The organism is Carboxylicivirga longa, from assembly GCF_050589825.1.
Lineage (GTDB): Bacteria > Bacteroidota > Bacteroidia > Bacteroidales > Marinilabiliaceae > Carboxylicivirga > Carboxylicivirga longa.
In genome coordinates this window covers 1-57,671 of record NZ_JBNGOZ010000026.1, presented here as the reverse complement: position 1 = coordinate 57,671, position 57,671 = coordinate 1, and the positions used below count along the sequence as shown (strand labels likewise).

The window sequence follows — 57,671 nt, the reverse complement described above, 5'->3', positions numbered from 1 at the left end:
ATTGTGTCCAATGATATCCTTCACAATCCTTTAAACTTTCTTTCAATCCTGATTTATCTGGATTGGAAATTTATTGTATCCTTTTCTTCAGTTCCTTAATTCCAATACTAACTTCTCGTGCTCTTCCAACCCGAATTGTGTCAATGATGACTAATAACTCATATAGCTGTTGGTCACATTTTACCACATCTGGAAGATGTTTATACAGTGGTTCAATTTCCTGACCTCGAAGTTTGCCATTAGCATAGGGCCAAACGTAATCATCACCTCCAGCATTAATATGCTCTTTGATTGGAGAAGCCGAATGTGCTGTTGGAATACCTCTAACAATCGCACCAGGTTCTGTGGGAAACACATATTTTAATCCATAGATCAGAAATTCTAGGAAGGACTTCTTATGTACTTTTCTCTTCTTAGAATCAATGAGTCGGGCAACTTTGCAACGGTTTAATGCTTCTGAGATTTCTGATGCACTAATATTTAGCGAATACGCTAAATCTTTATTTAGCCATTCATCATTTCCGATAGTCGATATTTTTAATAAAACCACAATATCTTGCGGCCGCATTCCATTATGCTTTTTCATAAACTTAAATTTAATTCGCGATTCGCGAATTGTAAATATATGATTTCTGAACTGAAAAAGAATTCTATTGGAAGGATCAGACATGCACGTATGTTATCCTTTGGCCGTTTTATAGACACCACGCCAATATTATACTTTATGAAAATATAGCTAAATTCAGTTAATGTAATCTATCATCATATCAATGAAATAACCTCATCATTATAGTTGTCAATAATCTTCTTGTTTAAACTAGCTAGGTAGATTTGTGTTGTACTTAGTTTTTGATGTCCCAGCATTTCACTAATTGCGGTGACAGGAATGGCCATGTTATTGGCAAGTGATGCGAATGTATGCCGAGCCACGTAAGAAGTTAGCTTAGTTTCAATCCCGGCATCTTCAGCAATAAGGCGCAAACGTTTATTGTATTTCTTTCTGGCTCGAAGTATGTGCTTGTATTGTGTAGAAGGCTCTTCACTTCGGATAACCGGTAAGATATAGTCTTCCTTAGACTTATCTTTAATGTAATAATCAAGAATCTTTTGAAGTTGAGGAGAAATCTTTATGTCGTAGTATTTTCCTGTTTTTTGCCGTTTGTATTGAATGCGTCCGTCAACAATGTTCTTAATTTGTAGGTGAGCCAAGTCGGTAAATGATGCTCCCATCAGGTAGAAGCTCATCATAAAATAGTTGCGGGATTTAAATAAGGCGGAGCCAGGCTTGTATTTAAGATTAGCTATCTTTTGAATGGATTCTAAACTAATGGCTCTTTTCTTTGTCGGTTCCATTTTAATGGTATAACGGTCAAACGGATAGCCCTCTTTTTCAGCTATACCTTCTTTAATGGCTTTATTGTAAATGGCTCTAACGGTACGCATAAATGATGCGAAGCCATTAACGGTGTAGCCATTCTTTATAAAGTAGGCTTCATAATCAAGCACGAAGCGGTAGTTGAGCTCGTTAAACCTGAAGTCTTTCTGGTTCCTAAATTTCTTAACGGAGTTGACGGCTGTTTTATAACTGCGTGCAGTTCCGATTCTTTTCTGCTCAATTAGCTTATCAATCAGCTCTTGTGAGTACGTGAAAAAGGTTTCATAGTTTTTCTTGGGAACAAGTTTTTGTTTAAGTTCCTGTATTGAAAGGTAAGCTATTTCCTTTTTATCTTTTAGTATGGTAATTTGGTCAATGTAGCGTGCTCGCTCTTTCTCCAGGAAATTATTTGCACGTAGAATATTAGCAATCCCCTTATAATTTGACTTTATGCGCCTGTTTCTTTCGTCCCAAAAATGTTCAGGCACGCTATAGCCTGTTGAGATGGGTAATGTTTTTTGGTAGTGGCATAGCCGAAAGATGATTGGATAAGTACCATCTTTTTTCTCTCTTCGTGTATCCAGGGTGATGACAATACTTGTATTCATAAGGCTCAAAAAATTTGCACATAATTTGCACTTAGTTGGTTGATTTCATTTGAAATCGTTTGAATACAAAGATAATGTAAAATGCAGATACACAGTACATATCAAATCAAACCAATTTAATATAAATTGTATTTTTTAAATCTCATAATCAGGGGGTCCCTGGTTCAAGCCCAGGTGGGCCCACCCTCAGAATAAGCCACTTACAAGAGTTTTCTTGTGAGTGGCTTTTTTGTTTCCTTAAAAATATCTGTGCCCTAATGCTTGGTCTATGCCTTTGGTGCTTTATCTTTAGAGTTTACAAGACGAAAAAAGTAACTCAACGAAACCATGAAGATTCACTTTATAGCCATTGGTGGTAGTGCCATGCATAACCTGGCCATTGCCTTGCATAAAAAAGGATTTGAGGTAACAGGCTCAGACGATGAAGTATTTGAACCCTCCAAATCGCGCCTGCAGGAATACGGACTATTACCCCGACAGATGGGTTGGCACGAGGACGCCATTAACGAACAGCTTGATGCTGTTATTCTGGGAATGCACGCCCGTAAGGATAATCCGGAGTTGCTACGCGCACAAGAGTTAGGGCTTAAAATTTACTCTTACCCCGAATATTTATATGAGCAGACCAAGGACAAGCAACGCATTGTGATTGGCGGCAGTCATGGTAAAACAAGCACCACGGCCATGGTAATGCACGTGCTGAAAACCCTGGGTAAGGACTTTGATTACATGGTGGGTGCTCAACTTGAGGGTTTCGACACCATGGTAAAGCTAACAGAGGCAGCCCCTGTTGCCATCTTTGAAGGAGATGAATACCTTTCTTCACCCATCGACCTAACACCCAAATTTCACTGGTACAAGCCCCACATTGCCATGCTGACCGGCGTGGCCTGGGACCATATGAATGTATTTCCCACCTGGGACAACTACGTTAGTCAGTTTACGCGTTTTGCCGATAGCATAGAAAAGCAGGGCACACTCATTTATTATGCCGATGACGAGGTGCTAAAAGCTATAGCCAACACGCAAAAACAACGTCTTGAAGTACATCCATACGGAGCACTTGAGAGGGAGACCATAGCGGGAAAAACCAGTGTATTGTGGGAGGGACAAGCCTACCCCATGCAGGTGTTTGGCGATCACAACCTCGAGAATATGAACGGAGCCCGCATGATTTGCGAAGCTATGGGCATCAACAGTAAGGACTTTTTATGTGCCATGCAGTCGTTTAAAGGAGCCGCCAAGCGCCTGCAGCTGCTGAATGAAAATAAGGAATCACACATTTATCTCGACTTTGCCCATTCGCCCAGTAAGCTACAAGCAACCACGAAGGCGGTGAAGAAGCAGTTTGAAGGACATAATCTTATTGCCGTAATGGAACTGCACACCTTTAGTAGTTTAAATAAGGATTTTCTGCCGCAGTACCGGCATACCATGAATGCGGCAGATCAGGCGGTAGTATTTTATAACCCCGATGTGCTCACACATAAAAGATTGCCCTCAATTAGTACCGAAGAAGTTCGTACTGCATTTGACTGTGAGGGACTTATGGTGCTGACTGAATCGGCTGCATTGCTTGACTGGCTTAAGCAGCAGGACTATACCAACACTAACCTACTGATTATGACCTCGGGTAATTTCTCGGGTCTGGACCTGAAGGCATTAGCTCAAGAGTTGATATAGCCCTTGTCATCATTTAAGGAACGGCTCTTTATACATGCCATGTGATAGGCAACCGTTCCTTGAAACTTCTTATAAAATGAGCTCAGTGCGAAACACTGGGCTCAGTTTTTTACAGCTCAATGCCAATGAGCAGAACATCATCCACCTGCTTTAGCTCACCCATCCAATCGTAAAAATCATTGGAGAAATGACGCTCAAAGTGAGCCATGGTCTGGTTAGGCTCTGACTCAAGTGCTTCGCGGATTCTCTTCGCTTGATATTTACGACCGCGAGGGCCTCCAACCTGGTCAGGCAGACCATCGGAGAAGATAAAGAACTGATCTCCCTTCTTATATTCAATCACATTGTTTTCAAAGTCTTTCTCCACCTTACGAGCCAAAGGCTTACCTCCAATACCCTTGCGCGATCCTTTATACACACTCAGCTCTCCCTCGCTAAGATAATACAGCGAGTTATGGGCTCCTGCAAACTGCAACTCATTGGATTCCAAATCAATCTTAACCAAGGCCAGATCCATACCATCGCGTCCGTTTGAGCCTTCCTGATCCTGACGAAGTGTGCGGCGCACATCAAGATGAAGCTGATCTAACAACTCGGCCGCTGTAACGCTATCATTGGCATTTACAATGTTATTCATCAAGAAATAACCAATAAAGGACAACAGTGCTCCAGGCACACCGTGGCCGGTACAGTCAACGGCGGCCACATAAAAGTGATTATCCTTTTTAAACATCCATGGGAAGTCACCGCTGACCACATCCTTAGGACGATAGAAGATAAATGAACGCGGGAAGAACTGCTGTAACACTTTAGTATCCGGTAAAATAGCCGTTTGAATACGCTGTGCGTAGTTGATACTGTCTGATATTTTCTTGTTCTTTTCCTTGATCTCCTGCTCTATCTTCTTGAAGTCCGTCATATCGTGAGCCACAAACAATATAGACTCCAGCTCTTTGTCTTCATTGAGTTCAGGGATTGCCTTTATCTCCATGATAAGGGTTTGCTCGACGGCCTCCACTTCAATCTCGGATATGATCTGCTTCTCCTCAGCACGTATCTGCTTTAACGAGGCCAGCATATACTCTTTAAAACGCTCATCAATAGCTAGTTCAGCCACCCTTTTCTTCACTAAGTCATTGGCTGTGGCACCCACAAAATGCGCTGCTTTAGGATTGACATACACCAACTTACCCGTAGTATTGATACGAATAATCATATCAGGTGAGTTCTCCGAAAGGGATTGCATACGACTTTTCATACGCTCCTCTTTCTCGGCTCTGATACGCTCGGTGATATCCTGCGTATTAAAGATAAGCCCCTTAATAGCAGGATCGTGTAACAGGTTCTTACCCGTGGTTTCAAGGAAAAGCTTCTCCCCACTCTTCTTCAAATAAGTATATTGTGCAGTTCGTTCACCACCGGGTGTCATCAGCAGGTACTGAAACAAATCATTAATGGTGCGGTATCCACGAGGCGTCATCAGCTCGGTATCCATACCCGATACTTCATCCTCTTCATCATAGCCCAAAATATGCTTTACTGAGGGACTCTCAAACACAAGCTCCTGCTTCTCGTTATATATGGAGATAAACTCGGAGGCATTGGTCAGCAGCGCCTGCAAGCGTTTCTGAGCATGCTCCACCTCTTGAATATGCCCTTCCAGCAGCTTGTTGGATTTCTCCAACTCTTCCTGCGCCTCCAGCATCTCAGCCGCATTCATTTGCAGCTGACGTTCATTCTCACGCAGGGTCACCGTCATATCCTGCGACTCCTTTAAAAGCGTCTCAGTACGCTCGTTAATCTTCAGGTTATAGAAGGTACGCCCGATAATACTACTCAGCTCCTCGGCAAATTTTAATACGTGTTTGGGTAGGCGCTCCTGCAAATAACCAATCTCGAACACTCCCTGCAATTCCTCCTCCTGCATCAGGGGAACAATAACCAGACTTTTGGGCTTACGATCACCCATCAGACCCGATGTAATATGAAAATAATCGTCCGGTATCTCGGTACGGTAAATCATCTCTTTCTCGTAAGCAACATCGCCCAACAGCCCTTTACCAATAGGCACTACCTGTTTTTCAAATCGTTTACGATTATAGGCATAGGTGGCAATATTAACCAACTCCTTGCCCTTTAACAGGTATAAAGATCCTTGCACACCACCCGAGTACTCAATAATACCGCGAATAACATCATCGGCCAGCACATTTACTTTATTATGCGAACGCAGGATATCTGATATCTTCTCTTTACCCTTGGAAATCCAGTTATAAGACTCTTCCTTGGTTTTGTTATTACGCAGGTTAACCCCCAGGTTAAACAATGCCTCGGACAAATGACCATCCACCTGTTCCAGGTCATCGAGGTCGCCACGACCAATCTGCTCGGCCAGCTCCACATTGCGACTCAGCTGATCTTGCAGACTGTTAATTTGTTGACTTAGTTTTCTCTTCTGCTCAAGGTTATAATTAACAATGGCCAAAATGGCAATGGGAATAGAGATCACCAGCAAGTCGATGCTCCACACTAGCAGCGAGCGGTGTATCAGCACAATATTTTGAAAAGAAAAATGCCTTCCATCGAAGGACAGGAAGCCTGACCAAACGAGCAAGAGGGTAAAAAGAAGGCCCAGGGCCAAAAGGTACCAGTCGCGCTCGCTAAGCACCGACAAGGAAAATAATTGTTTTATCTTTTTTGAAAACTTCGCCATAATCAACTTTTCTGGATACTACTTAAGCGCTTACTAATTGCTGCCATAGTGTGGCCAGCTCTTGCTTTTTAAAGGTTGCCACCTCTAACACAAAGCCTTTGTTATCATCACCTACAAAAGGCAAAATATAAATAAAAACCGGTTTTGACTGCCCCGTAGCAGATCCTACCTCAATATAATCAGCAGGTATATCACCCAACTCCATTGCCTGCCTGTCCTTTACTGCTTGGGCATGCAAGCCGTCATCGAGGTTTAAGGGTGGAAGGGTATAATCCTCATCAACACCAAATTGAGCCACAGGACTGAATCCCTCATCAAGGTTGCCCCGGTAGGCAATGGCGGCCATTACTTCGCAATGATCGGTGATATGACCCAATAAAGCCTCCTCACGGTTATCAGCATCACTACTCAAACAGGCAGTTAAAAGAGCACTAAGTTCCCCCTTATTTACTCCTTCCTTTTGCTCATCATCAATCTTGGACTCATAAGCCGCCAACTTAACTTTAAGACGCTCTATATCAGCCTGTCGCTTGCTACACTCCCGCTCACAATCAGCTTCTTTATGACCTTGCAAACAGGTTTCTACACAATGAAGCAAATAATAAACGCCATAAAGAATGACCATAAACGAAAGGACTTCAAAAACTATGAAGCTTGTTGGCAATTCATTCTTGATAAAAGCATACTTAACCAGTGCAAATACAAAGAATAGTGCGGCCAGCGAGAAAATATGTTTATTCTTCTTCATCGTTGTTAATTTTTCGTGTTCTAGCGCGGTTCCTTGTCTCGGTGCTAATGTTATCCTTCGGTAACACCCTTTGAGAACGAGAACAAATACTCCTCAAAAATATGATGCCTTGAGCGCTTAACTGTGCTCTTATACTATTATCCTACCAAATGGTTTAGATAATTAACAATTTCATCGGGCGAATACACATAATCGGGTGTTATCAACCTTGCCACGCTCTTGGGCATGGTATCTACTTCACAGGTTTTTGGATCCTGAATAATGGTAATGCCTTTTTTATCAGCGATATCCTTCATACCCTTAGCACCGTCTTTATTGGCGCCGGTAAGCACGATACCAATCAGTTTATTACGATACACATAAGCCGCTGAGGACAAGGTGTGATCGATAGATGGACGGCTGTGGTTAAGTGGTTTTTCTGTTGACAAAGAAAAGCTGCCATCGTACTCCACAAAAAGATGGTAATTGGACGGTGCCAGATACACCTTACCAGCCACGATCTGTTGCTTATCATCGGGTTCAATCACATCAAGCTTTGATTTTAAACGGATGCTTTCCACCAGCCCGGACCGAATATGCTTAAGCCTGTGCAAACAAATAATTATGGGTAGCGGAAAGTCCTCTCTCAACTGCGATAACATCTTAGATACCACCGAGAAGCTCCCTGCCGAACCTCCAATAACTACGGCTTTATACTTACGTCTAATCATCAATCTTTTAAAAAACTGTACTTACTGTATATTTTCTCTTTACTGTCAATGCATTCGAAACGGGTATCGAAAGGAGCTGGTAATTGCTCCTTAACGCCTAAACACAGATAACCACCTCTGGTCAACACTCCATCAATAATATCGCGCAACAGCAGATGATAATCACGGGTATAATAAATCAGACTATTGCGCAAAATAACGATATTACACTTGGCGGCAGGAACGTTGTTAAGGCCAGCCTGCACAAAAGTTACCGATCGTAACAAGGCCTTATTCAGATAACGTGCTCCATCTCGCTCTTCAAAATACTTATCAAGGGTATACTCGCCTTCAAAACGCTTATAATTATAAGCATTAACATCATTTTTCTTGTTACTTAACAAGCCCTCCTTGAGGGTATCAAGTGCTGCCTGCGAACTGTGGTTAACGGTTATTTGTGCCGAATCCATTAAACCCAGCTCGTCCATCAGAATAAGTAAGCTGTATAACTCTTCGCCCGTTGACACCTCGGGGAACCAAATATGCAAAGCCTGACTGCTATATTTTTCACGCATAATTTTACGCAGCTGCCGCCAAAAACTTGCATCCCGAAATAACTCAGTGGTATTTACGGTAAAAAATCGCTTAAAGGCATCCAGAGACTGATCATCCTGCAGGTGTTCAAACAGTTGGTCCGGTTTGCGAATAGCACAACTATCGAAATAGGCACTTAGTCTTCGCTTTAAAAACGAGTGTGTCATATGCTGAAACGGCATGTCCAACTCACTGCTCAATCGCTCTGCAATCTCCCTTAACTCACTTATACTAAAACTGACTGCCATAGCTACTGATATTGAAATTGAAACGCATTGCTTTTAGCATACACTGCGCCATTCTTACTAAATTTCGTTTTATAAAAACCCGTTAAACTCTCGTGGTTACCCAATATCATCATCCCTTTTGGAAAAAGCTGCTTGTGAAACACTTGATAAACTTTGGACTGCAAGGCTGCATTAAAATAGATAAGTACATTGCGACAAAAAATAACATCGAACTTATTGTAAAAGGGCATTTGCTCCTTTACCAGATCATGTCGCTTCACCTGTACTTTTTTCCTGAGAAAGTCTTTCACCTGAAGACGATCCTCCTGCTCATCTATATCGAAATACTTTGCAAAGTCGATACGCGACACTCCATTGATGGGTGCCTTCTTTATAACGGCTGCAAAATTATCCAGCTGCTGTTTATTAAAAGCATAACGGTAACTTCCCTTCTGACACTGACGCACCATATTATTGCTTATGTCAGTGGCATAAATACGTGCCTTATCAAGCAATCCCAGCTCGTTCAATATAATCATATTGGAGTATACCTCCATACCTGTACTGCACCCGGCATGCCATATATTAAAACTCTTTTTGGCCTTCAGAGCAGGATAGAGTTTATCGTAATAAGCCGGCCATAACTCCGGATCACGAAAAAGTTCAGTGGTATTCACCGTAATCTGCTCTACCAATCCTTCTACAAACACCTTATCACACTGTGTCTTCTCCAGTAGCTGATCGGCTGTTAATCCATTATCAGCAATGACCTTTTGCAGGCGTCTTTTTATTGAGTTATCAGAATAGTTACTAAAGTCATACGGTGTGTTCTCCTTCAACACGTGAAGGTAATGCTTAAAATCCATGCTTATGCCCGTTTCAGATTGTCTAAAATAACTCCACTTCTACCTGCTGAATAAAGGCGGTATATGAATGATCGTCACCCACCTGCGCCTCTGACAGGAGGAATAGTACGGGCTCTTCGCTTCCAACTTTGTTTTTAATCGGTGCCTCTCGGCGTTCACCAATAATCTTTGTCTTATCATTTGATACAAAGGCAGAGATAAACTCATCATTGGCAATGGTGGCCTCGGCAAATAACATGGACACATGCTGCCCCAATACTTCGGAACGATCATATCCCCAAAGCTTTTCGGCTGCCGCATTGAAAAACTCCACCTCACCCAGCTTATTAGTAGTGATAATAGCATCGAGGGCACCCTCCAGGGTTTTCTCATTACGAATCTTCACAGCCTCAATTTCTTTAAACTGCTCGGTTACTTCCTGCTTGGCCTCTTCCAACATCACCCCCAGCTCGTCTTTACTGTGCTTCAGTTCTTCCTCCATGGTCACCTGCTCCGTAATATCATTCTCAAGACTTAATATCTTTATGATTTCGCCCTCGTGATCAATTACCGGAGTATAAGTCGTTAAAAGGTATATTTCGTCACCCATCTTGGTGCGACGACGCACCCGTCCTTTAAAATTATGTCCGTTCTGAAGGTCCGTCAGTATCTGATCCATCTCCTCCACATCATCTTTAAAGGAAAATATTTTAATATTCTGTCCTTCGATCTCCTCCGGATTGTAGCGGAAGGTACGCAGGAAATTCTGATTCACATTAATGAGGGTACCGTCAGTTTCGAACTCAGAGCTGATGGCGGCATGTTCAATGGCTTCCAGAATACCTTTCATCTCCACCTCACGGCGGTCACTCTCTTCCTGGGTGGCCTGCATTTCTTCAAGGTTCTGACGCAGCTCTTCCTCCTGCTGTAACATACGCTCTGCCTGGTTCTGTGTTTCCTTCAGCAGCTTGGTAGTACGTATGGTATTCTGCACCGATGAAATGGTTAAGGCAATGCTCTCGGCAATTTTCTCGATGAACTCAACCTCAAACTCGGCAAAATCTTTGAACGAAGCCATCTCCATCACTCCATAAATCTCGTCGTTGGTCTTTAAAGGCACAATGAGTATGGAACGTGGGTTGGCATCACCTAAACCAGAAGTAATGTTCAGATAATTATCCGGAACATCCGTCAGGTGAATAGTAGCCTTCTCCAGCGCACAACGACCGATCAACCCTTCTTCCCAGTTGATGCGCTTATCGGTAAATTTCTTACGATCGTAGGCTACGCAGGCCGTAAGTTCAAAGTACTTATCCGTATCGTTAAGAGTATTCAACAAATAAAATCCTGCCTGATTAATATTGGCATAATCAACCAGGTAACGGATAATGTTGTAACTTAAATTCTCAATATTATCATTCTCCTTCCGCAACAATTCGCCAAAATGAGCTAAACCCTGAGTAACCCAGGTGCGCTGCTCTTCTTCAATACGGCGCTGCTCCTGTTCTTTTTTACTGCTTATTAAATAATCGCGCAAACGCAATAGTGACTGTGCCAGCTTATCTTTACGATTATTGAGTGGCAGGTCGGCATCGAAATTATCCTGCCGCAGGTTATCAATAAACTCAAGTACCTTCTCACTCTTATTGGCCTCCTGCTTGATGTGCTTGCGTTGCTTGCGGATGAATATCGCGAAATTTCCGGCAATAAGGTAGCCGGCCAAAGCCATCATCAGGGGCACCAGGGTGAGGAGCCACAAGCCCGGAAACATTCTGTACAGATTAAACAGGGCAGGTTGCTGATTGACATAGTCAAAAATACTGGTCAGCGTAAAAATAGTGACCAGATAGATAAACAAACCAAGCATGAAACCCCGCAAGGTATAACGACTTTTGATATTTTTAATATTGACCTTTGCCATGTAACTTACATTGTTATTGAAATATTGACGTCTGCTAAATATTATTATTGCAGTGCTTACAAAGCACTCGATAGGAGGTAGGGCGCTATTTTATCCAAGGCCATCACTTTATCAGCTGCTCCCAGCTTAATAGCCTCTTTAGGCATGCCAAACACAACCGACGAAGCTTCGTCCTGCGCGATGGTATGTGCACCTGACTCCTTCAGCTCCAACAAGCCTTTGGCACCATCATTGCCCATACCGGTAAGCAATATACCTGTGGCATTATTACCCGCATATCGAGCGGCTGATCTGAACAACACATCAACCGACGGGCGATGGCGATTCACCAGAGGACCTTCTTTCACCTCTACTGTATACTCTTTACCCACACGTTTCAGCAGCATGTGCTTACTACCCGGCGCAATCAGCACCCGACCCTGATAGAGTCTATCACCATTCTCTGCTTCTTTCACCTCCAGCCCGCAAATATTATTCAAGCTGTTGGCAAATGATTTGGTGAAACCTTCGGGCATGTGCTGTACGATGGCAATACCCGGCATTTTAGGAGGCAGCGCCTTCAAAAACTGACGTATCGCTTCGGTGCCCCCAGTGGAAGCCCCCAGCACAATCACCTTCTCGGTGTCGATAATCTGCTTAAAATGTGGAGCTTTCTCGAGTATTACATCTGCCGAATACCGGGGCTTAACCGAAGGTTGAACCACCGGTGCAGCAATCTTGCGCCGCTTTAGCTTTACCTGCGATGCCGCCTTTACAGCATCGCACAGCATAATTTTTGACTCATTGATAAACTGAGCGGCATTCATGGCCGGCTTACCAATGATCTCACTGGCACCATATTCAAGAGCCTTCATGGCCACTTCGGTACCTTCGTTTGTGAGACTTGAGATTACCACCACCGGAATGGGATGCTGCGACATGATTTTGCGCAGGAAGGTTAAACCATCCATGCGCGGCATTTCTATGTCGAGGGTAATCACATCCGGGATTTCCTTCATAATTTTTTTTACCGCAATAATGGGATCGGCAGCCGTTCCCATTACCTCAATGCCCGGATCAGATTCAAGGATGGATGACAAGCTCTGTCTGACAACTGCAGAATCATCAACTACTAAAACTCGAATCTTTTTACTCATGCGCTAAAACTTTAATTAAAATCGAAATCCCCTGGTTTTGTCTTACACAAAACATCTCTCTCTTCTCTCTCATCATCCTTTTCAAGTGACACGCCCACAAGGCCTGTCTGCAACTGAAATAACCTGCTCACAGGTGGGATAAACATCCCTTTAACAGTGCATTAATATACCTTTTTTTCAAGAAACTTATGTCTCACTTCACCGGTATCGTTGAAAAAAATAATTTTCCTACCCCTTCTTCCACCTGTGCTTGATGCCACAATGGGTATCTTCTTCTCTTCCAGCATTAAACGCGCTACCCGGATATTTCTTTCACCAATCATGTTGGAGTTACCCGTGGCTGTTTCCAGCAACTCACCACCTCCGAAAATCTTGGCCTGTATATCCTTGATATCACTGCCCATATACAGCATGCGTTCAACCAATTTATCAATGGCTATATTACCGTACTTGGGCGATGCCAGATCATTACCATTCCAGTTGGGAAGCATAAAGTGGTTCATGCCACCTATCTTAAGTTTTTTATCCCACAGGCAGATGGCTACACAGCTACCCAAAATGGTTTTGATGACGTAGGGCTCTTTGCTGGCAAACAATGAAGAAGGGTATAGAAAATGTTGCAAATATCTATTATCCATCTATCACTGTCTTAAAAAATCTCATCATCCTCATCAAAGAACACATCGTTACCATCACCACTAAATCCTTCCACAATATTTCCGGCTTCAGGCAGTGAGATGGAGAAGGTTGATCCTTCACCTTTCTGGCTGGTGATGCCGATGTCGCCACCTAACACATCCAACAGTGCTTTGGTAATGGACAATCCTAAACCATGTCCGCGGTTAATGGAGTTAATACCGGAATCGAGTCGCTTAAAACGTTCGAAAATAATTTTTTGATTCTTTTCTGAAATACCGGTGCCAAAATCCTGAACAGATGCAAGCAATTCATCATCATCGACCCACAACTTCAGTATAACCTGACTATCTTTATAACTGTATTTTAAAGCATTGTTAAGCAGGTTGCTTAAAATGAGCTTTAACTTCTCAGAGTCGGTTTTAAAGTAGAAATTCTTTCCAAAGCCATGCTCAATATTAAACTCAATTTTAATATCGATACCCATCTTGCGCGAGATGATATTGAAACCATCTACGACGGTTTGTACCAGGCTACGGATGTTAACTTTGGTAATATTAGGAGCAATCTCTCCGGCTTCAATTTTGGCGGCCACAAAAATATTACGCAGCTGAAAATCGAGGTTAAAGGCTTCACTGTGAATCAGCGCCACCATAGAAACCACCTTCTTCCAATCATTCTTTTCCACTGAAAGAATGGCCTTTGACAGCCCAAGAATGGAGGTAAAGGGGTTAACGATTTCGTTAGATATATTAGAGATAAAGTGGCTTTTCAGGGCTTCTGATTCCTTCAGTTTCTTTGATACGCTCTGAAAGTCTCTTGACAATTCCTTCATCTCGTTATCTAACTTTTTCCTTTCTTCAAGTCGTAACCTGAGTTCACGTAAAAGTTGTTTGTCAGACAAATTGCTCATAATTAAATTTTTATTTTCCGGACTAATTATATTTTTCTAAAAATAGTGGGCTTGATGTGCGACAATGGCACATCCATTCCCGATAATGATTCGGAGTGACCAATAAAAAAGATCCCTCCCGGCTTAAGGTAATTGCATAGTTTACCTATTACCTTTTCCTGAGTTGCCCGATCGAAGTAAATCAACACATTACGACAAAAAATTACGTCGAAGGTTTCCTTCATATCGTAGTGGCTATCCATTAAATTAACATGCTTCAGCACCATCTGCTGCTGCAGCTCAGGCTTGACACGCACCGTGGGGTTAAGGCGGTCTTTACTCTTAAGAAAATACCGCTTTTTAAGCTCCAGTGGCAGGGTAGCTATCTTGTGCTCGGCATACACACCGTTGGCTGCATTTTTCAATACCTTATTGGAAATATCAGACCCATGTATCGAATAATTAAAGCCACCTCCCTTTAAACGCTTGTACTCGTTTAGTACAATAGAAATCGTATAGGGCTCCTCACCGCTGGAACACCCAGCACTCCACACCTTAAAAAAGTTGTTGCTGCTGTGCTGGGGCAAAACCTCGTCGCGCAAGAAATCGAAATGCACAGGCTCGCGAAAGAAATCGGTTTTATTGGTGGTTACAACATTTAAAAAGTTAAATATCTCTTTCGCCTGTCCTTCCTTACTAAAAAAGTACTCTTTGTACTCGCTATATGAATTCATATTCAACTCGCGAATACGCTTCAGCAAACGTCCCTGCAGCATCACCCGCTTCACGGGCGGCATTTTAATCCCATATTCGCTATAGATAAATTCGCTAAAGGCACGGAAATCCTTCTCCGACAATTCGGCTTTAAAAGCGTCCAATTCCTTTTCTTTACCTAATTCGTTACTTGAAAACATTGATTCTTCCCTACTTAATCGACTTTAGCACTTCATCAATGCTGATAATATCTTTCTCACTGAATATCATATCTGCATTCAGAATCATCACCAATTCTTCGTTTCGCTGATACGAAGCCAGTATATATCCGGGCTTATAATCCGTTTCAATGGCCTTCAGCTTGCTGTCGTCGGCCTCAAACACATCCGATACGGCATCCACCAGAATAGCGATATGCATCACTCCTGAACCATCGGCCTTATCAATCTCCAGCACCACGCAGCACGACTGTGGTGTAATTACCACCTCGCCCAGGTTAAATTTGGCAGCCGCATCAATCACAGGTATCACCTGCTCGCGATGCTCCGTTACCCCTTTCATGTAGGCCATGCTTTCGGGTACCGATTTGGGCGCCTCATATTCTTTTATTTCAATTACTTTTTCAACATGAACACCAAAAACGTTGTCCCCAATACTAAAAGTAAGATATGCATTTACATCCTGACTCATCGGTGCTTATTTTTCTATTTCCTTTACTACTTCTACTAAATCAATGATGTGAATAAACTCATCATTTTTGCGTATGCTTCCTGTAAACGTATTTATCAGCCCAGTGTTACCATTTATCACAGATTCTTTTATATCGGCTTCCTCCAGGTCGAATACTTCCTTTACTCCATCTACAACGAAGCCGATTAAAGACTCGGTTTTGTCATCATCGGAAACGACGATAACAGCGGTATCCTGACTGTTTTCAATATTTTCGATACCCATCATCATACGCAAATCGGCGATGGGAATAATGTTACCGTGCAGGTTGATAACGCCCTTGAGGTACTCCTTGGCATTGGGCACCCACGTTACTTTATCCAACTCAAGGATATTACGCACCTTCAGTGTATCGAACGCAAACACTTCATGGTCAATCAAAAACGATATAATTGAGGTCATTTCTTTCATTCTTTAGTTCTTTGTCCGATATTTCTTTATGGCATTGTTATGGATCAGTCGATTAGTATCAATCACCATGGCGATGGTGCCATCTCCCATAATGGAAGCACCGGAAATATTCTCCTGCTTCTTCAGGAATCTTCCCATGGGTTTTACCACCGTTTGATACTCACCAATCACCTGATCTACCAGAAGGCCCACTTTGGTATCTTCGTATTTAACCAGTATCAATTGCTCAGTGCCCTTATTCACTACTTCCGTTTCAAAGGCTTCGCGCATATCGATAAACGAAAATTGCTCATCGTCGATATTCACCACATGGTTAAAGGTTTTACCGAAGGAGACACTATCCATGGCAAATATTTTTTCAATATTGGCAATGGGTATCACATACTGATTACCGGTCACTTTCACCAATAGCCCGTCAATAATTGACAGTGTCATGGGCAACTCAAGGGTCAGTGTAGTGCCCTTACCCATTTCCGAGTCGAGGGATACCTCACCTCGTATCTCCCCAATCTTCTTGCGCACCACATCCATGCCCACACCACGACCCGACACATCGGTTACCTGTTCTTTAGTTGAGAAACCACTTAAGAATACCAGGTCGAAAATCTCCTTGCGACTCAACTCGGTTTTCGCATCGATCAGTCCTTTGGCAATGGCTTTTTTACGGATAAACTCAGGATCAATCCCCTTACCATCGTCCATTACTTTTACAATTACGCTGGCACCGGAGTAATAGGCCTTAAACAGAATAGTACCCTTGGGCGACTTTCCGTTTTTAATCCGTTCGGCAGGTAGGCCAATACCATGATCAACCGCATTACGAATGATGTGCAACAAAGGATCGGTAAGGTGCTCGATAATATTTTTGTCCAGCTCAATATCACCTCCTTCAATCACAAAGTCGATATCTTTTCCCAAGTCTTTGGACAAGTCGCGTACCAAACGTTGAAAACGCATTAGCTCACTTTGCAGTGGGATAAGACTAATGGAGAATGCATTATCGCGTAGCTGACGACTGAGCTTCTGAATATTTTCTGCCAAGGCTAAAACGGCAGGGTTACCATCATTTTCAGCAAACAAGTTCAACTGCGCCTGGATCGTCACCAGCTCGCTCACCAAATTCACAAGTTCATCAATTTTGGTAGAACTCACACGCATACTGGATATCTTATGCTCCTTCAGTTGCGCCTTCTTTTTACTCTCTTTCTTGGCGGCACCCCCTTTGGCAGTGGCTGCCACATTAACCAGCACATCTTTATTTAGTTGCTGCTGATGGGTGGCCGCTTCTGTAATCAGTTCCACCATATCGTCCGAGGCAAGTAAGTTGCCTGCCCCAAGCTCTTCAATGGTTATTTCACACTCATCTTCTACGAAAATGAATACGTCTTTGATATCATTAACCGACTCCTTGGTATTAAGCACCACCTGCCAATGGCAATAATTATTAATGGGGTTAAACACCTCCATCTGTGGCACTTTCTCATAATAAGCAATCACCTTAGCATCGCCCATGGCATGCAAGTCATCCAAGAGATAAAAAGGATTGGTACCATTGCGCAGCAAATCCTGATTGGGCTTGATACCTACCAGGTAGGTTTTAGATCCATCGCCCTTCGCCCCGCTCGTTTCACTGCTCTTTTGGGGTGCCACAGCACTCGGTGAATCGCTGTTGGTATAGCTCTGCACGCGCTGTATAAAAGCAAGCTGCTCATCAAGCTCTTCCTGATCATCCACATCGCCCACTTCCAGCATATGCTTAATATGGTCAATGGATTCGAAGGTCATGGAAATAATATCATCGCTAATGCTAAGTTTATTATTCCGTACCAGATCGAAAACCGTTTCGAGGTGGTGTGTAAATTCACTGAGCTGGTTAAAGCCAAACATGGCTCCCCCTCCTTTTAAGGTGTGCATGGCTCGAAAGATACGCTCTATAATCTCGTTATTCTCCGTATCTTTTTCCAGGAGCAACAAGGCTTCCTCAAGGTCATGAACGTTATCGTTTGACTCCTCTACAAATTTTGCCTTAAACTTATCAATCATTTGTTTGTGCTTTTAACCGGATATCGTGTTAAAAAATTCAATCAAAACCTTTTGCTGTTCTCTCACATCAGGCTTATGGCTCTGCTCTTTGTCGAGCAAAAGCAGTAAAACCTTGAGGGCATTCAGGGTTTGTTCCACCACATCAGCCCCAAGAAAATCTTTATTACCAGGTGTTCTCTTATAAACACATTCAATGGGCGCTGCCAACTGAGCTAACTCATCATAACCCACCATAGGCGCGGTACCCCGTAGGGTATGCATGGTTCGGATGACTTGTTCCACCACTTCATCAGAGAGCTCCTTTCCGTCGATTAACGCCTGCTCAAGAACAGCTAAATTGTTACGCGTTTCGTGTATGAAAATGTGCTTAACGTCCATTTACCTCAATACGCGCGAGATGGCGCTTAATAACTTAGCTGGTACAAAAGGTTTGATAATCCAACCGGTAGCACCGGCCTGCTTGGCTTCCATCTTTTTAGAGGCCTGCGACTCGGTAGTTAAAAACAGAATTGGAATATGTTTATAGGCTTCTATTTCACGAATTTTACGAATCAGACCCAAACCATCGAGGTTAGGCATGTGAAGGTCAGTGATAACAATATCAATTGTTCTGCCATCCAGAAACTTTTGAGCATCTTCGCCATCAACACCAACCAATACCTCATATCCTTCGTTTTGGAGGGTAAAGTTGACTACTTCCCTGATACTTTCTGAATCATCAACGATGAGAACTGTTTTAGCCATAGTTGTATTTTATCTAGTTATTTAATTAATTAAGAACGTATTGAAACCCTGAGTTTTTAACCAGTGTGTGCAACTCCTCTTTGAGATTTGCTTTAATACTGGTTGAGCATCCATTGGCACTAAGCGTTGCTTTCAAGCTCAGTACCAACTGAATAAAAGTAACATCTAAACTATCCGGGTTATCGATTTCAATCAGCAAATCTTTATCTGCTTTCAGACCGGCTTTAACGATGTCGGTAATCTTTTCGATGTGGTTAATAATCAGCTGCCCTGAAAAGCGCATTTGTCCTTTCTCGGGCAGCTCATCAATAATAACCTTATAAGGTAACTTATCCATTCGTTTATGTCTTAGAATTTCTCGTAATTATCTAAATCAAAGTCCTTATCGAAATTAGAGAAGGGGTTTTCCGGTTGTCGGGGTGCCTTCTTCTCATTATTCTTGGGCGCAACAGGTGCCTTCTTCACCGGTGCTTTGGTATCAGAAGCCTTAGGCGCTGCTGTCTTCACTTGCTGCTTATCGGCAGATGGATTTTTAAGCGGGGCTTTTTCGGCTACCTCAATTTTCTTACTTGCGGCTTCTTTCTGTGCATCCACCTTAAAATAGCTAATTGCGTCATTTAAGTTATCGGCCAGGTTAGCCAGCAAGTCTGAACTCTGCGTCAACTCATCCGACGACGAAGCGTTTTCCTGCGTAATCATATTCAGCTGCTGCATGGCCAGGTTAATTTGTTCGGCACCTGTTTTCTGCTCCATACTCGCGGCAGCTATCTCCTTAATCAACTGTGTCGTTTCTTCAATATCGGGCACTAAGGCTTTTGACTTTTCACCGGCTTCGGTAGAAACCTTCAAGCCAGTGGATACCAGTGATACAATTTCGTCGGCAGCCGACTTACTGCGCTCTGCCAACTTACGCACTTCGGCAGCCACAACAGAAAATCCGCGACCGTGCTCACCTGCACGTGCTGCCTCAACTGCAGCGTTTAATGCCAGTATATTGGTTTGGAAAGCAATATCGCTAATGATGGTAATCTTCTCCGACACCTCTTTCATCACCGAAGCGGCCTGCGTAGACAGCTCATCAGCTACACTCACGTCCTTGGCGGTTTCCACAGTTATCTTCTCTGTTTTAACAGCATTATCAGTGTTCTGATCTATATTGGCTACCATTTCCTCAATAGACGTTGACACCTCTTCGGCTGATGCCGCCTGATCGGCAGAACCCTTTGACAGCTGCAATGAGCTTGATTTGAGCTGCGTACTGGAAGTCACCAGGTCGGTTGCATTAGACTTAATGGTGTTAACCGTATTCTTAAGGTTCTCGGCCATGGCAATCAATGCCTTCGCCAGGTCACCAATCTCATCACTCTGATCTACGTCAACAGTAGCCGTCAGATCCCCATCGCCAATGGCACGGGCAAAGGTAACCCCTTTGTTAAGCGGTGCCACAATGGAGTTATAAAGAAGATAGGCCGTTCCCAGGGCACCCAAAATCACCAACAGACTCATTACAATAACAACAACTTGTAACACAGTGAAACTATTATTACTGGCAATCAGCGCCTCATTAGAAATCTCTTCGTAATTGGCAATCAGCGCATCAATTTCACTTTCTACCTCCTGGCTCAGCGTCATAATCTCTCCTCCTTCCTGCACCATGGGTTCCACTTCAAAAAGCACCATGGCATCTTCGTAAGACTCGAAAGAATTAAGATTATTCATCACATACTGCTGCAGCGTGAAGAGTGAATCCACATCGTGAAAAATTTGCTGCAGAACATCCACATCCGCCTTGTTCCATTCCTCACTCAAAGTCAACAATTCTTCCTTCAAAGCAGGATAATCCTCCTTATGCAACTCACCCAAACGTACTTTATCGGGCGTACCCGACTGCGTATCAATGAAAACCCAACTACGGATCAACATCTTTGAGCTGTTCACCATTTCCTGCAAACCGGTCAGCTTGCTTGACGAAGGCGCATAAACCCCGGTTAATTGGCGGTTTTGTGTCTTGCTACCCGTTAGGGTAACATAGGTCCACACTCCTTGAATAATAATTAAAAGCAGGACTATTCCAAATCCGGCTAACAACTTTTGGGCAATATTAAGTTTGATATTTTTCATGGTTTAGCTTTTACGTAACATGGCAGGTCAATTCTCATTTTGCGATCCATAAATCAACTGTGCCTGCATGTTTTTGTTTACTCTACTAAAGGCTGATTGCATTTGCCATTCCCTCTAACTTAGAGCTAATCTGCAAACCAAACTTGGCTGCATTGGCTTTATGAATCTCAAATTTGAGTTTATCATCCTTGATTACAAAGTTAATCATGGAACCGGAATTACAAGCACCTGCCGATTCAGTAATTATTAATGTACTCTTACCATTCACTTTACTGGCAATGGTAGCCGCATGACGATCGAAATTAACATTAGAAGACACATATACTACTTGACAATCCGTCACTTCCTCGGGTGACTTAAATTCTTTAATCACTACGTTTTGAAAACCGAATTTCTTGCCTTTCGAGAGCTTTGTCATCCAGTCGGAAATCTCACGATCGCGCACCACGCCAATCACAAAATCGCCCTCCTTGGCCGACTCTGTCCATCCAATATGCCGGATAAAACTTAAGGTAAAAATCGACTTAAACTTGGCCACTTGTGCCTGTCCTGCCATGGGAAGCAGTATTAAGCTCAAAAAAAACAAAATTTTTTTCATAATTATTCGTCCTTCAAAATTCAACATCTTAATGGGCTTTGGTACGGACAACTCACTTTTAAGTTTCTTTTTATGCGAATAAATTTATTTTTTCGATAAAAAGAAACCTGATTAAACCACGCCTTTTAAGCCAATTACCTTACCTTTGTGCCACTTTACCACACCCGTTAAGCACTGCTAAACGGGCATCGCATAAGCACAAACTCCATTACAATAGTCATGCAATACACTTCATTAAAAATAAACAGCGATTTATTATTTCAGGACAAACACGAAGAAATAAACCGCGAGCTAAAATCATTTTTTAAGGACCTTAAGATTGCGCACAAAACAGTAGTGCAAATAACGTGTCACGCTGCCATCAGACAGCACGATGACTATGAGGCCTGCGCCAACACGCTGCGCACTGCGCTTGATACACTTTTTAATTCAGCACCACCAGCTACAACGCTCATTGCTCAGGAGCCGGCCAAGGATACTAGCAAAGTGCTGTTCCGAATTGGCCTCTGCCGTCAGCCGGAAGCTAAGGTGGAGCACAAAGTATTTCAAAAACATCCTTACACACTATTAAGCATAAAGGGCGAAAAAATGCTGTTTTCCGGCGGTATAAACGGTATCCTGCCCAATGATATGTTGCGTAATATTCAAAGCGTATACGATTTTGCCGAGCAGTTGCTCGATCATGAAGAAATGCACTTTGGCCACATTGCTGTAGAAAGCAACTTTGTGGAAGATATTAACGGCAAAGAAAACGCTGCCACAGGCTGGAATAATAAACAGGCACTTGAAGAGATACGACGACTCTACTTTGACCCTACTTTGTTTCAACATGGAACACCCCTAGAACAAACAGCCGGCATTGATAGTGGCACCTGCCTGATGGACTTTATTGCCATGGCCAAAGACGGCTTTCCGGGAGCGCAACTAAGCCACACTGAAAGCACACAAGACATCACACGCTGCGCCTATCTGCCGCAACTTAAAAAAGTATTTATCGGCCATACCAATGATGGAAACGTTTCATCAGCAAGCGATCAGCTAAAGGCAGCCGTCGGGCAAATTGAAACACTAATGAACAATACACAACTAACTTTTGCATCATATTTCGACGAGGTTAAGCTAACACTGCCCGAGAATAATGAGACAAAAGCAATCATAGATAAAACAAGGGAAATCCTGAAAACCAACAGACTAACCATTGTATTCGCCCCACTAAAAAACAAACAAGTGAAGCTGGAGCTGGAGGTGATTGCCACAGTAAGTTAATGATTCTTTATTCGTTGCCCAACAAACCCATTTTACCTATTTTCGCAACTTTACTAAAAAAAGAGAAGAAGAACCGATGTGGACGAATATAGCACGCATTATATTGCGTAACCGAATTGCCATTTTAGCTGTCTTATTTTTAATAACGGTATTCATGGGTATTATGTCTCGAAAAATTGAGATGTCGTACCAATACGCTCCTTTGTTACCCGAGGATGATCCCACTTACCTGGAGTATCAGGACTTCCTGAGCATCTATGGCAACGAGGGCAACATGGTAATTGTGGGTATCCAGAATGAAGACTTCTTTGAACTCAATAATTTTAACACCTGGCAGGCCTTTTCCGAGGAGTTGCTCGAGATTGAAGGTGTCACCTCTGTGTTTTCAGTCGGCCAGGCCTACAACCTGGATAAAAACACCGAAGAGAAACGCTTCGAAATAAGCCCCATTTTTCCTGAACGTGTAAAATATCAGGCTGAACTGGATTCTCTACAGGCCGTTTTTCACAGCTTACCCTTCTATAAAGAACTGCTGTACAACGAACAGACTGATGCCTACCTGCTGGCCATCAGCCTGGATGCTGATATGTTGCACAGCAAAGAGAGGGTAAAGCTTATCAGCGATATTCAAGCAGCCGGCCAACAATTTGTTCAGAAGAATAAACACGAGCTGCATTACTCAGGACTACCGTATATACGGGTGGTAACGGCCGAGATGGTGAAGAAAGAACTGAATATGTTCATCTTCCTGGCCCTGGGTATCACAGCCCTGATCATTTTCCTATTTTTCCGATCATTTAAAGTGGTACTATTCTGCATGTTGGTAGTGGGCATCGCCGTTATATGGGCGCTGGGCATACAGGGTATTTTTGGCTATAAAATAACCATCTTAACCGGTATGATACCGCCACTGATCATTGTTATTGGCATCCCCAACTCGGTTTTCCTACTTAATAAATACCATCAGGAGTACCGAAAACATCAGAACAAAATTAAAGCATTGCAAAGGGTAATACGTAAGATTGGTAATGCCACTTTTCTTACCAACCTGACAACAGCCTCGGGATTTGCCACCTTCATCTTCACAAGCAGTAAAATATTGGTGGAGTTTGGTGTTATCGCAGCCATCAATATCATGGTTGTCTTTATATTATCCATCCTACTGATACCCATTATATTCAGTTTTATTGACGGACCGAAAGAGCGTCACCTGAACCACCTTAACAACCGTATGGTTGATGGCGCAGTGAATGGTTTGGTGCGCATTTCACTAAAACATCGCACTAAAGTTTATTGGGTGGCCGGCTCAATGCTTGTCCTGGGACTTATCGGCATATCAAAAATAAAAACCACGGGTTACATGTTGGATGATATTCCTCATGACGACCCCTTGTATGTTGATCTGAAATTTTTTGAGAGCAACTTTAACGGCCTGATGCCGCTGGAGCTGATGATTGACACCAAAAAGCCCAATGGCGCTATTACAGGTAGCAACCTCAAACGCATGGATCGCCTACAGGAAGAACTGAAGAATTTTGATGCTATTTCGCACCCACTCTCTATGGTCGAAGTGGTTAAGTTTGCCCGCCAGGCATTTTACAAGGGGAAAGAGAAATACTATAAAGTACCCAGCAATCAGGAGCGTAACTTCATCCTCTCATATGTAAATAGAAGTAATACTGGTGCCGCCAACAATGGCATTGTGACCACATTTATTGACTCTACCAAACAACGGGCACGCCTTAGCTTTCGCATGAAAGATATTGGCACCTCGGAGATGGCACTACTGGACGGCAAAATACACGATGCCATTAACAAAGTGTTTCCGAGCGATAAATACTACACTTCGCTAACCGGTGCCAGCGTGGTGTTTTTTAAGGGTACCGACTACCTGGTGCGCAACCTCTTTACCAGTCTTATGCTGGCGGTTATCCTTATCGCATCCTTTATGGCCTGGATGTTCTCATCCAAGCGCATGGTACTCGTCTCGCTTATACCCAACATCTTCCCCCTGATTATGACGGCGGCACTCATGGGTTATTTCCAAATTCCCATTAAACCCTCTACCATTCTGGTGTTTAGTATTGCTTTTGGCATCAGTGTGGACGACACCATTCACTACCTGGCCAAATACCGTCAGGAACTTTCAGAAACCAACTGGAGCATACGTGCAGCCGTAGTCCTCGCCCTTAAGGAAACAGGCGTCAGTATGATTTACACTTCCATCATCCTGTTCTTCGGCTTTGGTATATTCAGTGTATCCCAGTTTGGTGGCACCGTGGCACTGGGTATACTGGTGGCAGTTACCCTACTCATTGCACTGTTTTCAAACCTTATACTGCTTCCTGCGTTATTGTTAACACTGGAAAAAGCGATTACAAATAGATCGTTTAAAGAGCCCTTGTTACACATTTACGATGAGGATGAAGATATTGAATTAGAAGATCTTAAGATAGAAAAGAAGAACTAAAACCCAAATAATACCGCAGCATGTACACAATCGCCGACCTTCAGAAAATTATTGAGAATCAACTACAAAACGAGTCTTTTGTTGTTGAGCCCAAAGGCCTGTATCAACCCATCGATTATGTAATGGGCATGGGCGGTAAACGCATACGTCCTACCTTATGCCTGGCCGGGTGTTACCTCTTTAGCGACACCCTTGAGCAAGCTATAAAACCCGCGGTGGCCCTGGAGGTATTTCATAACTTCACCCTGCTGCACGATGATATTATGGACAAGGCCGATGTGCGCCGCAACCAAGCTACGGTGCATAAGAAATGGAACGAGAATACCGCCATCCTGTCGGGCGATGCCATGCTGATCAAAGCTTATCAATATGTGTCGCAGGTGCCGGAAGGGCAGCTCAAAAAGGTACTGGATCTGTTTAGCCAAACGGCGCTGGAGGTGTGTGAGGGACAACAGTACGACATGGAGTTTGAAAACCGCAATGATGTTAAGGTAGATGATTACCTGACCATGATACGCCTTAAGACAGCCGTATTGCTGGCGGCCAGTCTTAAAACCGGAGCCATTATAGGAGGTGCCACCGATGAAGACGCCCAGCTCCTGTATGAGTTTGGCGAGAATATTGGCCTGGCCTTTCAGCTGCAGGACGACTTTCTGGATGTGTACGGTGACGAAAAAACCTTTGGGAAGGCCATTGGCGGTGATATTGTGGCCAATAAGAAAACATTTTTAATGCTTCACGCGTTACAAATGGCATCGGGTTCGTTGCGCGATGAGCTCCTAAACTGGATTAATGCCCTTGATTTTAATACCGATGAGAAGATTAAGGCCGTTCGAAGCATCTACACAGCACTGAAGGTAGATAAGCTGGCACGCGAAAAAATGGATGACTATTTCCAAAAAGCTATCAAAGCATTAAATCAGGTACAGGGACGCCAGCGCATGAGGGATGAACTATACCAATTTGCGGTTAAGCTCATTGAACGTTCCCGGTAACAAGGAACTTTAACAACGTGAGATAAACCGCTTAACATGAAAAATCTTGTTGGTACCATCATTCAAATTGTAGGTCCGGTAGTAGATGTAAGTTTCGATCTGAAGGATCAGGAACTGCCCAGCATACTGGATGCGCTGGAAATAAAACGCGAAGGATATCCTTCCATCATTATTGAGTGCCAACAGCATATTGGCGAGAGCACCATCCGCTGCATCGCCATGGACTCCACCGACGGTCTTACCCGTGGCCTGGAAGTAAGCCACCTGGGACATCCCATTACCATGCCGGCCGGTATCAATGTAAAGGGCCGGCTGCTAAATGTGGTGGGTAACGCCATCGACGGTATTGGACAAGTAGGGAAGGAGGGAGGCAGTCCTATTCATAAAGCACCGCCTTCCTTCGAAGATTTATCCACACAGGCAGAGATACTCTACACAGGCATTAAGGTGGTCGACCTTATTGAACCTTATGCCAAAGGTGGCAAAATTGGTTTATTCGGCGGAGCCGGAGTGGGCAAAACCGTTTTAATTCAGGAACTTATTAATAATATAGCCAAAGGTCATGATGGCCTGTCGGTGTTTGCCGGTGTGGGCGAACGAACCCGCGAGGGCAACGATCTTTTACGGGAAATGATTGAATCGGGCATTGTTAATTACGGCGATGCCTTTAAGGAGGATATGGAGCAAGGAGGCTGGGACCTCACTAAGGTTGATAAAGCCGCCCTGGATTCATCGCAGGTAACCATGGTTTTTGGTCAGATGAACGAACCACCGGGAGCCCGTGCACGCGTGGCACTGTCAGGCCTTACCATAGCCGAGAGCTTCCGCGATGGTGATGGCACAGGCTCCGGACGCGATGTACTGCTCTTCGTTGATAATATTTTCCGCTTTACACAAGCCGGATCTGAGGTATCAGCCCTTTTGGGTCGCATGCCTTCTGCGGTGGGTTATCAGCCCACCTTATCGTCAGAGATGGGTGCCCTGCAGGAACGTATTGCATCCACTAAACATGGATCCATTACCTCGGTGCAGGCGGTTTATGTGCCGGCCGATGATCTGACCGATCCGGCACCGGCTACCACCTTTGCTCACCTGGATGCCAAAACAGTGCTCAGCCGCAAAATTGCCGAGTTAGGTATTTATCCCGCCGTAGATCCGCTGGATTCTACATCGCGCATGTTAAGCCCCGAAATAGTGGGCGACGACCATTACAACACAGCACAGGCGGTTATTGAAATACTGCAACGCTACAAAGAGCTGCAGGATATCATTGCCATCCTGGGGATGGAGGAACTTTCGGAAGATGATAAACTAGTAGTACACCGTGCGCGTCGTGTGCAGCGTTTTCTGTCACAACCCTTCCACGTAGCTGAGCAGTTTACCGGCCTGAAAGGCGTTTTTGTTTCCATCGAGGACACCATCAAAGGGTTTAAGATGATATTAAATGGCGAGGTGGATGAATACCCTGAGGCCGCTTTTAACCTGGTGGGTACCATCGAGCAAGCCATTGCCAAAGGCAAAGAATTGTTGAAACAAGCTAAATCGGCCTAATGGAAGATCTGCATTGCGAAATAGTAACCCCTGTGAAAGTCATCTACGACGAAACAGTAGGTCTAATCACCGTTCCGGGTGAGAAAGGACAGTTTACACTTCTGAAGAATCATGCTCCTATCATTTCGGCGCTTACCAAGGGTAAGATACGGGTGATCAGCAAAACGGGGCGTGAGGAGTATTATGACTGCGATGGTGGTGTGCTCGAATGTGAAAATAACCGGGTCATCATTCTAATTAACCGATAAATTACGGAAGGGCTGTACTGTGAAAAACGGAAACAGGCCCTGCAAGCTTACCACCGAAAGAAATAACCCAAACTAACGATACCCTTATGGCCAAAACCGGCCTGCCCACTTAAGCCATGCTTCTTCCCCAGCGTAAAGTTGAGTACTTCTACATGAAAGAAAAAGTCAACCTCATTGGCTTCTCCATTAAGAGAGCCCTCATACTCAGAGTGCTCATACATCAGCGAAACACCTACTAAACTGCCCAAACGAAATTTATCGCGTCGCAAGTAATCAACGCCCGCCTGTGGCCCCACAAAAAACCACTGATATTTCGCCAGGTCATTCGTTCGTTCAGTGATGGTATTGTCATTATTCGGCCACTGCGGTGTATAGTTGGTCTCATTAAGGTTTTTAACCTTATGAGTTTCGTAGTTAAAGCTAACACCGAGCTTAAACCAATCGTTCAGGTAACGGTTATATTCAACACCAAAATTACCGCTATGCGAAGTATCAGACGATTTTGTATCCCCCATATAGATACCACCCCCGGAATCTATGCGCGACAGCGGAATGGGCGAATATTGCACTTTCAGCTCGTTTTGCTGACCGTACAAACAGCTTGTAACGCACGCAAGCAGCAGGAAGATTTTGATTTTTTTCATTGCTTAGGTCAGTTAAACACATTCATACTATGAATCATTTTGTTAAAACTAGTTAATTCTAAACAAACTACAAATGACTAACTGATAAACTGTAATTTTATACTTTTGCGGATAAATAAGAAAAGCACTCATCAATTACCCATTTTTTTAGCTGGGGTAAATGAAAAATGAAATTAGCACGAGATGAAGATACTGATCATACGATTAAGCTCCATTGGCGACATCATACAATGCATGTCGGTGGTAGGCGGACTAAAGCATAAATTTCCGGAAGCAGAGATTCATTGGGTAGTAAGGGCCGATATGGCCTCGTTGGTGAAGATAGATCCGCGCATTGACCGCCTGTGGGCCTTTGATCGTAAAGAAGGGCTGGCAGGGGTTTTCAAACTGGGTGCCCTTCTGCGAAAAGAGCATTACACACTGATTTATGATGCCCATAGCAACATCCGTTCTAATATATTAAAAGCATTTCTTTGTCCTTTTGGTTTGTGCAATCTGGGTGGTAAAAATAAACTGGTCACCCGCCATAAGAGCCGCTTTAAGCGCTTCCTACTGTTCCGCTTTGGGATCAATAGATTACCAAAACCTTTCAGAGCCTTGGCGTCGTTTCAAACACCACTAAGCAAATGGGATGTAAATACTTTTGACACCCCCTTCAACGATTGGAATTTTCCGGCTGCTACCAAGGACAAAATTAATCAGTTAATGCTACAAGAGCTTCCCGATAAAAAGAAGTTTGTGACGCTGGTACCCTCGGCAGCCTGGGCACTTAAGCGGTGGCCTGTCAAGTATTGGCAGGAGTTAGTAAGGCTACGAGAAGACCTTCATTTTGTGGTACTGGGTGGGCCTGATGATACCTTTTGTGAAGACATACGCTCGGCCGCACCTGAACGGGTTATCAACCTGGCGGGTCGCACCTCGCTAATGGAGAGTTTCTGTGCCGTTTGGCACTCACCATACGTAATTAGCGGCGACACAGGCTTTCTGCATGCTGCCGATTTATTTCAGAAACCGGGTCAGGCCATCATCGGCCCCACCGCCTTTGGCTACCCGTCCAATCCTCGAATGAAAATTATGGAGGTTGATCTGCCGTGTCGCCCCTGCACCAAGGACGGCAGCACCCAATGTAAAATTAAGGAAGAGCGGAAATGCCTGATGGACATCTCCCCTCGCCGGGTGGCCAAGGCCATTGAGTTTTAGTTATTTCACTAGGGCTGTAATGTAACTGGCCACCTCGCCGTGTCCATTGGATTTGGCAAAATCCAGTGACGACTCGCCATCCACATCCACCATGCTAAGGTCGGCACCATGCTTAACCAACAGCTTAAGCACATCAAGCTGACCTTCGGCGGCTGCCATCATGGCTGGTGTCCACGACTCATGACTATCCACAGCGTTTACTTCGGCACCGGCATTAATCAGCAGCTCAACAGCCTCGAGAAAGGGACCAGTACAGGCAAACATCAGGGCTGTGCGCTGAACGCCATCAACCGCATCGATTTGTGCTTCTTTTTCAATCAGATAAGCCATCACGTGATGGTGCCCATTATAGGCTGACAACATAAGTGCCGTATGGGCATTCTCATCTTTCACATTTACATCAACCCCCTGCTCAATGGCGCTTTTAAGACCATCGAGGTCGCCATTAAGAGCCGCCTGAAAATAAGCGGGCAGAGAGGTGGTATTTCCCTGATCATGAGCTACCTGCTCATGATCATTCACTTTCTTTTCTGCATTGGCTTTCTTCTCATTGGCAAAAAACTGGCAGCTTGAAAAGCTCATAAGTACCAAGGCACTCAACAAATAAATCTTCGTCATATCGTTCGTATATTTTCTCTTCTTATTGATATTAATAAATTGCCTCCGCCACTTTACGGGTACTGGCCGTAGCCATCATGGTATAAAAATGCAGTATGGGCACCTTGGCATCCATCAACTCTTTAGATTGCTGAATACACCATTCAACACCCACCTGTTTCACCGCGTCATTATCTTTGCACTTGCGCACCTCTTTGGCAAAGGCCTCCGGTATATCCACGTGAAATATCTTGGGCAACACCGTCAACTGATTCATCAGTGTAATGGGTTTAAGCCCCGGCACAATGGGCACCGTAATACCCATGGCACGCGCCCGCTCAACAAAATCGAAATACTTAGTATTATCAAAAAACATCTGTGTGACGATGTATTCGGCACCGGCATCCACCTTCTGCTTCAGCCAAAACAGATCAGAGTCCATATTGGGAGCCTCCTCATGCTTCTCAGGATAAGCTGCTACACCATAGCTAAAAGGCGTATCGAAGGCATCCACCAAGGTGCCGTCCAGGAACTTACCCTCATTGAGCTCATTCACCTGGCGCACTAGGTCCAGGGCATACTGATTGCTCTCTTCTGCGGCAGGTGCAAAAGGCTTACTATTGGCATTATCCCCCCTCAAAATCAATAGGTCATGAATCCCCAGAAAGTTAAGATCAATCAGTGCATATTCCGTTTCACTTTTGGTGAAGCCACTGCAAATAATATGCGGCACCACTTTAATACCGTAGCGATGCTGTATGGAGGCAGCCACTGCCACCGTACCCGGTCTCTTTCGAAGTACTTTACGCTCAAAAAAGCCATTGGCCGTATTGCTGTAATGCATCTCATCGCGGTGCGATGTAATATTGATATACAACGGATTGAACTCCTTTAGCTGCTCAATGGAGTCGAACACCCTGGCAATGCTATTGCCTTTTAAAGGTGGTAATAACTCAAAAGAGAATGCGGTTTTTGACGATGATTGAATTAATTCGGCAACGGTCATTTCACTATTTATTGGCATGTTGTTGAATTGATAAACTACTAGCAGATAATTATTTACCAATTCAACAAATTAATAACTGGACATTTAAACTCTACTTATAATCAAGATTTAACGGGATCCATTTCTCCACATTCTCCAAAGTAGCGTTTTTCCGGCGCGCCACATCCTCCACCTGATCCTTACCTATTTTACCCAGACCAAAATAGATGGCCTCGGGGTGTGCCAGATAAATACCACTCACCGATGCATTAGGATACATGCTATAATGCTCCGTAAGGTGAATACCGGCATTATCCTCCGCTTCCAGAAGATCGAAAAGCGTGCGTTTCTCGCTGTGATCGGGGCAGGCAGGGTAGCCCAAAGCCGGGCGTATACCTCTATACCGCTCACGAATAAGGTTATCATGATCAATCTTCTCATCGGGCGCATAACCCCAAAACTCTGTGCGAATACGATAATGCAGCAGCTCAGCAAAAGCCTCTGCCAGGCGGTCGGCCAATGACTTCAGCAGGATGCTGCTGTAATCGTCATGGTCTTTTTCAAACTCGGCCAGCCATTTCTCAATACCTATGCCTGCGGTCACAGCAAAACCCCCTATATGATCAAAGCGACCACTTTCCTTAGGCGCTACATAATCGCTGAGGCAATGAAATACTTTTTTACCGGGTTTATCCTGCTGCTCGCGCAAATGATGGAAAGTAGCCACCACCTGCTGCCTCGACTGATCGGCATATACTTCGATATCATCGCCGACACTGTTGGCCGGGAAAATACCGAACACCGCATTGGCCTGCAACATCTTATCCTGCTCAATACGATCGAGCATGGCCTGTGAGTCGCGATAGAGTTTAAGGGCTTCCTCAGCCTTGGCGCGGGCTTCTTCAGTTCGATAACGGGTGAGCCACTCTTCCTTAGATGCCTCATCCACCACCATATCCATATTGGCATAGTTTCCGGTCAGTCGCCAGGCCTGGTAGAAGAAAGTCCAATCGATGAACTTACGGATCTCAGCCATAGGATAGTCGGCCAGCACACGCACACCAACCTCGGCCGGCAGTGGCGTAATGGTGTTCTTCCAGTCGATGATGTGCTTGCGGGCACGTGCGTCCTCAATGGGCAACAAATCAATCGCTTTTTTGCTAGCATTGCGCTCACGAAGTCCCTCATACTCCTCCTTTAAATTCTGCACAAAATTATTGCGCTCTTTTTTCGAAAGCAACGCACTCACCACCTGCGCACTTTTCGAGGCATCTTTAACATGCACCACAGGATGTTCGTACTCGGGCTCTATTTTAACGGCGGTGTGTATCTTCGATGTGGTAGCTCCTCCAATCAGCAAGGGAATATTAAAGCCATTGCGCTTCATCTCTTTGGCTACCGTTACCATCTCTTCCAGCGAGGGAGTAATCAAACCACTTAGCCCGATGATGTCAACACCATGTTCGATGGCTTTCTTCAGAATCTCCTCGGTAGGCACCATCACGCCCAAATCAATGACCTGATAATTGTTACATCCCAAAATTACACTCACTATGTTTTTACCAATATCGTGCACATCACCCTTCACAGTGGCCATCAAAATCTTACCATTGCTTGATGACCCACCGGATTCAGCTTTTTCCTCCTCAATAATGGGCTGAAGAATAGCTACAGCCTTTTTCATAACACGTGCTGTTTTAACCACTTGGGGCAAAAACATTTTACCACTGCCAAAGAGTTCACCCACCACATTCATCCCATTCATCAGCGGCTGCTCAATGATATCAAGTGCCGTTGGATATTTCTCCAAAGCCTCGGCAATATCGATATCCAGATGGTCACTAATTCCTTTAACAAGACAATGGGTAAGGCGCTCTTCCAGGGTTCCTTCACGCCATGCTGCCTGTTTCTGCTCACCCTCATCCTGAGTCGTATTTTTTATCTTATCGGCATAAGCCACAAGACGGTCAGTGGCATCATCGCGCTTATTGAACACCACATCCTCAACATAGCCCAACAGCTCTTTGGGTATATCATCGTACACCTGTAGCATGGCGGGATTCACAATACCCATATCAAGTCCTTCCCGAATAGCGTAATACAGAAATACCGAGTGAATGGCCTCGCGCACCGTATTGTTGCCGCGGAAAGAAAAGGACAGGTTACTGATTCCGCCACTGATGTGGGCATACGGTAGGTTTTCCTTAATCCATTTACAGGTCTTGATAAAATCCACGGCATAATTATTATGCTCTTCAATACCGGTGGCAATGGCCAGCACATTGGGATCGAAAATAATATCCTGTGGTGGGAAGTTCACCTTTGTGGTAAGCAGATGATAGGCACGGCTACAAATCTCTTTACGGCGCTCGAAAGTATCGGCCTGCCCCTTTTCATCGAAGGCCATCACTACCACTGCAGCCCCGTATTTCTTAATGATGGCTGCCTGTTGGAGAAACTGTTCCTCACCTTCTTTCAGGCTGATGCTGTTTACCACCGACTTACCCTGCAGGCATTTGAGTCCAGCTTCAATCACTTCAAATTTCGATGAGTCAACCATTACCGGCACTTTCGACACATCAGGATCGGCCATCAACATATTTAAAAAGGTCACCATCTCTTCTTTGGCATCGAGCATGGCATCATCCATATTCACATCGATAATCTGGGCCCCATTCTCCACCTGATGACGCGCAATATCTACCGCCTCTTCGTATTTCTGCTCTTTAATCAGGCGCAAAAACTTACGGGATCCGGCCACATTACAGCGCTCACCAATATTCACGAAGTTGGTATCCTCACGCATTTGCAGAGACTCCAACCCGCTGAGGTGAGTGATCTGCGATGGGGCTACTTTTTTATGCACACCGTATTTTTCGATCTCTCGGGCCATGGCAGCAATATGCGCCGGTGTGGTACCACAGCATCCTCCAATAATGTTAACTTTTTTATCGGCCATCCATTGCCCTACCAGGCCAGCCATGCAATCGGGCGTCTGATCATATTCGCCAAACTGATTAGGCAAACCGGCATTAGGGTGGGTGCTGATGTAAAAGGGAGCCTTATTGGATAGCTCGGTTACATAAGGTGCCAACTCTTCGGCACCCAATGAGCAGTTAAGACCGATACTAAGAATATCCATGTGCGAGATGGAGTCCACAAAAGCCTCCAGCGTCTGACCCGACAAGGTACGCCCGCTGGCATCTGTAATGGTACCCGACACCATGATGGGCAGTTTATAACCCACCTCGCCAAAGACTTCATCGATGGCCAGCAAGGCGGCCTTGGCGTTGAGCGTATCAAATACCGTTTCGATCATCAGCAAATGCACGCCGCCTTCCAGCAGGGCACGTATCTGTTCCTTATACGATTCTTTTACATCATCGAAGGTGGTGGCACGATAACCCGGATTATTCACATCAGGCGAGAGTGACAGCGCCTTGTTCAAAGGGCCAATAGAGCCACACACAAAGCGAGGCTTATCGGGCGTTTTAGCAGTAAAGGCATCGGCTACCTCGCGCGCTATCTTAGCGGCCTGATAATTAATATCCCACACAGCTTCCTGCAGATCATAATCGGCCTGCGAAATGGAGGTGGCATTAAAAGTATTGGTCTCTATGATGTCTGATCCGGCCTCCAAATACTGAGTATGGATCTCCTTGATCACATCCGGACGGGTAATAGATAATATATCGTTATTGCCTTTGATGGGCATGTGGAAGTCTTTAAATCGCTCACCCCGGTAATCGGCCTCTTCCAGCCCATAGGTTTGAATCAGACTGCCCATCGCACCATCAAGAAGCAAGACGCGCTCCTCAATGACTTTATACAAATCTCTCTGCGTCATATTTCCGTTTTAAAATACAAAAGTGGTTAATGTTCTATGGTGTTATTTGCTTTTCAGCCACGTCCAAGCGCGGCGGGTTGGATCTACAGGACTAACAATCATCAGCCTTGATGTTTATGATCCGAATGAACAAAATTACGATAATTTTTCAGCATTAGTGCACAATGCAATAATGAACTATTGCACACTAAACATCCTCAAGGGAAGAAAATAGCCACTGATAAAGCAGCATACCCCTTTCATAAAATATCGCAGATCCGATCGTGCTAATTTGTTATTTTTGAAGTAACTAAGCCAATCAACCATGATTTATAATAAACTATACGGGATCCTTCTTTTTCTGCTATTTCCATTTTCCCTGCATAGTCAGTCGCTGATGGAGGTCATCAACCGCACCGAAAAAGCCGTTTTTGAAGCGCGCACTTACACGGGCGGGCGCACAAAGCTTGCCAAGGCCTCGGGCTTTTTCATCAGTGCCGATGGACTGGCCATTACCATGGGTCATATATTTGAGCGTGCTGACTCCGCTGTGATTACCATGCGTAGTGGTCGCACCTTTGGTGTGGATCGCATCATTGCCCTGCACCCCAAAAGCAACCTCGCCCTTATTAAGGTGAAACAGGCCCGACAAAAAACTTTCAGCTTTTTACTGCCAGCACGTCAATCATTCCGACAACACGAGGAGCTACTTTTCTTTACCCACCCGCTGGAAACAGAAGACGGCATAACACTGCGCCCCGTCCACGACCTCGCCTACTTCCCTTTCTTAAGCCGCTGCGGTATAGTCGATGGCAGCTATCACACCCATTCGGCAGGAGCACCCGCCATCAACAGACACGGACGTTTGTGTGGCATTGTCAACGTATCGAAAGACGGGAAACACAAGATACTCTACAACAGTTACCTGCTAAACGATACCAACTGGGTAACTATCAACAAGCCGGTGAGTCAAACATATACCACCGATCCATTATACACCCTGTTTAACCCAATGATGAGCGAGGCACTCCTTTACATCATCAGTAATGAACCCATTGAGGCAGCCAAGAAACTTAGCAGACACCTGAAAAAACACCCCGAGGATGATGAGGCCTACTGCCTGCGTGCTTATGCACGTTTTCATTATCAGAACCTGGTAGGCAGCCGTGCCGACCTGAATATATGCCATGAACTGAATCCCACCGGCTTTTTGCAATATTTCTTTAAGGCCACATTTGCGCTAACACATAAAAAAGACGAAGAGGCACGTACCAACTTTACCCGGTGCCTCGATTATAAAAAGGACTTTGCACCCGCCATCAGTCAGCTGGCTGCGCTTAACTATGCACGCAGCAAAGATGTACGCACTGCTTTTGCCTGGTACAGCAGGGCCATAGAGGCAGATTCACTGCTGGCACAGGCCTATTATGAACGGGCTCGCCTTCGACTGCAACACTCTAACGATCAGGCAACCACCCTATTGGATATTAATAAGAGCATCTACCTGGAACCCGACCTACCCGGCATCTATTCCATCCGGGGGTCTGTGTATTTTTCAAATCAGGATTATTTACTGGCCATCAGTGATTTTGACCAGGCCATAGAGCGCGACATTAAGGATGTACACGCGTGGTTCAGTCGTGGAGTGGCCAACTACAACATAGGGTTGCATCAACAGGCCTGCAACGACTGGAATAAAGCCGGCCAACTGGGCAATTACGATGCCTATAAGTACATGGCGCGCTACTGCAAAGATGTGAAGCGCAATGTGTATGACCAATAGCAGAGCAAAAACACTCACTACCCGTTACTCATATCTCATTTCTCACGACTCTTATCTTCATTACTCTCATTAAATACTACCCAATACGCGCCATAAACTATTGTAACAATTAGTACCTTTACAATCTTAATTTTATATAATGATAACACAAGAAATACTTAAAGATTTAGCAGGACGCGAGTTAGCGTTAAGGAGGTATCTTTGACATCGATCGTAAAAAGGTTGAGATAGAAGAAGAAGAGCTGCGCTCACAGGCACCCGATTTCTGGGATGACGCTCAAAAAGCCGAGCAGCAGATGAAGAAATTACGTGAGCTCAAAAGCTGGGTAGGCGATTATGAAGAGGCCGCAGCCGCAGTAGAGGACTTACAGGTACTTTTTGAATTTCAAAAGGCCGGTGAAGCCGATGCCGATGATGTGGATCAGCAATATGAGTTGTGTAAAGAACTGATTGAAAAGCTGGAGCTGAAAAACATGCTGCGCCGCGAAGAAGATAAGATGGGTGCCGTATTGAAAATCAATGCAGGTGCCGGCGGTACCGAGAGTCAGGACTGGGCAGAGATGCTGATGCGAATGTATATTCGCTGGGGTGAAGCCCATGGCTACAAGGTAAAAGAAGTAAATTACCAGCCGGGCGACGATGCGGGCATCAAAACGGTGAGCCTGCAATTTGAGGGTGATTATGCTTATGGTTATCTAAAGAGCGAAAACGGTGTGCATCGTCTGGTGCGGCTGTCGCCCTTTAATGCAGCCAATAAGCGCATGACCTCATTTACCTCAGTGTTTGTGATACCTTTAATTGACGATACCATCGATGTGGAGATCAACCCAAGTGACATAGCCTGGGAAACTTTCCGTTCGGGGGGTGCCGGAGGGCAGAACGTCAATAAGGTTGAGACAGGGGTACGACTGCGTCATGCACCCTCGGGCATCGTGATTGAAAACACAGAATCGCGCTCACAGCTGGGTAACAAAGAAAATGCCATGCGTCTGTTAAAGTCACAATTGTATGAGATTGAGCTTCGCAAGAAGTTGGAAGAGCAGAACAAAGTTGAGTCACAAAAGAAAAAAATAGAGTGGGGCTCACAAATTCGCTCTTATGTGATGCAGCCCTACAAGCTGGTGAAAGATGTGCGTACCAACTATGAAACATCGAATGTACAGGCGGTAATGGATGGCGACATTGATGGCTTTATCAAGGCCTATCTCATGGAATTTGGTGCCCAGGAAGTTTACTAAGTAAGAAAGTCAGTAGCGCATTCAATCGGTCGTATGGAACGGTTCTCCATCATAAGGCACTTATGAAAAACCGTTCCGTAAACGCTTAATGAATAGAAAACTTTCGAAACCCACTACTAAAAACTAAACAATATGATTACAATATTGCATAACCCACGCTGCTCGAAAAGCCGGGCCGGCGTAACCCTGTTGGAAGAGAAAGGGGTGGAGTTTGAAATACTGAAATACCTCGATGATCCTTTAACTCCGGATGAACTGGAGAGTGTGATCGATAAACTGGGTATTAGCGCCCACGATCTTATCCGCAAGAACGAAGAGGTTTATAAAACAGAATTTGCCGATAAAGAACTATCGGAAGAAGAGTGGATACTGGCCATGCTTGAATATCCTCAACTCATCGAACGCCCCATTGTTGTGAATGGCAATAAGGCCGTTATAGGGCGCCCTACAGAGCTGATAGAAAGCATTCTTTAAGAGCACAAGGAATAACCTTACGGTTTATTCCCTGCCCTAAAATAGCAGGGAATGAACCGTAAGGTATAATAACATGCCCCTAGCGGTATGACTGACTGCCTGAGCTGCTGGTACCTGTTACTTTAATGGGCCCGCCATCGATTATCAGCTTTTTACGCCCGCTGCTGCCTTTGGCATTTAAACTACCCGACGAGGCTTTCAGGGCAAAGCTTAGCTCTTGTTTATCATTACTTAAGTCCATTGATATACTACCCGATGATGATTTAAACGTGGAATTACCGGTCAGTTTAATAGTAGATCCGCGCTGACTTCCACTGGTTGATGCAAGGTTGAGCGCACCCGTAACATTACTTAGACTCATCCCGCCCGATGATGTTGTACCCCTTACGTCACCCCTTACCTCACTAATTTTGATACTCCCAGATGAGGCCTGAGTGTACAGGCTTGATCCAATGGAATGTATTGACTGACTACCGGAAGTACTTGTAATATCGGTTTCTCCCTCTACTTCCGACACCTTGATGCTGCCCGATGAAGATTTGACCTTCAGGCTACCCCCAATGGCTTCGTGGCGTTGCCCACCCGAGGTAGTAGCGGCCCTTGCATCCCCCGATATTTCAGAAAGTGATATACTACCCGAAGAAGCCTCAGCGCTAATATCAGAGTTAATATTAACGGCTTTAATGCTGCCACTTGAGGCCTCTAGCTTCACCATTGCTCCTACAATATCTTTCACACTAATGCTTCCGCTTGAGTTATCCACCTCAATGTTAGTTTTTTTAGGCACATACAGGCTCAGTTTTCCTTTAACGTTGCGCAACGAATTGGGTCGGTCGATCCACACGCGCAGGGTACCCCCCATAATATGATGTCGTATCTTAACATCATACTTAGACGGCCCACTTATTTCGCCACTTAATTGTACCTCCCTATCGGAACTTCCCATAATATCAACAGCACAAAACGAGCCTTCAATTTCAACTGCACTAATATTTGTAAAAGTCTCATCTACCTGATCGATGACCTCCTGTGCTTCTATACCGGCGGAAAACACAAGGGCAATAAATGCCATTGCTGCACTTAATATCTTCATTTTTTTCTTCATAGCGTATTATTTATTGGGTTAATAGATGTCATGCGATGGGACTCTTCACGTCCCGCTCAATAGGACGCCGCTAAAGCACAAGAAGTTACAACAAATAGAATAAAAGTCAACATTTTATGCGGGCAGCTGTTTGGCTTCTTAGAAACCTAAAATATTGCGCATTAGAAGCGTTTGATTAATTTTGAAACATGGAGCAAATGAAAGCAGAGGAATTTGAATTGGCCTGGGATGCCCTCATCCTAAAAATCAGCAAGCACTTTAAGGTAAGTGCCGAATATGAGTTTATCCTTTTTGTGTTAGGCATTCAGGAAATGGGCTGGGGCTTCCGCGAATATTCTAAGACAGAAAAGATGGATTTAATTAACGTAGCACGCTGCCGCATTCTTGTGCGTCAGGGCTACATCAAAGAGACGGGCATCGATGCCGAAGGCTTTCCTATCTTTGAAGCTTCACCGCGTCTCAAATCCATGATGCCCTCTTATCAAAACCAACTGATTAAAAAAGGATTGATTGAGTATTTCAAGGATGTTGAGTTTGCCTGATTAAAGCTCGATAATTAACAATAACAATATGAAGCAACTACTTGCACTGACCTTGTCTGTGATGCTATTCGCAGCCTGCAGCCAAAAACCCCAGGAGGGGGTTATGCTGATGATGGAAACATCAAAAGGCAATATGAAAATTAAGCTGTATGATGAAACGCCACAACATCGTGACAACTTTGTGAAGCTGGCCCAATCGGGCTACTACGATTCACTTTTGTTTCACCGCGTTATCAACGAATTTATGATACAGGGTGGCGACCCCGATTCGAAAGGTGCGGCAGCCGGCGCGCAACTGGGCAATGGAGGCCCGGGCTATCAAGTACCCGCCGAGATCAACTACCCGGCGCTCTTTCATAAGAAAGGAGCTCTAGCCGCGGCTCGCACGGGTGATAAGGTCAATCCCGAGAAGAAATCATCAGGATCGCAGTTCTACATAGTACAGGGGAAAACGTATAACGATGAGGGATTTGCGGCCATTGAAAAGCGCTACGAAAGCATGAAGCGGCAGCAGCTATTCTACCAGACACTGGAAAACTACAAAGACACCCTACAAAGCATTCAGCAAGCCGGCAATCAGGAGGCATTTATGAATATGCGTGTGATGATTGAGGAGGAAGTGGAAAAAGCGCTGGCAGAGACGCCTACACAGACCATTCCGGAGAATGTAAAACAGGTTTACCGCACCCTGGGTGGCGTTCCTCACCTGGATGATAACTACACTGTTTTTGGCGAGGTGGTGGAAGGCCTGTCGGTGATTGATTCCATTGCTACAGTAGCCACCAATCCCGATGACAGACCTGTAGAAGATGTTTACATCCTAAAGGTAAGCGTACTGAACTAAATTAATAAATACAGTCAGACATCCGGTAGCAGTCATTTCTGTTACCGGATTCTTTTTTTTTATCTTGCAGCATCTAACTATCATTTTTATGCGACAAATAATAACGACCGTACTTAGCCTGTTTCTGCTAATTAGTGCCAGGGCACAGGAGCCGGTGTACTATGTCAACATTAGCACCAATATGGGTACCATGAAGGTGAAGCTTTATAATGAAACACCCAATCATCGCGATGAGTTTCTAAAGCTGGTAGGGCAGCAGCATTTCGATGGTACGCTCTTTTATCGTGTAGTGAAAGGTTTTGTAATACAAGGCGGCTCCTCCGACTCGCGCAACGCAGCTCCGGGGCGCGCCATCGGCTATGGGAAAGCCATCAATATCGATGCTGAATACCACGATAATTGTTTTCATCAAAGAGGTGCCCTCTGCGCTCCACGCCAACCCGAAGAAGTCAACCATTTTAAGATGTCGGATATCTCCCAATTTTATATTGTGCAAGGCCGAAAATATACCGATGAAGAACTGGATAACATAGAAAAAGCCACCAACAACCCCATTAAAATAGAGCTAAAAAAACAATATTACCTGCCGCATAAGGAGGAGCTTGCCCGCCTTAAGAAAGAAGATCCCAAAGGGTTTAATAAGCTATTGCGCGAGATCAAGGATAAGATCAATTTTCATTATAGCATCTCCGATAAAATTGAATTCACCGATGACCAGCGTAAAATCTATACACAAGTGGGGGGAACCCCTGAACTGGATGGCGACTACACCGTGTTTGGCGAGGTAGTTGAAGGTCTTAGCGTAGTGAATAAAATTGCGGCGCTGCCTGTTGATAAGAATAATCGACCCCGCACTGATGTGAAGATAAAGGTGAGTATTGTTACACAATAAATGACAAACTACATCGGATAAAAACCATCCTATGCATAAGATATTTATTACCATACTCTTAATGGCTGGGCTTTTGTCGTGCAAGCATACAAGCAACCAGCAGAGTGCCAACGATACTTTTAAAGGATCGTATCAACAGAATGTAAAAGGCATTGTCAGCTTGCGCACCTACGATCATTATACGCGCCGCCTCGATGATGGCTATGGCTTTTATGTGGCACCTCGTCTAGTGGTGACTAATCTGAGCTACCTCAAGGGTGCTTATAAAGTAAAAGCATCCCCCATGGGCCTTCAGGATTTTACTACCGTGCAGGGCTTTGTGGCATACGATCTAAACCTGGATATGGCCTTGCTAAAAGTGAACCGACGTAACCTCAATTACCTGCACCTCGATGAAGCGGCCGGCGCTACTGACTCCATCTATCAGCTTTTTCGCAAAAATCGCCAGTTATATGTAGATGAGGAGCTTAAAAACCCGGTAGTAAGCAACGACAGCATTGCCTACAGTCCTTACAGTGGCAATTTCAAAGCCGGCAAACCTGTGTTTGCCAAAAATCACCGCCTGGCCGGCATCGTACAGAACACCGATGCGGGACAACGCATACTGGAACCCCAATGCATACAGCCTTTGCTGGATAATCCGTCACTCAGCCCCACATCCATATACGAGCTGCGCAACAAAAGCAACAAGGTGTATATATCGCATACCCGCGTGAAAGGATTCCGCATTATCACCAATATGGGCAATATTGAAATCGCCCTGTCGGACAAGACACCGGCCTATCGCGATAATTTCATTAAGCTGGTGAGTGATCAATACTATGATAGCCTGCTGGTACATCGTGTGATCAAAGACTTTCTCATTCAAACCGGTGCTGCCGACACTAAATATGCCAAAAAAGACGATGTGGTAGGCTGGCAGGGGCCGGGCTACACCCTAAAGATGAATATACAGCCCGATCTGTTTCATAAGCGAGGCATGATAGCGGCCTCCAAACTGCCCAAGGACCGAAATAAACACAACCGCAGCGATGGCTCTCAGTTCTATATCATTTCCGGTCGTTTATTCAGCAATGCCGAGCTCGATGATTTAGAGGAAGAGAAAGGAATCACTTACACAGCGAAACAGCGACAAGCCTACACCACCATCGGTGGGGCGCCCTATCTGGATGGCGACTATACCGTATTTGGATGGGTAACGAAGGGCATGAAGGTAGTGGATCGTATCGCAGCTGTAAAGACCTACGCCATAGATCGACCTGTAGAAGAGATACGCATTGAAACCATTGAAATAATAAAGAAATAGAAGTGGGGTTCACTTCTGCTGTGTGTCGCAGTGCAACACCTATCAAAAAAGAAGCCTAATAATCACCACTCATCCCAATGGTTTTATTAATTTTGCAAGTCGCTATATTAAAGTAATTAAACTACCATGCTAGATAGAATCAATCAATTAGTTGAAGAAATTAAAGGCCTTGCAGCTTCATCGGCTGAAGAGGCCGAACAGTTGCGAATTAAATATTTAAGTAAAAAAGGTTTGGTTTCTCAGCTATTTGATGAGTTTAAAACCATTCCCAACGAGCAGAAGCGCGAAGTAGGCAAGGTGTTGAATGTATTGAAAACACAGGCCATGGATAAGATCAATACCCTCAAGGAAGGTTTTGCTTCTGCAGGACAAGGCGAAGATGGCAACGACTTAACACTACCGGGCACCTCCTTTGCACTGGGTAGCCGCCACCCCCTTTCCATCGTTAAGAATGAGATTGTAGATATTTTTGCTCGTCTGGGCTTCACCGTAGCCGATGGGCCGGAAATTGAGGATGATCACCACGTATTTGAAGCGTTGAACTTTCCGCCCGAACACCCGGCACGCGATATGCAGGATACTTTTTTTATTGCCACCAACCCCGATGTGTTGCTGCGTACGCACACCTCGTCGGTACAGGTTCGTGTAATGGAAAAGCAACAGCCTCCTATTCGGGCTATCTTCCCGGGACGCGTATTTCGTAACGAAGCCATCTCGGCACGTGCCCACTGTATCTTTCATCAGGTAGAAGGGCTATATATTGATAAGAATGTATCTTTTGCCGACTTAAAACAAACACTATTATATTTCTCCAAAGAATTATTCGGAGCGGACACCAAAATACGTCTTCGCCCTTCCTACTTCCCATTTACTGAGCCTTCGGCCGAAATGGATATTTCCTGCTCGCTGTGTGGTGGCAAGGGCTGTAATGTATGTAAATACACCGGATGGGTTGAAATACTAGGCTGCGGCATGGTAGATCCGGCCGTACTCGAAGCCAGTGGCATCGACAGTAATGAGTACACTGGTTTTGCCTTTGGTATGGGTATCGAGCGTATAACCATGCTTAAGTATCAGATTAAGGATATCCGCCTGTTCTTTGAAAATGATAAACGCTTCCTTGACCAGTTCAGGTCGGCAGGACAATAATAATATGGATGAATAAGAAAACCCCGTCTGATGCAGGCGGGGTTTTTTGTTTGTTAAAAAGTCTTGATCTCTTTAATAAATTTGATGTTTTAAAACATTTTTTAAACTAGTCAATCACCTTAATTTCGGTGGTAACAGGTATGGCCATTTTATACAAAGCCGAAACACCGCAGTACTTTTCTTCCGATAAACTAACAGCCTTTTCCAGTTTATCCATGGGCAGATTTTTTCCTTTAAACTCATAAATCACATGCATGCTCTTATAGTACTTAGGATGTTCTTCGGTTAGATCACCCTCTACAATAATTTGAATATCTTCTACTTCTACACGCATCTTTTTAAGAATAGAGACCACATCCATACCCGTACAACCTGCAAGAGCTGTTAACATAAGCACTTTGGGTCGTGGCCCTTTGTCCTCGCCGCCGTTATCTGTTCCGGCATCTAATGTAAGTTTATGACCAAATAATTCGGTCTCCCACGACATGTTTCCTGTCCATTTAATCGATGTTGATGTTTTCATATATCAATATATTTAGATGTTTTAAATAATGTAAATGCCATGCCTTTTTATATCTTTGTTTTCAAATGATGACATTTATCACTTTTTTATTCATTCAGTTGTTAGTCAAGTTATGAAAAATATTCAAAGTGTCCCTTTCAGCGATGATGTAGATTTACTTTCATACGAAATTTTTAGCGGTTTAACCGAAGAACAGTTGGACATGTTAACGCAGTCGATGAGCTGCACCCTCCACAAACGTGGTAACATCCTGTATCACGAAGGTAGCCGAATAAACGGAGCCTACATCGTGATTAAGGGAATTTTGAAAATATACAAAACAGGTTTTGATGGTAAAGAGCAGATTATACGCTTTGCCAAAGACGGCGATTTAATCGGTTTCCGATCAGTAGTAAGTGATGAATTGGCATGTACTACAGCCAAAGTGGTAAACGATGCTGTGCTGTGTTACTTGCCGGCTGACGTAGTTACCAGCCTAATAAAAGTAAACCCTGAGTTTGCCATGTCATTAATGAAACTGACTTGTCGTGAACTGGGTGAATCCAATAAGTTTTTGACCGATATTGCTCAAAAAACCGTGCGCGAACGCTTGGCAGAAGTACTACTGCTGCTGATGGATACCTTTGATCTGGACGAAGACAGCACCCTTCAGATTTCGCTAACGCGGGAGGAGCTGGCCAATATGGTAGGTACGGCAACTGAATCGGTTATAAGACTTCTGTCGGAGTTTAAATCCGATAAGCTAATTGAACTGAACGGACGCAAGATTAAGCTTATTAACATACCTAAGCTCATTAAAATTGGTAATGTGTATATCTAAACATCATCACCCAAAGATCATACAAGCGCCTGCGTTAACTTCAACGCGGGCGTTTTGCTTATCAAGTGTGGCAATAACGTATAAAGCTTGTGTTATTAACAAAGGCGGCTTAAATTTGAAGCAGGGAGAAAAGTAAAAAAACGATTGACCCAATGGACGCATGACAAACTACGCTATTATTGTTGCCGGTGGCAGCGGCACACGCATGGGAAGCTCCATTCCCAAGCAATTTCTGGAAATAAAGGGGCTGCCTGTATTAATGCACACCATAAGTGCTTTTCATCTATTTGATAAACAATTACAACTGATATTAGTACTTCCGGAAGACCAGATTCGCTATTGGCAGGAACTTTGTCAAAAGCATCAGTTTACCATTCCACATGCGATTACGCAAGGTGGTGCAACCCGCTTCGAAAGTGTAAAAAATGGTCTGGCTCTTGTACAAACGCCGGCCTTAATCGGCATTCACGATGGAGTACGGCCATTTGTATCACCCGATACTCTAAGACGCTGTTACCATCATGCAAAAGCGTTGGGCAATGCCATCCCGGTGCTCGATGCCTTTGAATCGATACGACAAATAAAAGGAGGAAAGAGCAAAGCGCTGGATCGCTCTACGATCAAGTTAGTACAAACACCGCAGGTCTTTCATTCCGACTCTCTTATGCCGGCCTACGAACAAACCTACACTCCTCTGTTTACCGATGATGCCTCGGTGGTGGAAGCCTACGGAAAAACCATTCATCTGGTAGCCGGTAACCGCGAGAACATTAAAATAACCACACCCTTCGATTTGGTATTAGCCGAAACCTTTATTCAGGCAGGTTTTAATCGATGCGAGGAGTCCGATGATGAAACGCTTCCTGATACAACAGACTCATAAAATTAGGTAGAAACGAACACAAAAGTAATCAGCCACCATTAAAGGAAAACTTATTCAAAATTCGAAACTTTGGATAGGCGATGATTGTAAAATAAAAGGCCATCTCGCATGAGACGGCCTTTATATATTTCTTAATATCACTAATTAATAGCGATAGTGCTCAGGCTTATATGGTCCATCAGGACTGATACCGATATAGGCCGCCTGCTCGTCCGTTAAGCGGGTTAGTTTAACGCCCAATTGCGCCAGGTGCAAACGTGCTACCTCTTCATCAAGATGCTTAGGAAGCGTGTAAACGCCCACTTCATAATTGTTTTTCCATATCTCAATCTGCGCCAGCGTCTGGTTAGTAAATGAGTTGCTCATTACAAAGCTTGGGTGACCAGTAGCATTACCCAGGTTCACCAAGCGACCGCGCGACAAGAGGATGATACTGTGTCCATCAGGAAAACGGAACTTATCCACCTGTGGCTTGATGTTAATTTCTTCGATACCGGGATATTTCTCCAGCTTCTCAACCTGTATTTCATTATCGAAATGGCCAATGTTACAAACAATGGTCTGATCTTTCATGGCGGCCATATGATCAACCGTAATCACATCCTTGTTACCGGTTGTGGTCACCACAATATTCACTTCAGGTAAGGCCTCTTCAACAGTGGTTACCTCATAACCTTCCATGGCCGCTTGTAGGGCACAAATCGGATCAATCTCGGTAACAAGCACACGAGCACCAAAACCACGCATACTCTGCGCACAACCTTTACCCACATCGCCATAACCACACACCAAAACGGTTTTTCCGGCCACCATCACATCGGTGCCACGCTTAATACCATCCGCCAGGCTTTCGCGACAGCCATACAGGTTATCAAACTTCGATTTAGTAACTGAGTCATTCACATTAATGGCCGGGAATAACAACTCACCACGTTCCATCATCTGGTATAAACGATGCACACCGGTGGTGGTTTCCTCACTCACCCCTTTAATGCCATCAGCTACGTTTTTCCAACGTTGCGGGTCTTCATTGAAAGTGCGCTTCACCAAGGCCATCAGCTCACGGAAGTCTTCCCCTTCGCCACTGTAGTCAGCCTCCAGAATAGCTGGATTACTCAACGCCTCTACTCCTTTATGAATCATCAGGGTGGCATCACCACCATCATCAACAATCATATGCGGCCCCAAGCCATCACCATAATTCAGTGCTTTTTCGGTACACCACCAATATTCTTCCAGGCTTTCACCTTTCCAGGCAAAAACAGGTACACCGGCGGCAGCAATAGCAGCAGCAGCATGATCCTGTGTGCTGTATATATTACAACTACACCAACGCACATCGGCACCCAGCTCAACGAGGGTCTCAATAAGCACTGCCGTTTGAATGGTCATGTGTAATGAACCCATTACGCGAGCTCCTTTTAAAGGTTTCTCATCACCATACTTAGCCCGAATGGCCATTAATCCGGGCATTTCCTTTTCCGCTATTTCAATCTCTTTTCTTCCGTAATCAGCCAGGCTCAGGTCAGCCACTTTGTAATCTGCCATAACAGTTATTTATTTTTTTAATGTTGTCATAATCAAAAATGACTACAAAAGTAGTAAAAAATGTTAGAAAAAGCTGATTGCCAATCGCTACTCGCAGGGCAAACAAATCTAAGGATTGAATCCCTTCAGAATTCAAAAACACGGTTTTGATATGCCCCGGATATCATCCAGAGCTATTTAAGTGAAACCCCATTCGTGGTTTTTAATACAATAATCCTGAAAGGAATTAATATAAATCGCCCTGCCATAATAATGCGCAGAACCCTTACTGCCGCTTTAGCTTCCAACGGCGGTGACTCCACAACCAGGTGGAAGGCGACTGTTCAATACTTTTTTCAAGATGCTTCGAGTAGCTCTCGGAGATGGCCTCCACAGTAGTTTCTTCGATGGGATGCAGGTTAATGCAGTATTTTCCCCGCTTTTTCTTTTCGATAAAAGAATACAGGATAGTTTGATCAAACTTAAGGGCCAGACGGGCACTACCTGAGTAAAATGCCGTTTCCTGATTTAAAAATTGCGTCCAGTAGAAAGTACTCTTCACACGCGGGCACTGATCGCCAATGAGAACGAATAGCTCGGGCCTTTCGCTGTTTTTAGACTGTGCAATGTATCGATGTGCCTTATCGGAGGGTATGCAATGTACGCCAAAACGAGAGCGTATGGTTTTGAGCAGCTTATCGAAATAAGCATTACTAAGCGGCTGATAAATAGCATGTACCTTATAGCGCGTAAGTAAGGGCAGCACTAGTAACCACTCCCAGTTACCCTGATGCGCGGCATATACAATCACATTTTTTCCCTGCTTATGCAAGTCATCCAGTAGAGCCGGATTGGCCAAGGATATTTTTGAGGTAATCTTTTTAGGTGATATGGTAAGCCCTTTAACCGTCTCAACCATAATATCGCAAATATGACGATAATAATCTTTGGCGATGGAATAGGTGTTTTTTTCTTTGAACGAGTTGTTCAGATTTTGTGCCACCACACTGCGGCGATACTTAAATACACGAAATAGCAGAAAAGAAAGAATATCTGACATCCGGTACAAAATGATGAAGGGGAGTGCCGATAAAAAATAAAATGGCGCAAATTTAAAATTTGGCAGCTGCAACGATAAAATTCTTGTTTTCAAAGTAATGTTCTTTCATGCGGTTAATAACTCACAACAAACCACTCAAACCTTTCACTAAGGCTTCAATAATTCATACAGTTGTAGTAATGGCAGTTGTTTTTTGTCTTTGCCGTGTTACGCAAAGTGCTGTGAAATGTTGCTACTAACAGGCTCTTTTTCTTTATCATGATGAAAATCATTGAAACAGCGCCCTTCTTTGATCATCTATCTCAATAGACATGCTAGCAAGCTAAATTGACATTTAAAAAGGCTAAAAATGGAATATTACCAAGAATTATTCTTCCTGCCTCAATTCTTTGGCAATGAGCCAAATTTATTTTCCAAACACTTATGATAGTGTCCCGGCTCTTGCTCTAAAAGCAAAGGCCGGGGGTAAGCTATCTATAGGTGAGTTGCACCTTCCTTAGAAATCGAAAATTTTACTAATTCCCAAAGAGCCATTCCATCACAATGGTCTCGCGCAACTCTTGCTCTTTGGGGTTTAATTCAACACCGGCAAAATTTCGCGCGCCGCTGCTCACCATTCTATCGCTTTCCTGATCGGCCTTGTAAAAAAGCGGTTGAGGCGTGTTACCCGGATTGCCATAATGGATGGCGGCCACTTTCATGATCTTAACATTGGCAGCCTGTGCAATGGTTTCTGCTTTTTGCTGAGCATCTGCCACGGCCAGGGCGATTACCTTCTGCTGTAGACGATCTTTCTGCTCATCACTAAAAGCAAAGGCTATGCGATAATTAACATTCAGATCATCACGATCAAGACTCTTTAGCAAGGATGCTGAAAACTTTTGCGTAAAGGTGTTTTTTACTTCCAATGCCAGATGGGCTATGTAACCTGTTTTCACCCTTTCATTCTTATGCCACTCAAAGTTTTCATTTACTCTTATATGCTTTGATTTAACAAACTCCGGATCGATACCATTCTTCTTAAAAATGGTCTTAAGATGTTGCAAAGATTCCATAGCCCGGTTAAAACACACCTGATACAAACTATCTTTTACTGTTAAATCTACCGACACGATGATATCTTCGGGCACAGCTTTAATCTTCGCTGTTCCTTCAACGCGCAGCTTATTATTTGTTTGGGCCATTAAAAAATTGGCGCCTAATAATAATACAAGACTGAGAGTTACTATTCTTCTCATAATAAGTAATTTTAATTAACACTGCTTTCTGCGATCACATTGGCTTTAGTATTGCAGCTGGCTTTCTATCAACTGCAGGGTGAATGACTAAGCCAATGCCTTCTGACCTTCTCCTCTAATATTATGCCATAAGTTAAACTATTACACATAAGGAAGAGAGGCTGTATCAGTCAAAATACTATTACTAACACTTTTTAGCCACAATAATATCGCGTTTAATCGCCTTATCAACCTGATGTTCAAAGTTATCATAGGGCGCCTTATTCAACACTTTAAAACCTTCCTTTACAAACAAATCGGCCAATTTATTTTTGGGAGCCACAAAACTATTCCAGGCCAACACAATGGTGCCTCCTTTTTTCAACACGGTTTTCCATGCCGGGAGACACGACTGTATTAATTCAGAAGGATTACGGGTACCTCCTGTGCTTTTATTGGCGCCTGCATTGCCATGTGCGATGCCATAAGGCAGATCGCCCACAATGATATTAAAGCAGTTCTTTTTGAAGTATTTATCTGCATTTTGAGCATTACCGCAAACAAGACCAAGGCGTTTACGCTCCGCCTTATCCTTAAACAACTCTTTATTGGCGGCATACTCGAAGGTGTGCATATAGATAGCATCTCCCTTAGCTTTTCCATGCACCATACGTTTATCTGCCAGAAATTTGTAGCGCTCGTTCTGCAAATACTTTTTGAAAAATATTTGATTCTCGTGCACCGATTTGGCCTCAATCTCAATACCAAAAGCATTGAACCCATAAACCGTGGCCTCATTCAGTGTTGTTCCTCTACCCGCAACAGGATCCAGCAGATTGATGGATTCATCATAGTTGAAATCACTCGCCAGCAGAGCCACATTCACCATCATTTTGGTAAATAACTCATTGGTTTTACCGGCATATCGTTGAATGGTACTAATCTTATCATCGATGTACTTATCGCGCATCATGGCGATAGGAGCCAGGCCGTCATCGGCATGCAGGCCAAACTGATTAAAGATGGCGAAAGTAAAAGACAGCCGGGAGAGAATAGCGATATCGGCAGTACTCAACTCATCATCGAGGGTAATGGTAATATAACGCACACCGCATACGTCTTCAAAATCAATCTTCTGACATCCCACACTTAATCTTTTCGCCGCCAGGCTCAGCTCGGCAACCGCAAGGCCGGCGGCTTCCTTATAATACACCCGGTTATGACCCGGATTCTGCAATATCAAATACTTCATCATAAGACAAAGATAGGGATAAATAGTCAGTAGTTATGAGTGAGGCGAACGGCCACACAAAGTATCGAGCTATAAAATACAATCAATTATAGAATTCCTTACCACTCCTTATTTTGAAATGACCCAGTACATTTTTAAGCTTTAATGATTGCTCATTCAATTCACTAACAGTGTACCTCATACGTTCAGAGGCAGCCGCATTTTGCTGTGTTATATGGTTCACTTCCTGAAGGCTTGTAGTAACTTGATTGATACCATTAGACTGCTCGTTACTGGAGGCAGAAATTTCTTCAATCAACGACGTATTTTGCTTCACGGTAGGTATTAGTTTAAACAGGCTATCGCTTGTTAAGGTTGAAACTTCAAGACTTTCATGTGCCATTGCAGTAATCTGCTGTGCTGCATCACGGGTATTCTCTGCCAGCTTTTTCACTTCCTGGGCAACCACAGCAAAGCCCCTTCCGTGGGCTCCGGCACGCGATGCTTCCACCGATGCATTAAGCGCAAGTATATTGGTTTGATTGGCAATATCTGTTATGACACGTACTTTCTCGCTAATCATTCTAACGGTTTTAAATGAATCACCCGCTTTACTTTTTACCCTTTCAAGCTCAACACTGGCCTCTTTGGACGATTTAAAAGTATTCTGCGAGTTAAAAGAGTTTTGTTGCGCGTTGCAATTTATTTCTTCCATCGATGTAGCGATTTCTTCAAATGAGGATGCTTGGGTTAAAGCACCCTGTGCCAGCTCGCTTGAGGTAGTATCTAATGCAGTGCTGGTTTTATTAAGCTGCGCAACCACTGCGGATATTTCTTGCACTAAGGACTGAAGTGTGTCGACCATTATCACAAAAGTATATAACACGCCTTTGGGATTTTCTCTTATGTCCGGGTCAATATCCAGATTACCATTGACCACCTGCCGGGCGATTTCTGCCACCTGGTAGGGTTCAGCTCCCAACATTTGATGAACACCCCGAAGAATATAAATACTAAAAGCAATGACGAGAATGGCGCCAACCAGTATAAAAAGGATTATCCAATAGTTAATAACACGGTTACTAGCTGCAAGGGAATTAATAAGCAGGGTTTTAGAGCGCTCAATTATAGGCTCTACTGTGTTCACTTCGTATCTGAGCTCTCCCAGTAATCCACTTTTTTCGTTTAATCCCAAATCCGTTTGCTTGTCAACAACATTAATGAATGTTTTTTCATAGTTATCGAGCAATACCAACATTTCTTCTTTTGACTCGGGTCGGTGCTTCGATTTAGTGATCGCTAATCTGAATTTTTCGAGATTATCCAGAAATTTACCCCGATACTTGAGGTCATGACGCAATAAAAAGTCTTTCTCATGCCGTCGGCTCATCAACATAAATACCATCAGGTGGTCATCGTTAAAGCGCTTAAGGGTTGATTCAATTTCATGAATAGCCTGACGCATTTGGCCAATCATACCATAATCTTTGAAGCCTTTTTGAAGTACATTGTTTTTAATTTGGTAGAATATCGAATGGTAATTAGTTAAAGACTGATTGATGGAATCAACCATCAATCCCATTTTATTCTTTCGAATAAATGGGCTGTTTAATAAGTCAGTACAAATATTTTGCGCAGCTTTCATGTTGTCATTTAGTAAGCTGACATATTTACTTTCATGCGATGTATAAAATTTGGGATCGCGAACCGCGAGCGACAGAAAGTCCTTTTCATTAGTGCGCATCTGAAGCAGTAATGACTCCAGCTCGTAAATATAATTTTCAATGTTGTTATTCCGCTTTATACTTTTCAGCGCAAAGTGCCTGTATAAACCAATTCCACTGAAAGTTATAATGAGTATAAGGATGAGCAAAGTAAAGCGAAAACGCATTGTTCCTCGTTGCATGATGTTAAGTTATTTGGTTTGATCCCCAACAGTTGCAACAAAGATAGGGTCGTGCAGCACGGCTGCGCTAAGTTCAATATTAAGTAATCGTTAATTGTCAGTGTGAAATATAAAAAAAGAGGTCACCGCATGGCGACCTCCTTCTCTGTTTGTGTATTGAAATAATGATATGTACTTATCCTCGATAGATCAGATCGGCACCAATGGTACCTTCCAGGTCTTTCAGATATTGATCTGAATCGGCATAAGCCAGCATCTCTTTGGCCTTGACCAGACGCCCATCTATATCCAGATCCACCTTAATCTCACGGTTTTCTGGTTTAGATACAAAGGCTTCGAGATAGGCAATTTGCTTTTTGCGGAAGCTCACCTCTTTCTCTTGTTTAAGCGCTAGACGCGCCTTATACCAGTCGCTGTTAATCACATAATCGCGATCGAAATACTTACGCAGTTCCGGATCGCTGATATCCTTACCTTCGTAGTGTCCGTAAGCCATGATATGCAGCAGAATCTTCAATGGAGGTATAGCGGCGTCAATGCTGCCATCCTCAAAATAACGCAAGGCTACTTTTTGCTGTGCTTCAACAATATTGTTAATACCATCAACAAAATCCTCCATACCCTGCAATTCAGGCTTCAACATCTCTTCGTTGAACACTGCAAGGGGCTCATCGAAAAGTCGGTTCATACAGCGGAAAGCAAAATTCTCGGTGATACGGTATCCCAGACGACTGGCCAAAACTTTCTGTCCCTGGTACTCAAAATCCTCCAGTTTTTCGAGTGAGCCATTCTCAATTAGTAATTTAGGATCGCGATCTTCCGGCACCAAACGCGCCCATATCTCAGGAATAAGAATAGAAATATCATGATCGAATCGACAATTACCTACATAACCCGCGGCTGAGCTAAAACCCTGATACTCGGTGAGTATATAGGATAGTAGTGCATTATTCAAATCAGAGGTTGGCGCCAACATATTAAAAGGCCCTTTGGTCAAAGCCCCTTCGGTACCGGCTCCTGTTGTTGAAGGTGATTTACCCGTTAAGCTACAAATGAAATCCATAAATAACTCAGGCAGTTCCTGATAATGGATGGGGTTATACACGGCCAGCGGACGTATCTTATTCACCTTATCCACCGGATTATTACGACGGCCGGGCAATACGGCATTCACCACATCAATCACCGGCTCATCCGACTTAATCTTACGATACAAACGCACACCCAGTTCACCCAGATAGTTATCGATAATATCATCTTTAAAAATATTACGCTCCAGATAACGTGGGTTTTTGGTTGGACCACCCTCGACAATACGCGGATGAGAAGGCACCACAAAATACTCATGCTTATCGCTGTCCTTCACCTTTTTAATAAAGTCCTTAACGGGTTGCGTGTATTTGTCAAAATTGATGGCATCCTCATACAGCTCAATGGCATCCTGCTTGGTCAAAGGCTCGTAATTGGTTAAGAAAGTACCGTCCGTAACTATGTCACGCTCGGCATCTTTGTCATAACCCCTGATAATGGCTTCATCAGGACGTTGGAACAAGTGACTCTCACAGTTGGTAACTACCTTGAAACTCTTGTTTTTATATTCCGGATTAAGGTTACTCAACTGACTTGCCGGCAGCACAATAGAAGCCGAAATATCATCTTCCATCTGTATCTTCTGACTGGGCACAAAGTCAGAACGCAGCTTATGAAGTAACCAGTTACCATCGGCGTTAAATCCAATACGCACATAGCTACCAGTTACCATATTGTTTTTATACTGCAAGGCGGTTCCCTGGCGTCCGTTGATAAACTCAACTGACATGTAATCTTTCCAGTTACCCTTTTCACTCTCATTGCGATACAAACGCTTGATAAACAATACCAGTGAACGGATGTGTGAAGGAATGGTATTTAGGAATTTATTATACTCATCGCTATACTGGTCGGATGGCGTTAACAGCTTAACGGCAGAACCCAGGGTACGCAGGGGACTCAGGAAAGGACGTGAAGGCTCCGCATCGGGACGCACTTTTTTCCAGCGATTTGAGAAATCATAGTTGATAATCTCATCGGCCGCCTTAAAGTCCTCTTCCAGATTCACGATATTAAAGTTACCATATTGAATGGCATTTTGCATCGACTTAGAAATCTCGGACTTACCGCCTCCGGAAACTGTACATGGCTTATGACAGAAAACCCCCTCTGGCTGGGTATTAACAATGCGCCACATGGGTTGGGTAGGGTGTTTGGCCAGCTGAAACTTATGACCCGATGGGTGGATGTATATTTTCTCGGGCGACAGCTTCAAGGACTGCACCTGACCATCCATGGTCCACACTACTTTACTTTTATCAATATCGATATCGGCATGCTCCTGGATATAAACAATATTGGTGAACTTATTATCCACAGCATAACCTTCAGGGTGAACAGTTACACGATCGCCCAACAGTTGCATGGCTTCATCAAAAGTATAGGTATCTTTTAACTTTGACGAGAAGATTTTACCGTACACACTATCACTCATAATACCACGTGGGTAGGCAATAGCACCTCCGGCATGCTCCTCTTCCACCAAACCAATCATGTTGGCAGCATAGCTGATCTGTGTCTTAATTTCCTTCTTCGAATAACCAAAGTAGTTATCACCAATGAGGGTAACAACAACACCGCTGTCGTTACGACAGGTTATTTTAAAGGCACCGCCATCGTTGTACAACTCGTTTTCATCTTTCCAGCACATGCCGTCGTTACGCTGGCGCTCGGTGGCATCATCGTAGTGGGGCAGTCCAATATCCTTTTTCTTTAGCTTAGTGATTTGCGGCGCCAGAATAATACATCCTGTAGTACCACTCCAGTGCTCGATATCAAGCGCTGCATCGTTTTCAGCCAGATTATGATCGCCGGCGTTGCCAAAAATATTTTCAACAAAATCGAGGTTACTTACCAGGGAACCCGGTGCGAAGAAACGAATCTCCATACTCTTTTCCGACATCACACCCGGTACCTCGGGACACACCACCGGACGCTGCAACAAAGACACCATGGTCTTGGCCTTCTCAGGCTGTGTCGAAGTAAAAGGCAGAATATTCATCTCATCGGATGGATGAAGGGCAGCCTTAAGCATGTGTGCAAAAGCAATTTTGGGTACCTCCTTTTTATCGAGGGGCACAGGCAATCCTCCCTCAACAATGTGGAAAGTACCTTTAGTAGTACGCTTATCATTAACGGGGTTATTTAAAATACCCTGGCGCAAACGATACGAACTAATCAACTCACTTTTGAAGGAATTAGCATCAGGCGGCAGGCTCACCTCGCGGGCAAGGCCTTTCTGATTAAGTACAAAAGATTTACCAGGCAGACGATACGACGACTCATCCAGGTCCACGTCTTTCAGGTAGTTGTTCAAGAAATTTTGAATACGCGTATCCACCGGTGACAAATGATCGGATAATAAGCGTGATTTTTCTTTGAAACTATTGATTAACCCTTCTGTTAATGAAAGGAATTTAGAATTGGAGTATTTTGTATCGGCATCACAGGCATCGTGGTACAAGGGCTGACCAATGGCAGCCAGTTGCAGGTTGATGTACTGTATCATATCCTTGCGATCCTTCTTACTAGGTTTCTGCTTTTTTTGCATATCATCTTTCATTTTGGTACGCGTTTTTAAGTTATGAATGAGTCACAAATTTAACTAATTAGACGACCACTTAATAACATTTTGTTAGTTTTTGAGTGTTAATAATCCTAAATTATTTCAATCACAAAGCACTAAAGAACATAATACTACCCACCAACATAAATACAGCCAAGGATGATCAAGAATCTAATCACCATAAGCAAACTGAGATTAATTAAGGAATATGCAGAAAGTTACAGAAATAAAAGGCTGTAGTTTACAATAGCGTTTTAATTTTGTAACTTAATGAGAAAATGCCATGGATACCGCCAAAATAAAAGAA

General features: G+C 44.0%; 49 protein-coding genes. 17 read left to right on the top strand and 32 right to left on the bottom strand.

Going from position 1 to position 57,671, the window contains the following annotated elements; translation table 11 throughout:
- Window positions 1–70: 70 nt before the first annotated feature.
- Window positions 71–586 (bottom strand): hypothetical protein, encoded by a 516-nt coding sequence (locus ACRD7A_RS17065; protein ID WP_430812486.1) that lies wholly within the window; start codon window positions 584–586, stop codon window positions 71–73.
- 176 nt (window positions 587–762) lie between these two features.
- Complete coding sequence (locus tag ACRD7A_RS17060) at window positions 763–1,983, bottom strand: phage integrase SAM-like domain-containing protein (protein ID WP_430812487.1); 1,221 nt, start codon at window positions 1,981–1,983, stop codon at window positions 763–765.
- A 327-nt stretch (window positions 1,984–2,310) separates the two neighbouring features.
- On the opposite strand from ACRD7A_RS17060, the gene ACRD7A_RS17055 reads away from it, so the two are divergent.
- On the top strand, window positions 2,311–3,666 hold the full coding sequence (locus ACRD7A_RS17055; RefSeq protein ID WP_430812488.1) for a UDP-N-acetylmuramate--L-alanine ligase: 1,356 nt from the start codon (window positions 2,311–2,313) through the stop codon (window positions 3,664–3,666).
- Between the two features lie 109 nt (window positions 3,667–3,775).
- Here ACRD7A_RS17055 and ACRD7A_RS17050 read toward each other — a convergent pair whose 3' ends face one another.
- The 18 genes from ACRD7A_RS17050 to ACRD7A_RS16965 form a co-directional block, all read right to left on the bottom strand.
- The gene (locus tag ACRD7A_RS17050) at window positions 3,776–6,379 is read right to left on the bottom strand and encodes a PAS domain S-box protein (RefSeq protein ID WP_430812489.1); all 2,604 of its coding nucleotides are present in this window, start codon (window positions 6,377–6,379) and stop codon (window positions 3,776–3,778) included.
- A 22-nt stretch (window positions 6,380–6,401) separates the two neighbouring features.
- Window positions 6,402–7,127 (bottom strand): hypothetical protein, encoded by a 726-nt coding sequence (locus ACRD7A_RS17045; protein WP_430812490.1) that lies wholly within the window; start codon window positions 7,125–7,127, stop codon window positions 6,402–6,404.
- Between the two features lie 137 nt (window positions 7,128–7,264).
- Window positions 7,265–7,837 carry a chemotaxis protein CheB gene (locus ACRD7A_RS17040; RefSeq protein WP_430812491.1) on the bottom strand — a complete coding sequence of 191 codons (573 nt, stop codon included), beginning with the start codon at window positions 7,835–7,837 and terminating at the stop codon, window positions 7,265–7,267.
- Complete coding sequence (locus tag ACRD7A_RS17035; protein ID WP_430812492.1) at window positions 7,837–8,658, bottom strand: CheR family methyltransferase; 822 nt, start codon at window positions 8,656–8,658, stop codon at window positions 7,837–7,839. The genes ACRD7A_RS17040 and ACRD7A_RS17035 overlap by 1 nt, the downstream gene beginning before the upstream one ends.
- A 2-nt stretch (window positions 8,659–8,660) precedes the next feature.
- Window positions 8,661–9,503, bottom strand: a complete 843-nt coding sequence (locus tag ACRD7A_RS17030) for a CheR family methyltransferase (protein ID WP_430812493.1) — start codon at window positions 9,501–9,503, stop codon at window positions 8,661–8,663.
- Between the two features lie 22 nt (window positions 9,504–9,525).
- On the bottom strand, window positions 9,526–11,403 hold the full coding sequence (locus tag ACRD7A_RS17025; RefSeq protein WP_430812494.1) for a PAS domain S-box protein: 1,878 nt from the start codon (window positions 11,401–11,403) through the stop codon (window positions 9,526–9,528).
- Between the two features lie 56 nt (window positions 11,404–11,459).
- Window positions 11,460–12,539: a protein-glutamate methylesterase/protein-glutamine glutaminase gene (locus ACRD7A_RS17020; RefSeq protein ID WP_430812495.1), complete on the bottom strand. Its 1,080-nt coding sequence runs from the start codon at window positions 12,537–12,539 to the stop codon at window positions 11,460–11,462.
- A gap of 161 nt (window positions 12,540–12,700) precedes the next feature.
- Complete coding sequence (locus ACRD7A_RS17015) at window positions 12,701–13,177, bottom strand: chemotaxis protein CheD (protein WP_430812496.1); 477 nt, start codon at window positions 13,175–13,177, stop codon at window positions 12,701–12,703.
- Window positions 13,178–13,188: 11 nt separating this feature from the next.
- Window positions 13,189–14,088 carry a sensor histidine kinase gene (locus ACRD7A_RS17010; RefSeq protein ID WP_430812497.1) on the bottom strand — a complete coding sequence of 300 codons (900 nt, stop codon included), beginning with the start codon at window positions 14,086–14,088 and terminating at the stop codon, window positions 13,189–13,191.
- 26 nt (window positions 14,089–14,114) lie between these two features.
- Complete coding sequence (locus ACRD7A_RS17005) at window positions 14,115–14,981, bottom strand: CheR family methyltransferase (RefSeq protein ID WP_430812498.1); 867 nt, start codon at window positions 14,979–14,981, stop codon at window positions 14,115–14,117.
- 10 nt (window positions 14,982–14,991) lie between these two features.
- Complete coding sequence (locus tag ACRD7A_RS17000) at window positions 14,992–15,471, bottom strand: chemotaxis protein CheW (RefSeq protein ID WP_430812499.1); 480 nt, start codon at window positions 15,469–15,471, stop codon at window positions 14,992–14,994.
- Window positions 15,472–15,477: 6 nt separating this feature from the next.
- Complete coding sequence (locus tag ACRD7A_RS16995; protein WP_430812500.1) at window positions 15,478–15,921, bottom strand: chemotaxis protein CheW; 444 nt, start codon at window positions 15,919–15,921, stop codon at window positions 15,478–15,480.
- Window positions 15,922–15,924: 3 nt separating this feature from the next.
- Window positions 15,925–17,964 carry a chemotaxis protein CheA gene (locus ACRD7A_RS16990; RefSeq protein WP_430812501.1) on the bottom strand — a complete coding sequence of 680 codons (2,040 nt, stop codon included), beginning with the start codon at window positions 17,962–17,964 and terminating at the stop codon, window positions 15,925–15,927.
- A 12-nt stretch (window positions 17,965–17,976) separates the two neighbouring features.
- Window positions 17,977–18,342 (bottom strand): Hpt domain-containing protein, encoded by a 366-nt coding sequence (locus ACRD7A_RS16985; protein WP_430812502.1) that lies wholly within the window; start codon window positions 18,340–18,342, stop codon window positions 17,977–17,979.
- On the bottom strand, window positions 18,343–18,708 hold the full coding sequence (locus tag ACRD7A_RS16980) for a response regulator (protein ID WP_200463503.1): 366 nt from the start codon (window positions 18,706–18,708) through the stop codon (window positions 18,343–18,345).
- Window positions 18,709–18,733: 25 nt separating this feature from the next.
- Entirely contained in the window at window positions 18,734–19,045 is a 312-nt protein-coding gene (locus ACRD7A_RS16975) for a hypothetical protein (protein ID WP_430812503.1), read from the bottom strand.
- A gap of 11 nt (window positions 19,046–19,056) precedes the next feature.
- Window positions 19,057–20,829, bottom strand: a complete 1,773-nt coding sequence (locus tag ACRD7A_RS16970; RefSeq protein ID WP_430812504.1) for a methyl-accepting chemotaxis protein — start codon at window positions 20,827–20,829, stop codon at window positions 19,057–19,059.
- An 85-nt stretch (window positions 20,830–20,914) separates the two neighbouring features.
- A complete protein-coding gene (locus ACRD7A_RS16965) occupies window positions 20,915–21,406 on the bottom strand; it encodes a YfiR family protein (RefSeq protein WP_430812505.1) in 492 nt (163 codons plus the stop codon).
- A gap of 240 nt (window positions 21,407–21,646) precedes the next feature.
- Between ACRD7A_RS16965 and ACRD7A_RS16960 the strand changes: the two genes are divergently transcribed.
- The 5 genes from ACRD7A_RS16960 (at window position 21,647) to atpC (ending at window position 27,957) form a co-directional block, all read left to right on the top strand.
- Entirely contained in the window at window positions 21,647–22,693 is a 1,047-nt protein-coding gene (locus tag ACRD7A_RS16960) for a hypothetical protein (protein WP_430812506.1), read from the top strand.
- Between the two features lie 154 nt (window positions 22,694–22,847).
- Window positions 22,848–25,163: an efflux RND transporter permease subunit gene (locus ACRD7A_RS16955; RefSeq protein ID WP_430812507.1), complete on the top strand. Its 2,316-nt coding sequence runs from the start codon at window positions 22,848–22,850 to the stop codon at window positions 25,161–25,163.
- Window positions 25,164–25,183: 20 nt separating this feature from the next.
- Complete coding sequence (locus ACRD7A_RS16950) at window positions 25,184–26,158, top strand: polyprenyl synthetase family protein (RefSeq protein ID WP_430812508.1); 975 nt, start codon at window positions 25,184–25,186, stop codon at window positions 26,156–26,158.
- 36 nt (window positions 26,159–26,194) lie between these two features.
- Window positions 26,195–27,709, top strand: coding sequence for a F0F1 ATP synthase subunit beta (gene atpD / locus ACRD7A_RS16945; protein ID WP_430812509.1), 1,515 nt, complete (start codon window positions 26,195–26,197; stop codon window positions 27,707–27,709).
- Complete coding sequence (atpC, locus tag ACRD7A_RS16940) at window positions 27,709–27,957, top strand: ATP synthase F1 subunit epsilon (protein ID WP_430812510.1); 249 nt, start codon at window positions 27,709–27,711, stop codon at window positions 27,955–27,957. Before atpD ends, atpC begins: the two co-directional genes overlap by 1 nt.
- A gap of 47 nt (window positions 27,958–28,004) precedes the next feature.
- On the opposite strand, the gene ACRD7A_RS16935 is transcribed toward atpC, so the two are convergent.
- Window positions 28,005–28,601, bottom strand: coding sequence for an outer membrane beta-barrel protein (locus tag ACRD7A_RS16935; RefSeq protein WP_430812511.1), 597 nt, complete (start codon window positions 28,599–28,601; stop codon window positions 28,005–28,007).
- A gap of 183 nt (window positions 28,602–28,784) precedes the next feature.
- On the opposite strand from ACRD7A_RS16935, the gene ACRD7A_RS16930 reads away from it, so the two are divergent.
- A complete protein-coding gene (locus ACRD7A_RS16930) occupies window positions 28,785–29,801 on the top strand; it encodes a glycosyltransferase family 9 protein (protein WP_430812512.1) in 1,017 nt (338 codons plus the stop codon).
- Here ACRD7A_RS16930 and ACRD7A_RS16925 read toward each other — a convergent pair whose 3' ends face one another.
- From ACRD7A_RS16925 to metH, 3 genes are all read right to left on the bottom strand, one after another.
- Window positions 29,802–30,419 carry an ankyrin repeat domain-containing protein gene (locus tag ACRD7A_RS16925; RefSeq protein ID WP_430812513.1) on the bottom strand — a complete coding sequence of 206 codons (618 nt, stop codon included), beginning with the start codon at window positions 30,417–30,419 and terminating at the stop codon, window positions 29,802–29,804. It abuts the gene before it with no gap.
- A gap of 31 nt (window positions 30,420–30,450) precedes the next feature.
- A complete protein-coding gene (metF, locus tag ACRD7A_RS16920) occupies window positions 30,451–31,422 on the bottom strand; it encodes a methylenetetrahydrofolate reductase [NAD(P)H] (protein WP_430812514.1) in 972 nt (323 codons plus the stop codon).
- A gap of 73 nt (window positions 31,423–31,495) precedes the next feature.
- Entirely contained in the window at window positions 31,496–35,230 is a 3,735-nt protein-coding gene (metH, locus tag ACRD7A_RS16915) for a methionine synthase (protein WP_430812515.1), read from the bottom strand.
- A gap of 304 nt (window positions 35,231–35,534) precedes the next feature.
- Here metH and ACRD7A_RS16910 point away from each other — a divergent pair, with 304 nt between their 5' ends.
- The 3 genes from ACRD7A_RS16910 to arsC all read left to right on the top strand — a co-directional run bounded on the left by ACRD7A_RS16910 (window position 35,535) and on the right by arsC (window position 38,704).
- A complete protein-coding gene (locus ACRD7A_RS16910) occupies window positions 35,535–36,992 on the top strand; it encodes a trypsin-like peptidase domain-containing protein (RefSeq protein WP_430812516.1) in 1,458 nt (485 codons plus the stop codon).
- A gap of 139 nt (window positions 36,993–37,131) precedes the next feature.
- A protein-coding gene (prfB, locus tag ACRD7A_RS16905) for a peptide chain release factor 2 (RefSeq protein WP_430812517.1) occupies window positions 37,132–38,230 on the top strand; the annotation gives its coding sequence in 2 pieces (ribosomal slippage) (window positions 37,132–37,194 and window positions 37,196–38,230; 1,098 coding nt in all).
- 132 nt (window positions 38,231–38,362) lie between these two features.
- On the top strand, window positions 38,363–38,704 hold the full coding sequence (gene arsC, locus ACRD7A_RS16900; protein WP_430812518.1) for an arsenate reductase (glutaredoxin): 342 nt from the start codon (window positions 38,363–38,365) through the stop codon (window positions 38,702–38,704).
- 79 nt (window positions 38,705–38,783) lie between these two features.
- On the opposite strand, the gene ACRD7A_RS16895 is transcribed toward arsC, so the two are convergent.
- Window positions 38,784–39,809 (bottom strand): DUF4097 family beta strand repeat-containing protein, encoded by a 1,026-nt coding sequence (locus ACRD7A_RS16895; protein ID WP_430812519.1) that lies wholly within the window; start codon window positions 39,807–39,809, stop codon window positions 38,784–38,786.
- A 197-nt stretch (window positions 39,810–40,006) separates the two neighbouring features.
- Between ACRD7A_RS16895 and ACRD7A_RS16890 the strand changes: the two genes are divergently transcribed.
- The 5 genes from ACRD7A_RS16890 (at window position 40,007) to pheS (ending at window position 44,542) form a co-directional block, all read left to right on the top strand.
- Window positions 40,007–40,351 carry a hypothetical protein gene (locus ACRD7A_RS16890; RefSeq protein ID WP_430817959.1) on the top strand — a complete coding sequence of 115 codons (345 nt, stop codon included), beginning with the start codon at window positions 40,007–40,009 and terminating at the stop codon, window positions 40,349–40,351.
- Window positions 40,352–40,379: 28 nt separating this feature from the next.
- Window positions 40,380–41,195, top strand: a complete 816-nt coding sequence (locus ACRD7A_RS16885) for a peptidylprolyl isomerase (RefSeq protein ID WP_430812521.1) — start codon at window positions 40,380–40,382, stop codon at window positions 41,193–41,195.
- A gap of 88 nt (window positions 41,196–41,283) precedes the next feature.
- On the top strand, window positions 41,284–42,087 hold the full coding sequence (locus ACRD7A_RS16880; protein WP_430812522.1) for a peptidylprolyl isomerase: 804 nt from the start codon (window positions 41,284–41,286) through the stop codon (window positions 42,085–42,087).
- Between the two features lie 31 nt (window positions 42,088–42,118).
- On the top strand, window positions 42,119–43,393 hold the full coding sequence (locus ACRD7A_RS16875) for a peptidylprolyl isomerase (RefSeq protein WP_430812523.1): 1,275 nt from the start codon (window positions 42,119–42,121) through the stop codon (window positions 43,391–43,393).
- Window positions 43,394–43,519: 126 nt separating this feature from the next.
- A complete protein-coding gene (gene pheS / locus ACRD7A_RS16870) occupies window positions 43,520–44,542 on the top strand; it encodes a phenylalanine--tRNA ligase subunit alpha (protein ID WP_430812524.1) in 1,023 nt (340 codons plus the stop codon).
- 106 nt (window positions 44,543–44,648) lie between these two features.
- On the opposite strand, the gene ACRD7A_RS16865 is transcribed toward pheS, so the two are convergent.
- Window positions 44,649–45,065 carry an OsmC family protein gene (locus tag ACRD7A_RS16865; RefSeq protein ID WP_430812525.1) on the bottom strand — a complete coding sequence of 139 codons (417 nt, stop codon included), beginning with the start codon at window positions 45,063–45,065 and terminating at the stop codon, window positions 44,649–44,651.
- Window positions 45,066–45,177: 112 nt separating this feature from the next.
- On the opposite strand from ACRD7A_RS16865, the gene ACRD7A_RS16860 reads away from it, so the two are divergent.
- Together ACRD7A_RS16860 and ACRD7A_RS16855 are read left to right on the top strand one after the other, a co-directional pair.
- Window positions 45,178–45,885: a Crp/Fnr family transcriptional regulator gene (locus ACRD7A_RS16860; protein ID WP_430812526.1), complete on the top strand. Its 708-nt coding sequence runs from the start codon at window positions 45,178–45,180 to the stop codon at window positions 45,883–45,885.
- A gap of 160 nt (window positions 45,886–46,045) precedes the next feature.
- Window positions 46,046–46,768: a 2-C-methyl-D-erythritol 4-phosphate cytidylyltransferase gene (locus tag ACRD7A_RS16855; RefSeq protein ID WP_430812527.1), complete on the top strand. Its 723-nt coding sequence runs from the start codon at window positions 46,046–46,048 to the stop codon at window positions 46,766–46,768.
- Window positions 46,769–46,912: 144 nt separating this feature from the next.
- Here the strand turns inward: ACRD7A_RS16855 and ahcY are convergent, their stop codons facing one another.
- The 6 genes from ahcY to ACRD7A_RS16825 all read right to left on the bottom strand — a co-directional run bounded on the left by ahcY (window position 46,913) and on the right by ACRD7A_RS16825 (window position 57,349).
- Window positions 46,913–48,316, bottom strand: a complete 1,404-nt coding sequence (ahcY, locus tag ACRD7A_RS16850; protein WP_430812528.1) for an adenosylhomocysteinase — start codon at window positions 48,314–48,316, stop codon at window positions 46,913–46,915.
- 265 nt (window positions 48,317–48,581) lie between these two features.
- Window positions 48,582–49,427, bottom strand: a complete 846-nt coding sequence (locus ACRD7A_RS16845) for a lysophospholipid acyltransferase family protein (RefSeq protein WP_430817960.1) — start codon at window positions 49,425–49,427, stop codon at window positions 48,582–48,584.
- A gap of 443 nt (window positions 49,428–49,870) precedes the next feature.
- A complete protein-coding gene (locus ACRD7A_RS16840) occupies window positions 49,871–50,593 on the bottom strand; it encodes an SIMPL domain-containing protein (RefSeq protein ID WP_430812530.1) in 723 nt (240 codons plus the stop codon).
- 184 nt (window positions 50,594–50,777) lie between these two features.
- A complete protein-coding gene (locus tag ACRD7A_RS16835) occupies window positions 50,778–51,827 on the bottom strand; it encodes a TRM11 family SAM-dependent methyltransferase (protein WP_430812531.1) in 1,050 nt (349 codons plus the stop codon).
- A gap of 79 nt (window positions 51,828–51,906) precedes the next feature.
- Window positions 51,907–53,709 carry a methyl-accepting chemotaxis protein gene (locus ACRD7A_RS16830; RefSeq protein WP_430812532.1) on the bottom strand — a complete coding sequence of 601 codons (1,803 nt, stop codon included), beginning with the start codon at window positions 53,707–53,709 and terminating at the stop codon, window positions 51,907–51,909.
- A gap of 175 nt (window positions 53,710–53,884) precedes the next feature.
- Window positions 53,885–57,349: a PPi-type phosphoenolpyruvate carboxykinase family protein gene (locus ACRD7A_RS16825; RefSeq protein ID WP_430812533.1), complete on the bottom strand. Its 3,465-nt coding sequence runs from the start codon at window positions 57,347–57,349 to the stop codon at window positions 53,885–53,887.
- Window positions 57,350–57,671: the final 322 nt, after the last annotated feature.

Excerpts from the sequence above, each read along its gene's own strand:
- ACRD7A_RS16880 (WP_430812522.1), top strand. The coding sequence starts at position 41,284 with ATGCGACAAATAATAACGACCGTACTTAGCCTGTTTCTGCTAATTAGT.
- ACRD7A_RS16950 (WP_430812508.1), top strand. The coding sequence starts at position 25,184 with ATGTACACAATCGCCGACCTTCAGAAAATTATTGAGAATCAACTACAA.
- ACRD7A_RS16835 (WP_430812531.1), bottom strand. The coding sequence starts at position 51,827 with ATGATGAAGTATTTGATATTGCAGAATCCGGGTCATAACCGGGTGTAT.
- ACRD7A_RS16865 (WP_430812525.1), bottom strand. The coding sequence starts at position 45,065 with ATGAAAACATCAACATCGATTAAATGGACAGGAAACATGTCGTGGGAG.
- ACRD7A_RS17005 (WP_430812498.1), bottom strand. The coding sequence starts at position 14,981 with ATGTTTTCAAGTAACGAATTAGGTAAAGAAAAGGAATTGGACGCTTTT.
- ACRD7A_RS16890 (WP_430817959.1), top strand. The coding sequence starts at position 40,007 with ATGAAAGCAGAGGAATTTGAATTGGCCTGGGATGCCCTCATCCTAAAA.
- ACRD7A_RS17020 (WP_430812495.1), bottom strand. The coding sequence starts at position 12,539 with ATGAGTAAAAAGATTCGAGTTTTAGTAGTTGATGATTCTGCAGTTGTC.
- ACRD7A_RS16955 (WP_430812507.1), top strand. The coding sequence starts at position 22,848 with ATGGGTATTATGTCTCGAAAAATTGAGATGTCGTACCAATACGCTCCT.
- ACRD7A_RS16970 (WP_430812504.1), bottom strand. The coding sequence starts at position 20,829 with ATGAAAAATATCAAACTTAATATTGCCCAAAAGTTGTTAGCCGGATTT.
- ACRD7A_RS17010 (WP_430812497.1), bottom strand. The coding sequence starts at position 14,088 with ATGAGCAATTTGTCTGACAAACAACTTTTACGTGAACTCAGGTTACGA.
- ACRD7A_RS16825 (WP_430812533.1), bottom strand. The coding sequence starts at position 57,349 with ATGCAAAAAAAGCAGAAACCTAGTAAGAAGGATCGCAAGGATATGATA.
- atpD (WP_430812509.1), top strand. The coding sequence starts at position 26,195 with ATGAAAAATCTTGTTGGTACCATCATTCAAATTGTAGGTCCGGTAGTA.
- ACRD7A_RS16875 (WP_430812523.1), top strand. The coding sequence starts at position 42,119 with ATGCATAAGATATTTATTACCATACTCTTAATGGCTGGGCTTTTGTCG.
- ACRD7A_RS16840 (WP_430812530.1), bottom strand. The coding sequence starts at position 50,593 with ATGAGAAGAATAGTAACTCTCAGTCTTGTATTATTATTAGGCGCCAAT.
- ACRD7A_RS17030 (WP_430812493.1), bottom strand. The coding sequence starts at position 9,503 with ATGGATTTTAAGCATTACCTTCACGTGTTGAAGGAGAACACACCGTAT.
- metH (WP_430812515.1), bottom strand. The coding sequence starts at position 35,230 with ATGACGCAGAGAGATTTGTATAAAGTCATTGAGGAGCGCGTCTTGCTT.
- ACRD7A_RS17050 (WP_430812489.1), bottom strand. The coding sequence starts at position 6,379 with ATGGCGAAGTTTTCAAAAAAGATAAAACAATTATTTTCCTTGTCGGTG.
- ACRD7A_RS17015 (WP_430812496.1), bottom strand. The coding sequence starts at position 13,177 with ATGGATAATAGATATTTGCAACATTTTCTATACCCTTCTTCATTGTTT.
- ACRD7A_RS16975 (WP_430812503.1), bottom strand. The coding sequence starts at position 19,045 with ATGGATAAGTTACCTTATAAGGTTATTATTGATGAGCTGCCCGAGAAA.
- metF (WP_430812514.1), bottom strand. The coding sequence starts at position 31,422 with ATGCCAATAAATAGTGAAATGACCGTTGCCGAATTAATTCAATCATCG.
- ACRD7A_RS16930 (WP_430812512.1), top strand. The coding sequence starts at position 28,785 with ATGAAGATACTGATCATACGATTAAGCTCCATTGGCGACATCATACAA.
- pheS (WP_430812524.1), top strand. The coding sequence starts at position 43,520 with ATGCTAGATAGAATCAATCAATTAGTTGAAGAAATTAAAGGCCTTGCA.
- ACRD7A_RS17035 (WP_430812492.1), bottom strand. The coding sequence starts at position 8,658 with ATGGCAGTCAGTTTTAGTATAAGTGAGTTAAGGGAGATTGCAGAGCGA.
- ACRD7A_RS17040 (WP_430812491.1), bottom strand. The coding sequence starts at position 7,837 with ATGATTAGACGTAAGTATAAAGCCGTAGTTATTGGAGGTTCGGCAGGG.
- ACRD7A_RS16935 (WP_430812511.1), bottom strand. The coding sequence starts at position 28,601 with ATGAAAAAAATCAAAATCTTCCTGCTGCTTGCGTGCGTTACAAGCTGT.
- ACRD7A_RS17000 (WP_430812499.1), bottom strand. The coding sequence starts at position 15,471 with ATGAGTCAGGATGTAAATGCATATCTTACTTTTAGTATTGGGGACAAC.
- ACRD7A_RS16990 (WP_430812501.1), bottom strand. The coding sequence starts at position 17,964 with ATGATTGATAAGTTTAAGGCAAAATTTGTAGAGGAGTCAAACGATAAC.
- ACRD7A_RS17025 (WP_430812494.1), bottom strand. The coding sequence starts at position 11,403 with ATGGCAAAGGTCAATATTAAAAATATCAAAAGTCGTTATACCTTGCGG.
- ACRD7A_RS16995 (WP_430812500.1), bottom strand. The coding sequence starts at position 15,921 with ATGAAAGAAATGACCTCAATTATATCGTTTTTGATTGACCATGAAGTG.
- ACRD7A_RS16895 (WP_430812519.1), bottom strand. The coding sequence starts at position 39,809 with ATGAAGAAAAAAATGAAGATATTAAGTGCAGCAATGGCATTTATTGCC.
- ACRD7A_RS16960 (WP_430812506.1), top strand. The coding sequence starts at position 21,647 with ATGCAATACACTTCATTAAAAATAAACAGCGATTTATTATTTCAGGAC.
- ACRD7A_RS16860 (WP_430812526.1), top strand. The coding sequence starts at position 45,178 with ATGAAAAATATTCAAAGTGTCCCTTTCAGCGATGATGTAGATTTACTT.
- ACRD7A_RS17065 (WP_430812486.1), bottom strand. The coding sequence starts at position 586 with ATGAAAAAGCATAATGGAATGCGGCCGCAAGATATTGTGGTTTTATTA.
- ACRD7A_RS16925 (WP_430812513.1), bottom strand. The coding sequence starts at position 30,419 with ATGACGAAGATTTATTTGTTGAGTGCCTTGGTACTTATGAGCTTTTCA.
- ACRD7A_RS16830 (WP_430812532.1), bottom strand. The coding sequence starts at position 53,709 with ATGCAACGAGGAACAATGCGTTTTCGCTTTACTTTGCTCATCCTTATA.
- ACRD7A_RS16980 (WP_200463503.1), bottom strand. The coding sequence starts at position 18,708 with ATGGCTAAAACAGTTCTCATCGTTGATGATTCAGAAAGTATCAGGGAA.
- ACRD7A_RS17055 (WP_430812488.1), top strand. The coding sequence starts at position 2,311 with ATGAAGATTCACTTTATAGCCATTGGTGGTAGTGCCATGCATAACCTG.
- ACRD7A_RS16885 (WP_430812521.1), top strand. The coding sequence starts at position 40,380 with ATGAAGCAACTACTTGCACTGACCTTGTCTGTGATGCTATTCGCAGCC.
- arsC (WP_430812518.1), top strand. The coding sequence starts at position 38,363 with ATGATTACAATATTGCATAACCCACGCTGCTCGAAAAGCCGGGCCGGC.
- ahcY (WP_430812528.1), bottom strand. The coding sequence starts at position 48,316 with ATGGCAGATTACAAAGTGGCTGACCTGAGCCTGGCTGATTACGGAAGA.
- ACRD7A_RS16855 (WP_430812527.1), top strand. The coding sequence starts at position 46,046 with ATGACAAACTACGCTATTATTGTTGCCGGTGGCAGCGGCACACGCATG.
- atpC (WP_430812510.1), top strand. The coding sequence starts at position 27,709 with ATGGAAGATCTGCATTGCGAAATAGTAACCCCTGTGAAAGTCATCTAC.
- ACRD7A_RS17045 (WP_430812490.1), bottom strand. The coding sequence starts at position 7,127 with ATGAAGAAGAATAAACATATTTTCTCGCTGGCCGCACTATTCTTTGTA.
- ACRD7A_RS16910 (WP_430812516.1), top strand. The coding sequence starts at position 35,535 with ATGATTTATAATAAACTATACGGGATCCTTCTTTTTCTGCTATTTCCA.
- ACRD7A_RS17060 (WP_430812487.1), bottom strand. The coding sequence starts at position 1,983 with ATGAATACAAGTATTGTCATCACCCTGGATACACGAAGAGAGAAAAAA.
- ACRD7A_RS16985 (WP_430812502.1), bottom strand. The coding sequence starts at position 18,342 with ATGGACGTTAAGCACATTTTCATACACGAAACGCGTAACAATTTAGCT.